Here is a 56371-nt window from a genome sequence, read left to right as displayed (position 1 = left end):
GGCACGAGATGCTGGGACAAAAAGAACGGCACGGCAAGGTTCAGGTTGAGGGTAATGTCCCACCCTTCAGGGGTCACGGTGTCTGCCGTCTCGCGGGTGTTGATGCCTGCGGCATGCACCACGATATCGGGCGCCCCAAAGGGAGCAGCGGTGCGGGTGGCCAGATCTGCAAGTCCCGCGCGGTCACTCAGATCATAGGGTAAGGCGAAAACATCGCCGGGGGCTTCCGCTTGCAGCGTCTCCAGCGCTTCGGCACGGCGCGCGACTGCAATCACCTTGGCCCCTGCCTGCGACAGCACAAGTGCCGCGCGCCGACCAAGGCCGGAACTGGCCCCGGTGACACAGGCAACATGGCCGGTCAGGTCAGGATGATCGCGCGCATCCATGGCCTATTCTTCCGCCGTCAGGTCAAAATTTTGGCCGGGGAAGAACTTGGCCAGCCGGATGTCCGCCGTGCGGGCGTGCCCTTCCATACCCTCAAGACGGGCGATGCGGGCTGTCGCCTCGGCGATCTTTTTAGCGCCGTCACGGGTGGAGCGCTGCCACGTGACGATCTTCATGTATTTATGCACTGACAGGCCCCCGGTATAGGTCGCCGCACGGCTGGTGGGCAGCACGTGGTTGGTGCCTGATGCCTTGTCGCCAAAGGCCACGGTTGTTTCCTCGCCCAGAAACAACGAACCATAACAACTTAGACGGTCCAGCCACCAATCCAAATCGGCTGCCTGAACGGTCAGGTGTTCGGGCGCATATTCATCGGATGTTGCGGCCATTTCCTCGCGGTCAGCGCACAGGATCACCTCGGCATAGTCGCGCCATGCGGCGGTTGCATTCTCGCGGTTCACGTCCGGCAGATCATTGATCAGGGTCGGTACAATGCGCATGACCTCTTCGGCAATGCTGCGGCTGTCTGTGACCAGCCAGACGGGAGAGTTATAACCGTGCTCGGCCTGTCCCACGAGATCAACGGCAACAACCATCGGGTCCGCGTCCTTGTCCGCGAGGATCAAACTGTCGGTTGGGCCTGCGATCATGTCGATGCCCACGCGGCCAAACAGGATCCGCTTCGCCTCGGCCACGAACTGGTTGCCGGGACCGACCAGAATGTTTGCGGGCGGCAGTCCGAACAGACCAAAGGTCATCGCCGCGACGCCCTGCACGCCGCCCATCGCCATGATCTTGTCCGCGCCACAGATATGCGCAGCATAGATGATCGCGGGTGCCACACCCACGCCTGGGCGCGGCGGTGAACAGGCGACGATATGCTTGCAGCCCGCAACCTTTGCCGTGGTGACCGTCATGATTGCGGAGGCGATGTGCGAATAGCGCCCACCCGGAACATAGCAGCCCGCCGCATCGACCGGCATGACCTTCTGGCCCGCGATCATCCCCGGCACAACCTCGACCTCGATATTCGTCAGCGTCGCTTTTTGGGCTTCGGCAAACCGTTTGACGTTTGCATGGCTGAACCGGATATCCGCCTTGATCTTCTCGGGTACAAGGGCGGCCGCAGCCTCGATCTCGGCCTCCGACAGGATGATGCTGCCCTCGTATTTGTCGAACTTGGCCGCATACTCAAGGGCCGATGCGTCGCCGCCTGCTTCGATGTTGTTCAGGATGCCCTGCACAAGGTCGTGCACGTCGGATGCGCCGCTGCTCGGGGTCAGGGTTGCTTTCTTGAGGTATTCTCTGGTCATGGGATTACGGATCCTATCGGTAAATATCTGGAAGAAGGATTGTGGATATCGTGGGGATGTAGGCGATCATCAGGGTCACGATCAGCATGAAGCCCACGAAGGGCACGGCCTGTACCGCGATCTTGAGGATCGATTCCCCCGTTATCCCCGACACCACAAAGAGGTTTAGTCCCAGCGGCGGTGTGATGAAGCCCACACCGAGTGCTGTGATCATCATGATGCAGAACTGGATCTCGTTCATGTCGATGCTTTGTGCGAGGGGGAACAGGATCGGTCCGAGGATCACGATGTTGGGAGTGGTTTCCATCACGCAGCCTGCGGCGATCAGGATCAGGATCATCATCAGGATCAAGATCCAAGGCTCATTACTGACACTTGTTGCCGCCGCCACAAAGCCTTGCGGGACACCCAGCAGGGCCAGCGCCTGTGCCAGCGGCAGCGAGAAGGCGATGATCGGCAAGATCACCCCGTTCACCTTTGCCGAACTGACCAGCATCGCCGGAAAGTCGGAGAAGCGCAGCGTGCCGATGATGAAGCCGATGGTGATTGTGACAACCACGGCCACGGCACCCGCCTCGGTCGGGGTCAGGCGGCCCGAGAAGATGCCGTAGAAAATGATGCCGGGCACAAGGAATGCGTACCAGCCGGATTTTATCGCCCGCCAGAGGTTTGCGCCCCATTCACCCACCGTCAGCAACCCGCCGCCCTCATAGGCATGGCGGCGGTTGACCAGCGTGTTGGTGATCAGGATCGCCAGCAGAACCAGCAGGCCGGGAACAACTGCGGCGAGGAACAGGATTGAGACGTTCACCCCCAGCACCAGACCGATGATGATATAGGCGATGGAGGGCGGGATCAGGATTCCAGTACAGGCACCTGCCGCCACGAGCGCACAGGCATAGGGGCGCGGATAGCCGCTCTCGACCAGCCGGTGGATCGTCATGCGGCCCACCGCAGCAGCGCCCGCAGCGTCAGAGCCGGAGATGGCCGCAAACATGCCGCAGACGAGCACCGTAGCCGAGCCAAAGCCACCTTTTGCCCAGCAGGTTATCGCTTCTGCCACGTCGAGGAACTTTTTCGATAATCCAGTCCGGACCAGCACATCGCCAGTCAGGATGAACAGCGGCACAGCGGTCAGGGCGAAATGGTCGATACCGTGAAACAGGCTCTCGCCGACAAGGCTGAGCGGCAGCGCGCCCGAGATCATGAGCATCAGGATCGCGGCGCCGCCGATGGCAGCCCAGACCGGTACGGCCAGTGCGATCAGCCCGACGAAAACGATCATAGGGATATAGAAATCCCAGCCCAGAATGACCGGTTGGTTCTGAAGATTTTGCCAAAGCATGTGTCAGCCTCTCAATCGAACAGCGTGTCGCCTTCGTAAACGTCACGTCCGTTTCGAAGATCTGATAGGTCCCGAAGGAAAGACTGGATCAGCCGAAACATGACCAGCGCGAAGCCGAAAGGCACAGCAAAGAGAAACAGGTATTGCGGCACGCGCAAACCATGGGTCACCGACCCGAATTTCCACGAGACATGAACCGCCTCCCACGACCAGTAGAGGGCAATGATGGCGACCACGAACATCACCACATCGCCCAAAATATAGAGCAGGGTTTTCATGGTTCGCGGCACGTAATTCATGATCACGTCGATCCGGATGTGCCCGCGCTGTTTGACCGCCGAGGCGGCGCCAATCCAAGCGAGATAGATGAAGGAATAGCGCACGATCTCTTCGCCCCATATTGATGAATAGGAGAAGACCTCGCGGCGCACGACCTCGATAAACATCGTACCGACCAACATCACGTAGAAGACAAGCAGGAGCCAACGCTCACCGTTTTTGTCAAAGCCGTTGTATATCCTCGACATAGAGTTCTCCCGTTCGGATGCGCGCATCATGCGGTCCGGTATCTGAAGGTCATGCTGTGGAGCAATTATGAACGGGCTGGCACCATGGCGGCGCCAGCCCAAAGGCCATTATGCGTCGTGGACGTAATAGCGGCCCGGCGTACCGGCAGCCTCTTCGAGGCGTGCGAACGTGTCCATGTCCCCGGCCAGATCAACCTTGAACTGGTCCCATTCGGTTTTCTGGTATCCGCCAACAGATTTCCACTCTGCCAGCTGATCCTCGGAAAGCTGGTGGAACTCAACTCCGTTCGCCCGCAACTCGGACATGGCAAAACCGCGTGCCGCAGGCACTTTGGCAAGGTTCTGAGCTTGCGTAATCTCGCCGGCAAACTCGATCCCGTCCTGAACGTCCATCGGCAGGCTGTTGAACCACTCAAGGTTGACCGAGTAGACTTGGCTGTCGGGCACGGCCTGCGTGAAGGTCACGTGGCTCAGAATCTCGCCAAAGCCGAAGACATGCAGGGCACCGACCGAAGGGTCAAGCGCGTCTGCAACACCCTGACGGATTGCCGAAGGCGTCTCGCCCCAAGCCACGGGTGTCGGGTTTGCGCCGACCATGCGGTAGTATTGCTGCAACATCGCGGAGCCGGGTACGCGGAATTTGACGCCTGCCATATCGGCTGGCGTGATGATTGCAGTGCCGCCCTGACGGACCGCGACAACGCGCGGGTCGATGACGATATAGAACAGCGACTTGAAACCTGCCGTAGCAATCTTGGGGTCCACTTCAGCTTTCCACGCGTCCGAGCTTGTCAGATTGGTGAACCGCTGGTTCGACCCGCAGAAATAAGGCAGGTTGATCAGGTCAGCGACCGGCGCGAAAGGCGCAAAGTTCGCCAGAGAATGCTGTGCGCACTGGATGGTGCCGCCTTGGACGGCCTGCACCAATGCGCCGCCGGTTCCCAACTGACCACCGGGGGCCAGACGCACATACACCTTGCCGTTGGTCATGTTCTGGATGTTTTCTTTCAGGTCGAGCTGCATGATCGGATAGCTGCGCGAGGCGCCCAGAATATAGGCCGTGCCGATCGTCATTATGTGCTCTGCGGCCGCTTCACGGTCACGCTCTTCTGCGGCGGTCTGTGCAACTGCGGCTGACGACCACAGCATCCCGCCTGCACCGGCGACCATAGCGGCGGTAAAACCACCTGTTCCTGCCAGCTTCAGAAAGTTACGGCGCTCCGTGGATACGCGCTCATTATCAAGTTTCTTCATTTAGTTTCCTCCCATTGAAACGTTTTTTATGTCGAATTCTTAGTTTTTCCTGTCGCGCTCCTCACGCTGCAGAATGCCGACAACGAAGGCTACGGTCGACCCCAGAAGGATCAGCATCTCCGCAACACTCCCCACCACCGGAGCCTCTCCTACCGCTCCGATGACCACATTTGCCGTGAAGGCCACGAGCAAGACAAACGCTGTAGTAAAAGCCATATTTCACAACCTTTGCCTGTTGAGTGACGATTCGTAGGGATTTTGTAAGCGCTTACAATTTCAAAAGCAAGCGCTTGCATTATATGTTACTATTGAGTTGCCGAGATCGGCAGGGCGTTGAGAAGATCAAGGCCCTGATACGCGTCCCAATATATAAAGATTCAATATGCATGGATAGTTTGCCCCCTACCAAAGCAGTCGCGACACTTGCAGATGTCGCGGAACACGCCAATGTGTCCACTGCAACCGTTTCGCGGTGCCTGAACCTGCCCGATCAGGTGACAGGGAAAACCCGCGAACGGGTCCTCAAAGCGGTTGCCGAACTTGGCTATGCACCCAATTTCGGTGCCCGCGCTCTGGCGGCAAAACAGACCAATACATTCGGCGTGATTATTCCGACGATGGAAAACGCCGTCTTCGCCAGAGGCATTCAGGCTTTCCAGGAGGAGCTTGGGCTGCATGGCAAAACCCTGCTGATCGCATCTTCGGCCTATAGCGCATCGCTTGAGGACGCGCAGATACGCGCCCTTGTTGCAGGCGGTGCCGATGCTTTGCTTTTGATCGGATATCATCGCAGTCAGGATATCTATGACTTCCTCGACAAACGGTCCATTCCGGCTCTGGTTTCGTGGTCTTACGCGCTGGACCGTCAGCAGCCCGCAATCGGTTTTGACAACGTCAATGCGATGGCCGAACTCGCCCGGTTGGTGATTATGCAAGGGCACCGGAAGATCGCGTGTATTTCTGCACCAATCGCATCGAACGACCGCGCACGCGGACGCGTGGATGGCATCAGGTTGGCAATGAGCGAGATGGGTCTTGATCCTGCCGACATGATTTTGAAAGAAACCCCTTATGGCATCGAGAATGGCGAGATGGCCTTTCGTGAAGCCCTCGCAGCGGAGCCTGCCACAACAGCCGTTATGTGCATCAACGACGTCCTTGCCGTTGGGGCGTTGAGGGCCGCAAAGGAAATGGGCCTAAAGGTTCCAGCCGATATATCTGTGACTGGTTTTGACGATATCGAGATTGCCCTGCTGGCAGATCCTGCGCTGACCACAGTGCACGTGCCGCACCGCGAAATGGGCCGACGCGCCGCCAGCATGCTCATTCAGATGGTCACACAGCGCAAAAATTGTGAAAGCGTGGAACTCCCGACCGACATCCGCCTGCGCAGCTCACTTGGGCCTGCTCCGCAATAAATGGCCGTGAGCGTCATATTCCTTGTAAGCCAGCAGTGGTTCTGACGCAGGCAATAAATCCAGCAAGGCAGGTGCGAACGCAATATCGGCCCGTTTCCTAGTTCGAGATTAAATGAATGTGGCTATCTGCCTGCAAGCATTTTTGTGGGCATAGATTCTCGTGCTTGGGCCGCCACGCGAACGCCTCGCTCTCGACGATTGCCTGCAATCACCTGCCGGGCAATGGGTAGCCTGAATTTTTGCCCTCGTTTTCCGCCATGGGCCGACCTGTGCGCACGCGCTGCTGTGGAGTTGATGCTCAAGTCGTCAGGCAATTCCGACTGCGCTGGGAGCGTGGTGAAGATGCTTATTTAAAGCCCCTTGTGGGTCAATCGGTTGAAACGGTTGCGAAGCGTCATGGCGGACCGTATTCCAGCGAGCAGTCCTGCCACCTCCAACTGATCCACAGAACAAGGATGATCCCGCCGATCACGCGCCTGTCGTCCACGCGCCGCGTGCTGGGTTAGTTCTTCGGCAGCAGCAGTGGCTCGGTCAATGCCATCGCACGACCAGAAAGCCAAAATCTAACTGTCCTCATCACCTCCAACATAAATATATAAGGCTGAATCAGAGGAGATCATAATAATCAATGGTTTGCTTGAGTTTGGAGCCTAGGGCGTGCCGCGTGCCCAGACCTCAACAGTATGCTGTTGAAACGGCAATAGTGGAGTGCCGCAGAGCATATATCCGTTTTGATCGGGTTGTAGGCGGGCGGGTAGGGTAACCTGCTCAGCAATCACCTCACGGGTGAGAACCATAACCACTTGGGGCGCGCTGTCGGGATTCCAATATTCCAGCACGGTATCCGCTTGGGCGGGGTTGTTTAACCACGGGGACACGGGCGGTACGGCGTCAAAAATCAGTGCTAATCCCGGCACATTGAACAGCCCCATGAATGCGGCTCCGGGCTGGATTGCGCAGATCTCCTTTGCCTGCTCGATTTCACCTAAGAAAGCTGCGGTGGCGGCATCCACCTTTACATCGCCTAGCATGCCAACAGACACGGTTTGGGTGTGGGCCACCAGAGGCGTTTGTAGATGATAAGGCGCGCGCCCAAAACTGGTGATGATCTGTGAGGTCGACAACACCAAGAACAAGCAAGCGCAGCTATGCTGCATAAGATGCCGGGTTTCATTGGCTCGTGTGATAGGGGACGCTTGTGTCATTAAGGCCAGCAGCACAACTGTGATGCTCCAAGGCGCAAGGGTGATAACGATCTGTGTGAATAGCGCGTTGCCGGTTCCGATAGCCACGCTGAATGGCAACAATACCAGCCCGGTGTAGAACAATGCCACTCTGCGGTTTATGGTCCAGGCGCGCACCCCACACCCAAAGGCCAGTATGATAAGGGTATAGTAGCCTTCCATTATTGTTGGGTACTGATCGACCCCACCTAAGTAGGTTTTCTCCAACACGGCGTTCAGGATCAAGATGCTGACAGTTGTTATTGCCAGCCAGCGGCGCGGGTAAAACAAGAGAGCTATGAATGCGAAAACAGTGGGTGAAAAGGTGATCAGCGCCCCTGCAGTCGAGGACAAAAGCGTCACGGCGTAGCGGATCAGGCGGGCGCCCACAGACTCTGTCTGGACCATGCGGAACAGTTCCAGACCGCTGTTAAAACTGTCACGGACTGGCAGTGTGCCGGGGTGGGTCAAAACCAAAAGCACCAAGGTAAGGGTCGCCCCGATAATCCCAGCCGTCACCATCGCCCATTTGCGGCGACGCTCCTCAAGGCCCAGCATCAGACCGCAAACAACCAATGCGGTGCAGATACCCGCAGAGGGTTTGTTCACAAACGCCACCGCCAAGCATAGCCCGGCCAACAGTGACAGCATCAAGCCGGTTGAAGGCTTTGCACGCCCAATCGCCAGAAACGTCAGCCCCGCTGCACCGTAGGCTCCCGCAGAGGCCAGCAAATTATAGCTGGGCGAGGGCGCAATGGTTGCGACATACATCAAAGCGCCAACCGCGCTGGCCGCGATTACACCCGCCACTTCCAAACGGCTCCAGACGCGGTCCGTCAAGTGTGCCAGAATCCACACCGCGCCCCAGCCCAGCAGGCTCGACGTACCCAGCAAGATAGCCGCCCCCGTCATGCGAAACCCCTGGAGGCTTTCAGTCAACGCCCAAAGCGGCGCAAGGGTCCAGTGTTGTGCCGAGATATATAAAAGGATCTGATCGGGGTGGATCGCGGATAGCAGGTAGTAGGCCTCATCGGTGAACTCCAATGCGCGATCAGAGGCCCAGATCACCGCAACCCCCAGTATCGCAAAGCAAATCAATGCAAGCCAAAGGACGATACGCGACGGGGCAAAAACTGTAGGTGTGGGAGTCATGGCAGGGGGGGGGCTTTTTTGAGGGACCAAAATTTAGCGGCTATAAAGTTGAATGCGATAATAAAGGGCATGACGATCAACTGCGCCCAAAATGGATCAAAGCCGCCGATCTCAACCAAAGCAGAAAGGGCCATCAAGTTTGCTGCAATCGAAAAGGCCCCCGCCGTGAGGTATTTGAAAAACCGCATCCCGAAGGACAGGCGGTCTTCGGGGCGGAACACCCAGACGAAATTCAGAACATATGTCAGGATATTGCCCGATATCCAGGCCAATAACAAAGCCGCGACATAGCCAGTGTGCATAACCTTTAGGGCCCCAGTGAACACCAGAAAAGTGAACACGAAATTCACCCCGCCAGCCAATAAAAAGCGGGACATTTCCATGTTCATAACTAAGACCTCATGGTGCGTTTTTACGGGCGACAACCACCAATGTGCCCCCGACAGGTAGGGGAATTCCAACGCGGATCAGCGCTTCGTCAATAAACATGATCTTGTTGAACACCCAGTTCACGACCGGCGAAAACGTGACCCGATCCGACAGGTTATCTGTGTCTTCTGTCGCGGGGCTGTCTGGTTTGACCTTATCCAGCAGACGCGACAGCCACATCAGTGGAAACAGGGTGAACACATGGGAGGTGACGCGCACAGGTGTGAACCCTGTTTGGCGCAGCTTGCCCACCATCTCCGCCCGCGAATAACGGCGTTTGTGAAAAACGATTTCATCCAGCTTGCTCCAAAGGAACATATGCTGCGGCACAGATACAATGAACACGCCCTCCTCAGTCAGCATTTCGTGGACGTTTTGCAACCCGGTGACGTCTGCCTCGATGTGTTCAAACACATCAAAGGCAGTGATGATTTCATAGCGCCGATCCAAGATGCCTTCGGTGACATCGTATTGGATAAACTCAATATCCGGCTGGCGTTTTTGCGCAAACTGTAACCCCTTGAGGTAAATCTCGGAGCCAGTCACGGTCAATGTGCCGTCTTTGCTTAGATGCTGGGCAAAATTCCCGGTGCCGCAGCCTACATCCAAAAGGCGGGCTTGCCCTAGGCGATCTCGCTCGCGGTGGACAAGCCAGCTGAACAGGCGGTTGCGCGAACTAACCCAGAAACTGGTTGCGGCGTATTCATCTGTCAGATCAAATCCGCTGTCAGGGTAGTCTGCGTAATCGTTGGCCACGCCTTCGCTGTAGCAAGTGATCGTGCCGACAACGTTTGGGGTTAGCTGTTTGCTCATAAGAATTTGTCCCGAATCACATAATTGGGGCGCTTTCGGACCTCTTCGTTAATGCGCCAGACATATTCTCCGATCACACCCAGCATCACCATGATCATGCCGCCGATAATCAAAATCACCATCATCAAAGGCGCCCAGCCATCAAATGGTGTGGCCCCGCCCGCCCAGGCAAACAGGATCGAAATTGCATATAGCAGTCCTAAAAAGCTGGTGAAAAACCCCATAACCGAAATCGCGCGGATCGGCAAAAACGAGGAATCCAGTACCGCATCGGTAAAATTCTTCAGTTTTTTAGTGAAGTTATATTGAGATTTGCCTATGGTGCGTTCCTTACGCTCATAGGGGATGAAGTTGGTGCGATAGCCCGGCCACAACAGATCACCTTGGAAAAACCGATGCCGCGTGTCCATTGCGTTGAATTGGTCCATCGCGACCCGGTCCATCAGGACGTAATCAAACCCGCCGCTGGGAATTTGCGGCACAGCCATCCGCAAGACCCCGTAGGCAAGCCATGAAAACGCCTTCGCGGCCATTGGGTCGGACCTATTGGTGCGATAGCAGACGACGATTTCAGCCCCTGACTGCCACTGCGCCGCCATTTCCACGATCAGATTGATGGGGTCTTGCAAGTCGGCGGAGATGTTGATCACCGCGTCCCCGGTTGCTTCGGCAAAACCTGCCAACATGGCGGCCATTTGCCCAAAGTTCCGCGTGAATGTTATCACCTTTACCGAAGGGTCGGTCTCGCGGATGCGGTGCAACTCCTCCAGCGAGCCATCGCTGGAGCCGTCGTTCACAAACACTATTTCCAAGGTGTGACCCTTGAGGGGACCATCAAACAGCGCGCTGATCTGTTTGTGGGTTTCGGCCAGCGAGCCTTCGTTTTCGTAGACGGCCACAACGACTGAAATCGCGCGTGCCTGAAACTCGGGCACGGCGTCGTTCATTCGCCGGCCTCACAGACTAAAAAGATGCTGGAACAGAGGTCAGGATATTGCTGACCCAGCATAAAGCATCCCTCAAGGTATTCATCGGAAATGATGTCAGTGTTCAGCAGTTGGTCCCACTGGAAGTTGGCCAAAGCTTTAAAGAACACGCCCGAGCGGTGCACAACCTTGAGGCCCGCAGCGGTGGCGTCCCGCTCCAATGTGTCAAGGCTGTAAGTGATCCGGTGGCCATGGGCCTCTTCGGCGGGCGTGATCGCGGCATTATGCGAAATCAGTCCCATCTTAACAGCAATCTGGCGCGAGGGCGCGTTGGCGTTGGGGCAAATCACGAAGAACCGTCCACCGGGGGCCAGCCATTCTGTGTTTATTCGGCGCATCACACTGACCGGATCATCCAAGTGTTCCAGCACGTGGGTCAGAATGATGTTGTCATAGCGGCGGGGCAGGTCGATCGTTTCAAACAGGCCTTGGTGAAATTCGATCGTGTCCGGCAGGTTGGCGCGTGTGTGTGCGACAGCCTCTCCGGAAGCTTCGACGCAGGTGATATCCTCAAAGTGGGGCATCAGGCGGCGGGTGAAATCGCCCAAGTAGCTGCCCAATTCCAGAACCGAGCCCTGCTTGAACAGCGGCTCACAAGAGCGCATCATGTATTTATGCATCACATCCAGGTCGAAATTATAGGCATATTGGTGATCAGCCGTGTCTTTGAGTTCGGCGTCATAGTCACGTTCTAATGTCATAATCGCTCCTTGAGGTGTTACCGACCCCGCAATTGGGCCCTTGTATGGTGCGTCCATAGCAAGTCCGCTGCCGCAAAAAAAGTTAAAATGATGGAGCGTAGTGCCCTATGGGCCGCGTTGGGATAGGATTTTGGCGAGGGATTGAGCCGGATTTAAACGGGGCAATTAGGGTTGCCCGCTGTGGATATACGCCTTACTTGAAAAGCTACAAATCGTGCTTTAGCGATCGGAAGTCACGGTTTGGAAGGCTTTGAGACGGGTGAGGACGACGATGACGATCGAATTTGAGACAACCACACTGGACGCCCAAGCCTTGGCCTATAAGGGCGACAGCCAGTACGATTTTGACAATGAAATCTTGATGAACTGGTACCCCCGGCGCATTTTGGATCGTGTTGGGCAGGCAGGCTCACTGCTGGAACTTGGGCTGGGGCACGGCTTTACCACGCAGATTTTCGCTCAGCATTTCGACCGGCATCTTGTGTTGGAGGGCTCGCAGGAGGTCATCGGGACGTTCCAGGCGAAGTCTCCCGATTGCTCCGCAAAGATCACACAGACGTGGTTTGAGCGCTTTGAGACCTCCGAGCGGTTTGACACCATCGTCATGGGGTTCGTTTTGGAACATGTCGATGATCCGGTTGCGATCCTGCGCCAGTACCGTGATTTTTTGGCGCCGGGGGGTAAGATGTTTTTGGCCGTCCCCAACGCCGAAGTATTGAACCGTCGTCTTGGACATGCCGCAGGGGCGCTGGATGACATTACATATCTGTCCGAGCATGATCACCTTTTGGGACATCAGCGGTATTATACCGTCGACACTTTTACGGCGCACATCAACGCTGCGGGCTACAAAGTGGATCGCATGGAGGGAATTTATCTAAAACCCTTCATGACCCAGCAGATGATCGCGTTGAACTTGGAGCCGGCCTATATTGATGCGCTGTGTCAGATCGGGGTGCACTATCCCGAACTAAGCTGTGGGTTGTTGGCGGAAGTGTCGGGGCAATGACGCGGGTTCTGGTCTCTGGGGCCAGCGGGATCGTTGGATATGGTATTTTGCGGGCTTTGCGGCAGGCGCGGCCTGAGTGTTTCTTGGTTGGTACATCTATTTATGACGATTCCGTCGCACCGGCCTTTTGCGATGTGTTTGAACAAGCCCCACGCACCGATGACCCCGGATATCTGGAGTGGTTGATGACCACTCTCAAGAAGCATCAGATCAATATGCTGATGCCTGGAATCGAGGCGGACATGTATCACTGGACGCAGCATGCCACGGATATTCGTGCCGCAGGCTCCATGCCCCTTTTGAATCACCCCGATCTGACCGCGCTTTGCGAAGACAAATGGGCATTCTTCCAGCATCTTAAAGCCGCAGGGATTGCCTGTGCTATCGACAGCGCCTTAGAGGATGACTTTGACATATTGTCCCAAAAATTTGGGATGCCTTTGTTGTTAAAGCCACGCAAAGGATTCGGCTCAAAAGGGATCGTTCGTGCGAGCACCCGTGAGGCCTTTGCCCCGCACAAAGCACAGATTGGCGTGCATCTTATGGTGCAGCCGCTTGTGGGCACCGATGAGGAAGAATTCACTATCTCTGCGTTTTGCGATGCAAAGGGCGGATATTTTGCCGCAATGGGCCTGCGCCGCAAACTGTCGCGCGACGGGTTCACCGATAAGGCAGAGGTCATCGACATCACCCCTTTTGAGGCATCGATGCAGGCGTTGTGCCAGTTGTTTCGCCCGGTTGGGCCGACCAACTTTCAATTCCGGGTTGGGGCAGGTGGTCCCAAATTGCTTGAGATCAACCCGCGCATTTCCTCAGCCACCTCCATCCGCACAGCCTTTGGGTATAACGAAAGCGCCATGGCCCTTGGGTTCTTCTTAGACGGGCAGATCCCAACTCAACCTTTGATCCGGTCTGGGCGGGCCGTGCGCTACATAGACGAGCATGTATTTTATGAAGACAGCATTCATCTCTGACATTCACGGCAACTATGAGGCGCTGACTTCCGTTTTGGCGGAAATTGACCGCTTGGGCGTTGATAATATTTACTGTGCCGGTGATGTGGTCGGCTATTACACCCAGATCAACGAGTGTTGTTCGATGTTGCGCGAAAGGCAGATCCCTTGCGTGATGGGCAACCACGATTGGTATCTGGCAGGAGGCGGGTTTTGCATACGGTCTCAATCTGTCAATGACTGCATGGTCTATCAACGTAAAATTTTTGAGCCGAGCCACATGGAGTGGTTGCGTAGTTTTCCTGTGCAGCGCGATATTGGTGAAATTCGTCTTGTGCATGGTGGTTGGAGTGATCCTATCGATGAATACATCGATATCACCCCCACATATTTTGAGCGCGTCCAAGGGCGTGTCTTCGTGTCAGGGCACACCCATCTGCAGTCTCTGAACCACTTTGGTGATAAAATACACTGTAACCCCGGGTCCGTAGGTCAGCCGCGTGACGGCGATCCACGTGCGGCCTTTGCCATTTATGAGAATGGTGATTTCACCCTTCACCGTGTGGAATACGATATGCAAAAGGTTTTTGATCTGATGGATGCCGCTGGGTTTAGCGACTATTACTACGGTGGCTTGCAAACAGGGGCACGGAATTTGCGGCGGCTTAGCGATGACTGATACACACCAGACCACACCGCGATTCATTTGGCGTAAAATGGGTAAGGTCTTTGACCCCAAAGATCTGACAACCGAAAGCTGGATGCATGAGTTTGCGCAATCCCCTGCAACGGTGATTTTCGATGACTTCGTGCGCGTTTACTTCTGTTCCAGACCTGCGCCTGGACCGGATGGGCAATATCTCAGCTATATCTCTTATCTTGATCTGGATCGTCGGGATCTGACAAAACGGCTGCGCGTGTGTGAACAGCCCGTGTTGGAGCTGGGCGCCTTCGGCACCTTTGATGAGTTTGGCACATACCCTGTGTCCGTTATCCGCGATGGGGGCGATATCCGAGCATACTACGCGGGCTGGACGCGGTGCGAGTCGGTGCCATTCAACGCCGCCGTGGGCCTTGCGATCAGTACCGACCAAGGGGAGACTTTCACCCGCCTTGGTAAAGGCCCGGTACTGCCGTTTTCTCCCGATGAACCGTTTCTTTTGGGCAGCCCCCGCATCCGCAAATTCGCAGATGTCTGGCATCTGTGGTATGTCGCAGGGCGTGAGTGGCGTAAAATGGATGATGGCCGCACAGAGCCGATTTACAAAATCCGCACGGCGACCTCCGCGGATGGGATCGTTTGGGACAAGCTTGGTAAATCACTGATCCCCGATAAACTGGGTCTCGATGAATGTCAGGCTTGCCCCGATGTGATATACCGCAATGGACGTTATCACATGTTTTTCTCCTATCGCGGCCTGCATAATTACAAAGAGCGCAGCGGCGGCTACCGCATCGGTTACGCCGTATCAGATGATATGATCACTTGGGACCGGAATGACGATATGGTCGATATCAGACTGTCCCAGACTGGATGGGACAGTGAAATGATCAACTATCCTCATGTGTTTGACCTGGATGGGGCAACGTATATGCTGTTTCAGGGCAATGGTATGGGCCGCGAGGGCTTTGGTCTTGCGGTTTTGGAAAACGATGACGCGTGGGGGCAGGCATGAAGTGGACTGCCATGGGTAAACTATTTGACCCTACTGAACACGCGTTGTCAAACAACTGTGAAACCTTTGCCCAATCGCCACAGACCTTGGTGATGGAAGACCGGGTGCGGGTGTTCTTTTCCACGCGGGAACGCGACAATACGGGAAAGTTTCTCAGCCACATCGCCTATGCGGATTTCGCCCATGATATGCAGACGCTTTTAGGGGTTGCACAGCATACTGTTCTGCCTTTGGGCGATCTTGGGTGTTTTGACGAACACGGAGTTTTTCCGATCAATGTGCTGCGCGATGGGGACCGGGTTCTTGGGTACACCACGGGCTGGAACCGTAAGGTCTCGGTCTCGGCAGATGCGGCGATTGGTTTGGTGATCAGCCATGACAATGGCGAAACCTTTCAGCGTCACGGTGCAGGCGGCCCGTTGCTTGCGCCCAGCTTGCACGAGCCGCTTTTGGTCGGTGACGCCTTTGTACAAAAGTTCGACGGCACCTATCACATGTGGTATATTTTTGGCACCAAATGGCAAAAGTTCGACGCAGAAAGCCCCCCAGACCGGGTCTATAAAATTGCCTATGCAACCTCACCTGATGGGATTGCATGGCAGCGCGATGGGCGCGCTATCATTGCGGACACATTAAACCCCGATGAATGTCAGGCCCTGCCAACGGTGATCCAGATTGAGGGCCGCTATCATATGTTCTTTTGCTACCGCGAGGCGTTTGGCTTTCGCACGGATAGCAGCCGTGGATATCGCCTGGGGGCGGCTTGGTCCGATGATCTCACGACATGGACGCGCGATGACAGCTTGGCTCCGGCCCCTTCGCAGCCCGGCGCGTGGGATAGCGATATGCGGTGCTATCCGCATGTGTTTCGCCTGAAAGATAAGGTTTATATGCTGTATAATGGCAATGCCTTTGGGCGTGAAGGCTTTGGGGTGGCGGTGTTAGACGGCTGATCGAACGTGCATTAAGCCTTTAGAGCGTGTTCCGTTCAATTGAATTCATCGGACAGGACGAACGCGTTATGCTTCGCAAACGCTGCTTCGCCCGGTCCGACGCATACTTTAACCCAATTAAACGCGGCACGCCCTAGGTGGTCTCTGCATTTAAGGGAGCCAGGCCATAGCGCATGCGATTGCTACGAATGACTTGAAGGATGAGGCTGACATTTCACATCGAAGCGGGATCTTTCTGAACTGCTTGATCTGATTGAAGAAACACTCCACCAAGTGCCGTTATTTGTAGAGTATCCAGTCGATTGCCTTGGTCGTCTTGTGGGTTGGGATATCAATGCAAAGAAGACTTATAGGATTAACAAGGAGTTGGGTACGTAACTGCGCAACAAGACGCCCAAGCGGCGAGTGAAGGCAAAGCTGCGCGAAGACCGTAAAGATGCCGTGAGACCGAATGATGTCTGGGCGATGAATTTTGTGTATGACCAGTTGGCGACAGGACGTAAGATCCGGCTACTGACGGTCGTTGCACCTTCTCACGGTACGTGCCCGTCCTTGATGCCATGTTCAGCTATAAAGACGAGAATGTGGTCACGACGCTAGATCGTGTCTGCCGTCAGGTGGGTTATCCCAAAACGATTAGGGTCGATAACGGCAGCGAATTTATCTCTTGCGACATGGATTTTTGGACGTGCTAGCGGAACGTCACGCTCGACTTTTCACGGCCTGGAAAACCCATTTACAATGCATATATTGAAGCCTTCAATGGCCGGTTCCGGGCCAAGTGCTTGAACGCGCACTGGTTCACGGCCTTGCAGACACGTCCGAAAAGTTGGGGGCTTGGCCTCTCTCAGCGATGCATGCATCGCCTGCCGGGCAGCGGTAGAGACTACAGCGAAGAACAACCGCATGGCGCAATCTGGAACAAGGTCCCGGCGGCGCTCATGAAATCACCAGACGCATCCAGCTCGTCTGCGTGATCAATATGCGGAAAATCTAGCCCTGACCGTGAACACTTTGGGTAGCACAGAATTATCTGGTTGCCGATCTGCGTGATGGACAAGAAAGATAACCCCACCCCTTTGATAGGGTTGTCAGATGTGACTTTTACTTCCATCACTATGCCATGTCTTTTCAGGTCATAAAACGCGGGCGCATTGAACAAAAAGCGGGTTTAGTCGCGCTTATACTGGCGGGGGTTTTCGGCTTCCTGATTGCTGCTTCGGCGCTTTTCTTTCCTGCATTGGAGCGCGTGTATCTGGGGCAGCTGGCACAAAAAGAAGCCTCCACCCTGACGTTGGCTGTTGAGGGTTTGAACGGGTCTTTGCGCAGGTTCGAGGCTTTGCCAAAACTCATCTCCGAGCGCCCCGAGGTGATCCGCGCGTTGCAGACGCCATCGGACCCAGCGCTCATCGAGCGGGTCAACACTGATCTTCACCGGACTGCGGAAATGGTGGGACTGTCCGACATCTTTCTGATCGACCGGACAGGTCTGACCATCGCGGCCAGCAACCATTGGAAGGAGCTTTCTTTCGTTGGGCAGAATTTCGAATACCGCCCCTATTTCACCCTCGCCTTGAGCGGAAAGCAGGGGCGGTTTTTCGCGCTTGGCACAACCTCGGGCGAGCGCGGGTATTTCTTTGCCGAGGCGGTGCGCGACGGCTCTGACATCGTCGGTGTTCTGGCTGTTAAATTCACGGTAGATGCGTTTGAGGAAGCATGGAGCGTGGGCGATAATGTCGTCGTGGTCACAGATGATGTCGGGGTTGTTTTTATGTCCAACCGCCCCCGCTGGCACTTCCGGACCTTCGAGCCGCTCACGGCCCCATCGCGCGCGGCGATCGAGGCGACCCGCAAGTACCCTATGGATCAGCTCGTATTACTTGAAAATACCCAAACACTCTTTGATAGTAGCCTCAAGCGTATGGCGATCACCGACGCGACGGGCCAACCTGAAGATTTCATTGTGCAAACCCAAGCCATCCCTGAGGCCCAATGGGAGGTTTGGTTGTTCACACCCACGGGGCCTGCCTGGAACAGGGCAATGGGGACCGTCGCGACAGCGGCTTTGCTGTTGTTGCTGGCGGGTCTGATCGTCATTGTTGTGATCCAGCGCCGCGTGCAACTCCAAGAACGTATCGCCGCGGCCCTTTTGATCAAAGAGGAACTGGAGCAGCGGGTCACCCAACGCACAGCCGAGTTGAATGAGGCCAATCGCAACATCATGCAAGAGGTCGAGGAACGCCGCAGCGCCGAGATCCGGTTGCGCCAGACCCAGACTGAACTGGTGCAGGCGGGCAAACTGGCCGCACTCGGGCAAATGTCGGCGGCTCTTAGTCATGAATTCAACCAGCCCCTGACGGCAGTGAAGTCCTTTGCGCGCAATGCAGCCGCTTATCTCGATAGAGGTGAACATGAAAAAGTGCGCCAGAATGTCGGAATGATCGACGACATGGTCGATCGGCTTGTCGCCATCTCGACCCATCTGCGCAATTTCGCACGCCGCCCCGGTGAGCGAACACAGCCCATTCTGCTCAATCAGGCGATTGAGAGTGCGTTGGCGATTGTGGAGCCAAAACTGCGGGCTGCGGGATGCCACGTGAACTGGATCCCGCCGGATGAAGAAATCTGGGTTCAGGGTGGTCAGGTCCGGCTCCAGCAGGTATTTATGAACTTACTGAGCAATGCTGTGGATGCCATGATCAAAACCCCCGATCCGCTGATCGACATTGCATTGGAAAGACAACAAGGTAAGGTTTGTGTCGATGTGCGCGACCGGGGAACCGGAATGACCCAAGAAAACATCGCACAGCTTTTTGATCCGTTCTACACCACCAAAGAGCCCGGTCACGGGATGGGGCTTGGCCTGTCGATTTCCTACAATATCGTGCGCGATTTCGGCGGGAGCCTGAGCGGTCAAAATCACCCAGAGGGCGGCGCCGTCTTTTCGGTTTCGCTGATGCAATCTGAAGCCCCTTGCGCGCAAAAGGCGGCAGAATGACCGAAGCCGCCACCGTGTTTTTTATTGACGATGAAGGCCCGCTGCGCATCGCGGGGCAGCAAACGCTGGATTTGGCGGGTATCGACTGTGCGTGTTTTGAGCGCGCCGAAGCCGCATTGGACCAGATTGATACTGATTTCGAAGGTGTGATTGTCACGGACCTTCGGATGCCCGGCATGGGGGGCGTAGCATTGCTGCACGCCGTTTTGCAAAAAGATCCGCAAATCCCCGTTATTTTGGTCACCGGACACGGCGATGTCGATCTGGCTGTCTCGATGATGCGTGACGGTGCCTATGATTTCATTGAAAAGCCCTACGCGCCTGAACGATTGGTCGATGCAGTGCACCGAGCGATCGCAATGCGCCGTCTGACTATGGAGAACCGCCGTCTGCGATCGCAGGTTCAATCACCGCTCACAGCACAAGTCAGCCTTCGCGGCTTTAGTGGTGCCATGGACCGGATGCGCAGGCAAATCAGCGACATCGCCGCGACAGATGCCAACGTATTGATCGTTGGCGAAACCGGCACGGGCAAGGGCCTCGCCGCACAAGCGCTTCACAGCGGCAGCGCGCGGGCAGACAAGCCCTTTATTGCCATCAACTGCGCCGCATTGCCTGTGGATGGCATAGAAAGCGAGCTATTCGGGCACCAAGCAGGGGCGCATGCCGCAGCCGTGAGGTCGAGGATCGGCCGATTTGAACATGCACAGCGTGGCACGTTGTTTTTGGACGAAATCGACAGCCTGCCAATGGCAATGCAAGGCAAGCTGCTGCATGCGGTGGAAAACCGGCTCATAAACCCTCTGGGGTCCCATGATCCTATTGCGTTGGACGTGCGCTTTGTTGCGGCGTCAAAAACCAATCTGCAAGACGCAGTCGCAAAGGGGACGTTCCGTGAGGACCTTCTCTACCGGCTGAATGTCGTGACCTTGCAGATGCCAACACTGGCTGCGCGGCGTGAAGACGTGCCTATCCTGTTTTTGACCTTTGTCGGGCAAATTGCCGACCGCTATGACCTTCCTGTCCCTCATGTGCCGGGCGCGACGTTGGACGCGGTTGCAGCACGTGACTGGCCCGGTAACGCGCGCGAGCTGCGCAATGCAGCCGAGCGCTTTGTTTTGGGGTTGCCGGAGGATCAAGATACCGGGGCTGACGCATCGCAGTCTTTGGCACACCGGATGGCAGATCACGAACGTGCCTTGATCGCGGCAAGTCTGACCGCGCACGAAGGGCGCCTCAAAGACACATATGAGGCTTTGGGAATCTCTCGAAAAGCGCTTTATGAAAAGATGGTGCGCTATGATTTGGCGCGAGACAGCTTCACAAGTCCGGATGCCTAAATTATGGTGAAATTCCAAGTTGTGCAGTCAACGACCCAATAAAATCACCCAATGTCCCGCTCGTGACCCATTCGGACCTGAAATCCAAACTAAAATGAAAATGTTTGCGTTAAAGCGGTTGGCGCGGTTGGCACGTCGCCTAATTCATATTCAGCCTCTTGCTAAGCGCATAGCAGGATTGCTCAGACGACATACTTTATGGGAGGAACTAAAATGACAAAACTAACAGGAATTACGTTTGCGGTCGCCACGGCCATTGCTGGCAGCGCGTTCGCAGACACAGACCGGACTGGCTGGCCCGAGAGCTTTACTGTGGGCACCGCATCACAGGGTGGCACCTACTTCGCGTATGGCGCGGGCTGGGCGAACTTGGTCGCAGAAGAGCTGGGATTGTCCGGCGGTGGCGAAGTCACTGGTGGCCCAATGCAGAACATGGCGCTGGTTCACACGGGCGAAGCACAGTTCGGCATGACCACAATGGGTCCAGCCGCAGAATCTCTGGCGGGCACAAACCCTATCGCACCCGGCCTTCAGATGACCGGCGCTTGCGCGATGTTCCCGATGTATCAGACGCCGTTCTCCGTAACTGCGCTGTCATCCTCGGGCATCACCAGCATTGCTGACATTCCGGCAGGCGCACGCATCGGCTTTGGCCCTGCGGGGTCCACATCTGACACCTACTTCCCACGCATGATGGAAGAACTGGGCGTCGAGTTTGACCGTCGCAATGGCGGTTGGTCTGACCTTGGCAGCCAGCTTCAGGATGGTCTGCTGGACGTGATCGCGTTCGCTGCCGGTGTTCCGGTGCCTGCGGTCAGCCAGCTCGAAGTGCAAACAGAAGTGAACATCATCGAGTTTACGGAAGACGAGCAGGCCCAGATCATGGCCGCCTTCCCGGTGTCGCAGTTCGATATTTCGGCTGACGCCTACACCACGCTGGACGCACCTGCGCGGTCCGTTTCCATGTGGAACTTCGCGATTGCCAACTGTGATCTGCCCGAAAGCTTTGTGAAGGCTGTTGTGGACGTGGTTATGTCCGACAACGAGCGTATGGTGAACATTCACCGTGCGGCTGGATCGACGTTGCCCGAAAACTGGGACAAGAACACTGTCATGAAATGGCACCCCGGTGCGGCAGCATGGTTTACTGAAAACGCCGGTGCGGAAATCCCCGCCGACATGATCCACGGTAACTAAACCAAACACTGGCGGTGCGTCTCTTTCAAGGCGCGCCGCTTCCACTTTGTCATTCTTCGCGTTCGGGCTACCGTGGCCCCCGAAGACTGCGCATTTCAGAAAATCTACAAAGGACAGTTGCAGGATGTGCAAGGTCTCTTTGCGGGGGAGGATCTCATGGTTCGCGAGCCAACACAGGCCGAAGATGTCGGGTTGATTGCAGAGGGTGTCGACGAAGAGCCTATCGAAGGTAACCGGCGCCTATACGCAGGCTGGCGGCTTCAGGCGGTTGCAGGTTTCGGCGCGCTTTATGCGCTTTTTCACATGGCAGCCCTCAACGGGGTGTCCATCTCGTCCTACACTGGCGTCACCATTCCACTTCTGCCGCAGTTTCCAATGGAGACGTGGAATTTTCGCATTTTCCACATCGCAGGCGCCCTCTCTTTGGGCTTTTTGATGTATAATGCGATGCTGTTTTCGGACAAAGACGACAACGCCAAATCTGGCCTATGGGACAAGATCGCATACGCCTTGATGCTGCCTGCCATTCTGGCGCTCGGCGTCAGCTTCTGGTTTGCTTTCATGATCGCAGGCGGTGATTTGCCTGAAATGAGCGGTCTGACAACATGGCCGGCCTTCGCAGGCACGCCGATCTACAACAAGGAAGTCTGGTACTTCGGGCTTCCCCTTTTGGTAGCCACCTTTGGTGGTATCGTTCTGGGCTGGCTTGAAAAAGCACCCCGCGACCGGTTTCGCGCCTCTGATATTCTGCTGGCGATCTGTGCCTTCGCCGTCGCGGCCTATTTGATCGCAATCTATGGCACCGCTGCGCGTAATTCGGTGGGCACACCCTTTGTGCCTATCGGTGTGGCCTTTGCTGCGACGGCTGGTTCGGCCCTGATCCTTGAGCTTACCCGCCGCGTTGCGGGACTTGCCCTTGTGATCATCACGGGCGTGTTTCTGGTCTATACGTTTACCGCCCATTTGCTGCCCGGTATTCTGGCGGTGCAAAACCCCTATGACTGGAAACGCTTTTTTGGCTTTGTCTACACCGATGCAGGTATCCTCGGGCCCACAACGGCGGTGTCCTCGACCTATATCATTTTGTTCATCATCTTTGCCGCATTCCTTCAGGCGTCAAAAGTGGGCGACTATTTCATCAACTTTGCCTTTGCGGCTGCGGGTCGTGCACGCGGTGGCCCGGCGAAAGTGGCCATCTTTGCCTCCGGTTTAATGGGGATGATCAATGGCACCTCTGCGGGCAACGTGGTTGCCACAGGCTCGCTGACCATTCCACTGATGAAAAAGGTCGGCTACAAACCAAAAACTGCGGGCGCTATTGAAGCCGCCGCCTCCACAGGCGGGCAGATCATGCCGCCGATCATGGGCGCGGGTGCCTTCATCATGGCCGAGATCACAGGCATCCCCTACCAGGAAATCGCCATTGCGGCGATCATCCCTGCGGTGCTTTACTTCGTCTCGGTCTACTTCATGGTCGACTTTGAGGCTGCCAAATTGGGCATGCGCGGCATGCGCGAAGACGAGTTGCCAAAATTCGCCAAACTGGTGCGTCAGGCCTATTTGTTCTTGCCGATCTTCATTCTGATTGTGGCGTTGTTCATGGGGTATTCCGTGATCAGGGCGGGTACGCTCGCGACGGTTGCCGCAGCGGTGATCAGTTGGATGCCAATCATCATGGTCCGGCTGTTTCCCAACAGCCTGCCAGAGGCGGCTGTGTCCGGCATGGGCCCGTGTCAGATCTGGAAAGCCTTCGAACTTGCCGGTGTCATGTCGATCCAGATCATCGCCGTGTGCGCTTGTGCCGGTATCATCGTGGGTGTGATCTCGCTCACCGGTGTTGGCGCGCGCTTTTCTTCCGTTTTGCTTGATCTTGCAGGGGTGAGCCAGCTTTTGGCTCTGTTCTTTGCGATGTGTATTGCGATCCTGCTGGGCATGGGGATGCCCACAACAGCGGCCTATGCGGTAGCGGCGTCCGTCGTCGCACCGGGTCTGGTCCAACTCGGTATTCCGCAGCTCACGGCACATTTCTTTGTGTTCTACTTTGCGGTTGTTTCGGCCATCACACCCCCAGTGGCCCTTGCCAGCTATGCGGCGGCGGGCATCTCGGGCGCGAACCCGATGTCCACCAGTGTCGCAAGCTTCAAGATCGGGATCGCAGCTTTCATCGTCCCGTTCATGTTCTTCTACAACTCCGCCTTGTTGATGGATGGCACATGGTACGAAGTCGGTCGCGCAGGTGTCACGGCAGTGTTTGGTGTGTACCTCCTATCGGCTGGTGTCCAAGGTTGGTTCTGGGGGCAGCGCTCGGCTTGGTTCGTCCGCCTGGCCGTCGGTGTCGCTGCGCTGTTCATGATTGAAGGGGGCCTCACAACTGACGTGATCGGTATCGCAGTTGTGGCCGCTGCATGGTTGACGCAAAAAGTCTTCAAGCCCAATCCAGACGCGCCCATTCCGGTGCGCGGTTCCGACTAAAATGAGAAAGGGCGGCTTACTCAAGCCGCCCTTTTTGCATTTATCCGATTTCAAGTGCTCATACAGCACGACCCGGAAGTGTTCACCCGATCTAATGGTCGTCGTTGTTGCGTTCATTCTTCTATGCCCACAACCTGATCTTTGACCGCCGTTTCTGTGTGGCAAATGCTACGAACAGCTGATCTTCACGCGGCGTCGTGACGCCGGAGCCTTAGCAGCTATAACATCAATCGTGATGCGCGCGCATGCAGCGAAGATTTAACAATTCAGAGTTTGGGATTCTGTGGTTGCGCCTTCGATGAAAGAAGTTTTGACTGATTTGAGGAATGATCGATTGCGGTCTTCTGTCAGGCCTCATTGTGCGGCATTTTCAGAAGCCATGGGCCAGTATAGTGATCAGCGGCTTGGGTCCAAATCTCTCAGGCGGCTACGGTCTTCGCTGGATCGCGATAATCTTGTTCCTCGGCCAGAACCGCCCAGATGGTCTGTGCCACCTTGTTCGCAAGAGCTATTTCAACGAGCATTGAGGTGCCCCTAGATTTGTAGACGCTTTGCTTGGTAATTTTGGAACCAAGGAGAGACGGATATGAACTAGGGAATACGGTTTGCGGACGAGTTCAAGTAGGACGCTGTGGCGCAGGTTGTTGAGCGCGGATACGCGGTCAGCGAAGTGGCTGAGCGTTTGAGGATTAGCACCAAGTCGCTGTACACGTGGAAAGCGCAGTTTGCGAAGTCACCACGTGTCAGATCAGAGGGTGCTGAACAGGCTGCTGAGATCAAGCGGCTGAAGCGTGAGTTGGCCCGCGTGACCGAGGAGCGGACAATCTTAAAAAAGGCGACCGCGTACTGGGCGCGCGAGTCTCAGTGAAGTATGCGTTCATTCACTGCCCGGCAGTGCATGTTGACATGCATGAGAGGGGGGGCTCATCGCGCGGAGTTTTCTGTGCGGTCCATGTGCCGCGTGGTGATGGTTCATTCCAGCGGCTTCTACGCATGGCTTAGGGAACCATTAAGCCTGCGTGCGCTTGAAGATGCACGGCAAACAGAGCTGATCCATCAGGCTTGGGCCGACAGCGGCAAGGTCTATGGATATCGCGAACTGACTGATGACTTGCGCGATGCGGGCGAGACCTGCTCAGAGAACCGTGTCGCACGTTTGGCCAGCCTTGCAGGCATCGTCGCACAGATTGGCGACAAACGCCGCCCAGGTCACTACGGCGGCAAGCCTACTGTCGTCGCGGACAACACGCTGGACAGGCAATTTGAGGTTGTGGCCCCTGACGCGATCCGCCGGGAGTTTCATGAACTCTGTGTATCCGGCTTGGCCCATGCGGGTTTCAGATACGGTCACGCATTGAAGCGCTGGTCGAACATGATAGCGCATTGATTTCGGGCTACAAATCATTCTCGGACATTTCTGCCGCCTTTCTCAAAGGTGCGGATGGCTTGATAGATCAGCTTTGTCGCAGCGTCCTCGGTCGGGAACGAGCCACGCGTCTTGATCGATTTTCGGATCGCCCGGTTCAGGCTTTCAATGGCATTCGTCGTGTAGATGATCTTGCGAATTGCCGGATCGAAGGCGAAGAACGGGATCACCGCCTGCCACGCCCGCCGCCAGGCCGGGGCAATCAAGGCGTATTTGCCGGCCCATTTTTCCTCGAAAGCATCGAGTTCAACGGCAGCCTGTTCGGCGCTAGCTGCGCTGTAAATCCGGCGCCGATCAGTGGTCACGACCTTGCGATCTTTCCAGGCGCAGAAGTTCAGCGAATGGCGGACAAGATGAACAATGCAAGTCTGCACTGTTGCTTGCGCAAAGGCCGCTGTGAGCGCCTCTGGGAAGCCTTTGGGGCCGTCCACAAAGGCGTCGGCCACGCGGCGGATCAGAGGGGGCAAGACCTGTGGGCCGTAGACGTCCTCAAGGTGCGCGCTGATATCGCGCACCGTCAGACTGGCGGCGTAGAGCGCAATAATCTTGTCATCCATACCGTCGATCCGGGTTTGGCCCTTCTTGATCGGTTCGGGCTCAAAACTGCCGTCCCAATCACGGGGGAACCGAAATCGGCACCTCGCCGTCCTAACCCTTCAAGCGCTTGCTGGCAGTGCCGTTGCGCCGGTGGGGCTGGCCCGGCGGTGCTTCCTTGCCATCCTCATAGCCCAGAGGCACCGTCAGTTCCGCACCCAGCATGCGCTCCATCAGCCTAATCTTGAGCTCTTTCATCAGCCCGCCATCGCCAAGCAGATCTTCAGGTCGCTCGCAGCCTTTCAAAAGTTCGTCCAGAAGTTCTTTGGAAATCGTCATCGTCCCTGCTCCTCTCAGCAAGCATGGACCTAAAAATAATTACACTGAAAACCGGACTCTCTCTTGCTTCTGAGCCAAAGCTATCCACCATCGCGCGACGTGTTTCTGGGCGTACATCCTGAATATTCTCAATGACCAGCTTAATGCCCATTTCTTCGGCTGCGCGCACGACAGGGTCTAGAATTTAATGGATGCGGCCAAGCTTGCTTTCGGCATAGCCCGGAAAGTTGAAAATGTTGTGCTGATACCAAGCTGTGTATGGCGAATGCAGCACCATCTGGCGTGCGCCGATCCGGTCTCCAGCCTCCAGCGCTTTCAGGTACCGTGCAGTAATGATCGGGCGCAGTTCCGCGTCTTTGTTATCGATATCCAGACCTTCAAAAGGCCCATGAATGCCAAGGCGTCCAGTATGCCCATCAAGGGCCGTCTTGGCGGCGGCAATGCGATCGTCGAATCCGGTGGTCAGCGCAGCATGGGACATGAAATCCTGTAGTTCGATATCGCGGGCGGCATCAAACAGCCAATCGCGGTGGTCGGCACTCTCAGATGTTTTCAGGCAGGCGCCTATTTTGAGCGGGGTCATGTCTGTGGGTCCTTGGGTCGGGAATAAACATGTAGGTAGCAATCGCACAGCAAAGACACAGGGCCATTACAGCAAAAGACCACCAGCCGCCGTAGGTTTGCGTGGTCCATGCAAAAGCAAAAGGGGCGGAGGCGTTGATCCCCATTTGTACAAAGGAGATCCACCCAAGTCGTGCGCCGTAACCTTTGGCACCAAATAGCGCCAAAGGCAGTGTCCCGCGCGCAATAGTTTTGATCCCGTCGCCCATTCCGTAAAGTGCCGCCGCAAGCAGAAGTCCAGTGAACGTAAATCCGAAAATCAACAGGACGACAAAGCCAGAAAACATCAGGCCAAGGCTAAGCGCATAGGTCACTAACGGGTACATGCTGCGACTGACCAACATCTCAAAAAACCGGCCCACCGTTTTGAACGGGCCGATGACGGCACCGGCGAAGGCTGCCATTGCCGCTGTATGTCCTAGGTCCTGAACATTGGTCACCCAAAGTGTCATAATAGCGCCCATCAGGTAGCCAGAAAAAATGAAAGAAAAGACCATCCACAGCATTGCCTGTTTGCGCAGGCGCCCGGTCAGTTCGGGCCAGTCTGGCGAATTTTCAGGCTTGGGTGCATCAGCGGCGCGTTCAGGCCCGCGCAAGACAAAGAAGTGGATCGGTGTGCAGATCAGTAAGGCACTGAAGCCGAGGATCACCCATGTTGTTTCCCAGCCGTACCGGTTAAACAGCGCAAGAGTCAGCGGCCAGAAAATAGTCGAGGCAACCCCGCCAAACAGTGTGATGACCGAAATCGAGCGTTGCGGCAGAACGCCTAGATCCAGTCGCGCCACACTGGCAAAGGCCACATTATACAGCACGAACATACCCGCGCCTTCGGCCATCAGGATCAGTACAAACAACCCGATCCGCCCTTCAATTTGGCTCATCGCCATCAACGCAAGGCTGGCCACGACAGAGCCCAGCGTCATCACCCACCGTCCGCCGAAACGGTCCACCAGTTTTCCGGCAATGGGTGAGACCAGGCCGCCAAACAAAAGGCCCAGCGACAGAATGCCGAAAACCTCTGACAGGGTCAGTCCAAGATCCTTGACCATTTCTGGCAGGAGCACGGCATAGGCGTACATCAGGGTGCCGTAGCCCATGATCTGGGTTATCCCCAGTCCAATGGCAGGCAAATAATCGCGGTTCAGTCTTGGCAGGTTCATCCAGCGGGCATACCACGATAGGCGCAACGGCCCGCAACCCATGTTCCCTGAATGGCTGGGACGGAGCCGTCGGGCCAATCCACCAAAACAAGGTCCGCGCGCTTGCCAACAGTGATGTCGCCCCGGTCGGGCAAACCCATTGCCCTTGCGGGGCCAGATGAGACGAGCGACCAAAGCACAAGCCGATCCGCGCGGCGCTCCGCGTCAAGTTTGGCAATTGCGGCAAGCATGGCGGGGTAGAAATAATCCGAAGCGAGCGCATCGCACAGACCGGCCTCCACCATATCACCCGCACCAAGCGAACCGATATGGCTCCCTCCACGGGCGGCATTGGGCGCACCAAAGATGATCGGATCACCGCCCGCACGGGCTGCTTTTGCCGCTTCCATCACCATGGGAAATTCGGCAACCCCCGCCCCGAGAGTGCGGAAATAGGCACGGGTTTCGGCACGTGTATCATCATGGCTGAGCATCGGCGCACCGGCATCCCGCGCCATCCGGGCAACCTTTGCAATAGCACCCGGCACCTCGGTGCGCCGATCCCAGATCTGGCCTAGGAGTGCGATATAGTCTTCCTCGCTCAGCCCTGCGCGATGGGCTTTGGAGGCAGTGCGCTTTTTCATCCGCGCGTCGTATAGCGACGCTATTGAAAAATCAGGCGACAGCTCAAAAGCGCGATCCTGGATTGGCACGTCATAGGCCCGCATGGTCATAGACGTGTGGTCATTGAAGGCTACGGAAGGCAATAGCGGCCCCGCAAGCGCCCATTCGATCACGTCCAAAGCCTCGAATGCGAAGGTCTCCCACCGAAGCTGCACGCGGTTTTCCACGGTCAGCCGCGCGGCCAGATCGCGCATGGCTTGCATGAGTTCGCGGCCGCGTGCCACATCGCGCAACCCCGGCTCCCATCCCAGCGTGATGGCGTGATAAGCGGTGGCGATCCCGTTGGTTGCAAGTTGGCGGTCAGTGTCGATGAGCGCCGTTTCGGTTGGGAAGAAAACTCCTACACGGGGCATCAGCTGGCGTTCGAACGCATCGCCATGTACGTCGATCAGGGCAGGCGCCAATATTAATCCACGTGCGTCGATCACCTCGCCTTGCGCAGGGCCCCCTAATTCGACAATCTTGCCATTGCTGATGGAAACATTCGTTTGGGTGATCTCGCCGGGCAGGTAAACCTGTGCGCCTTCAAAGGTAATCATTCAAAGTTGTTCCGTTGTCAGATGCCTGTGGAAAATCCCCGGCGTTTCGTGTTCACGCTCCTCAAGCTTCCGACCTTCAAAGCCTTGGGCTGTCAGCCAAAGCGCGTGACGCCCCACGCCCGCCCCAAGATCAAGGATGCGTGCGCATTGTGCCGGACCAGCGGCCCATTCTTGCAATTCCTTGCCGGGCGCTGGCCGCTTGCTATTTGCTTCGACGGCTCTCGATTGGGCATTCCAATGCTGGTCTGCTGTTTCCGGTTTCAACGCTGCTCTCCAATAATTCGGGCGCGGGCCCAGCCGCTGACGAGCTCGATCCCGATCACAACAACTGCGATCATCAAGATCACGGTCATCGCTGTGGGGTAATCGAAAAGGTCAAAACCAACTTTAAGCTCGATCCCGATCCCACCCGCACCAACAAGACCAAGGATAGTCGACGACCGGACGGCTTTCTCCAAAGCAAAGAGAGAGGTGGAAATGAAAGCAGGCAGGCTGCCGGGGATCGTGGCACAGGCCACAACATCGAGTTTCCGCGCACCAGTGGCTGTTAGGCTTTCGGCGGGGCCTTTGTCGGTTGCTTCCATGTCGTCGGCGAAAAAGCGTCCGCAAAAACCGATTGTGTCAATCACGATGGCCAGCATGCCCGCAAAGGGACCAAGTCCTACGGCCACAACGAAAACCAGTGCCCAGGCGATGTCCGGCACAGCACGGATGAAACTTAGCCCGGTCCGGACAATTTGATTGACCCATGGGCCGGCGATCAGCCCCTTTGCGGCCAAGAGGGCGACAGGAACAGATATGATTACCCCGATCACGGCACCAGCAACAGCGATTTGCAGTGTCTCGACCATTTTCCAGCCCAGCCGCGAAAGCACTTGTGGGTCAAGGTTCGGCGGGAAGGCCCGCGCGGCGAAATCGGCAAAGCGGGGCGGGGAACTGGCTACTTTTTCAAGCGAGAATCCGGCACCGGCGAGGCACCAGAAGATAATGACAAGTCCGAGCGCATAGCCCAGAAAACTAATGGCAGAGGGTCGCTCAAACCGCGCCAGTTCAAATCGGGTCCGTTCATTCCGGGAGGGCGCGGTATCAGTCATAAAGACCTCTCAGATCGGAGGAACTCAGTGAGGCTGTTGTCGCATCAAGCTGAATGCGCCCCTGCGCAAGGCCAAGCACGCGGTCGCCGTATTTCAATGCATGTTCAATGTTGTGTGAGGTAAAGACGACCGTGACGTTCTCGTCGCGGACAAGCCGGAAAAACAGCTCCATCACGTCTTCGCCTGCACTTGGATCAAGTGACGCGCAAGGCTCATCCGCAAAGAGAACCTTGGGCGCGCCGACGATGGCGCGGGCAATGGCCACGCGTTGCGATTGCCCGCCAGACAGCCGATCCGCGCGCCGGTGCGCGAAATCAGCAAGGCCAACGCGTTCCAACGCCTGCATGGCAGTTTTCCGAGAGGGCTGGGGGGCTAGCGAATGGCTCCAATGGCGTATGCCGGGATGCTTGCCTAGAAGGCCGTGCAATACATTCGAAAGCACAGACAATCGGGGCACCAGATTGTGCTTCTGAGAGACCAGCCCTACCTGTGCGCGAATGTTGCGCATTTCTCGCCCGGCTACTTCATTTGTCTGCTGTCCCAGCAAATGCACGCTGCCACCTGAGGTTGAGATCAACCCCATCAGACAGCGCAGCATGGTCGATTTCCCGGTGCCGTTGGCACCAACAAGTGCTGTTGCCTCTCCGCGGGCGAGGCGGAAACTCACGTCAGAAAAGATCGGCGTTGCCCCAAAGGTTTTGGAAATGGCGCGGGCTTCGATTTCAACAGGCGAAACCGGGGCGAAGGCCGCCCCGGCTTGCTCAGTCAGCACATCCGGCGCCGCCTGACATTTCAGCAAAAGATCAGTCACCGATGAAATTGTCGAACTGAGGGTATCCCGCATTCGAGTACATCGAACGGACGTAGTCATAAGCGCTGTCTTCAATCGCAACGAGGTCCATGCCGACATATTTGTCGTTTTCTTCGTGGGCCGTAATGCCTGCGATGACCTGCGCCTTGCTCCCAAGGATTGCGTCGCGCATGGCTTCGGCAGCCTCGGTTGGCACATGTGCACCCGCCATGATCATGTCATTGGGCAAGTCGCCCGAGCGCGCAATCACTTTATAAAAACCGTAAGGCAGCTCCGTTTGGCCATTGCGGACGCCGATGAAAGTACCTGCATTCATGCCGAGTGCGTCAATATCGCCGTTGTTCAACGCCTCAAAGGCGATGTTTCGTGAGGTGTGGGTTCTCTCAATGTCATTGACCGGATCGATACCGTGATCAGCAAGTACCTGCATGGGGCAAAGCATGTTTGAGGTCGAACCGATATCGCCAAAGGCGACCGACTTGCCGACCAGATCAGCTGGCACGTTGATGCCGCTGTCAGCACGCACAATAAGGGCACAGTAATAATCTGGGCGACCAAGGCCGATCAATGGCGTGGCGTTGGTGATCTTGTTGATAACCACATATTCTGCGGGCCCAGAGACCACGAAATCCACGGCCTCACCGCGCAGCGCCTCAGCTGCAGCCGTGCGCGAATTTACTGCATAGAATTCGAATGTGTCGCCGGTGGCCGCTTCGAGCGCCTCCTTGAACGGACCCCATTCCAGTTGCAGGCGCTCCATACCTTCAACATCTGTGACAGCAAGCTTCCAGGTTTCTGCTGTCGCTGCAAACGCAGACACAGCCGCAAGGCTTATACCCAACAAAAGAGATTTCAGTTTCATAGCACCCTCCAAGTTTATTCATCTGGATGAATGATGGGGGTGCGTATCAATGGCGCTAAAGTTTCATGAAACCTTTGTGACGTATGCGGCCGACACTCAAAAAGCCCTAAAGTGTTTCACGGAAAACTGTGATTCAGGTTTTTCGCGAAACGCTTTAACCAACTTTGTTACCTTGGCTCCAGACGCCGCGGAGTAGAGGTATTTGGTCGATTTTGCGCACACGCAAAACATCACCGCGTAAACCTGTTTTCAAAGCACCACGATCATGCAACCGCACGGCCTTTGCGGGGTTGCTGGTCACTGTGGCAATGGCGCGGGGCAGATCATTCCAGATATCTGCAAGGCGGAACGCCGACAAAAGCAGCGCCGAGGGCACGTAGTCTGATGAGACAATGTCAAGAAGATCGGCTTTTGCGAGATCTTCTGCCGCGACATTGCCGGAGTGGGAGCCGCCGCGGATCAGGTTGGGTGCGCCCATCATCACGGCAATGCCGTGGATGCGACAGGCAGCTGCGGCCTCAACCGTTGTGGGGAATTCGGCAAAGCCGATGCCATTATCAGAGGAGGTCGCGACATGATCGGCTGTGGTATCATCATGGCTTGCCAGAACTGCACCGAGGCGGCGGGCCTCTTTCACAGCACCTACTTCGTGCTTTGCCCCGAAGCGTTTTTGTAGGCGCAACAGGGTCTCAACATGTTCGGCAAACGCCGCATCGTTCATACCGCGTTTCTTGGTGACATAGGTTTTCAACGCGGTCAGATCACGGAACTGGCGCTGACCAGGGGTGTGATCCATCAGGCTGACAATACCTATTCTGTCTGACGGTCCAAAGGCCGCCAATTCTTCAAGCAGCGTCTCTGAACAGATTTCGGCTCTGAGATGAAGAAAATGACTGATTTTTAAATACCCTTGCGCGCGGGCTGCCAAGAGTTCATCGGCCAGCGTTCGGGCATATTCGACGCAGCGGTCCTTGCCACTATTATGGACGGACCCTACCCGCATGGCGTCAAACACCGTCGTAATGCCAGTGGACGCCAGTTCTGCATCGTGCGCGATCAGGGCAGGTAAATGTGGCCAGTCCACCTCTGGGCGCGGTTCGATATGGCGCTCGACATTGTCTGTGTGCAACTCAACAAGACCGGGAATAACGAGATCTCCGGCACAATCCAAGGCACCGGTTGGGACGTGATCCCCTTCAGTAATGTCACAAATGACGCCTTGTTCGATTGTCACCGCACCAGTGAGTACCTGATCTTCCAACATAAGCTGCGCATTTGCGAGACATAGGTCGCTTGACACATCGTTGTCACAAGCCTTTGTCAAAGAGGACGTGGGAAAAGGGGAATTCATGTCATACTCTCGATTTGCAATTTACTATGTGCCGCCGGTAGGGGCCTGGGCCGATTTCGGTGCGTCGTGGCTCGGTTGGGATGTGTTGCATGGCCGTGAGGCGCCTCAGCCGGATATGCCGGGTTTGGATGACATCACGATGACACCGCGCAAATACGGGTTCCATGCGACTTTGAAACCGCCATTTCGTCTGGCTGAAGGGCAAGACGTGCAGGCTTTGAAAGCTGCCGTATCTGACCTTGCTGTCAAACTCGCTCCCGCCATATGTGAGGGATTGGAATTGACGACTTTGGGCGGTTTTCTGGCGCTGACTCCGCAAAACGATATGCAAGCTGTGCGCCGGGTTGCTGGCGCCTGTGTGCGCGCGCTTGATCGGTTTCGCGCCCCCGCTCTCGAAGCAGAGCTCGCGCGCCGCCGCAAAGTCGGTCTGAGCCCGCCGCAGGAGGCGCTGCTCGCGCAATGGGGATATCCATATGTGATGGAAGAATTTCGGTTCCACATGACACTGACGGCGCGTCTGCCGCAGGGTGAAATTGCCGTATGGTCGGCTGCTCTGCGGCGTCATATGCCGGACCTGCCCAGCCCTTTTGTGCTGGATCAGATCGCTTTGTGCGGTGAGCGGGAAGATGGCAGGTTTGAGGTACTCCATCGCTATAAACTCACCGGCTGAAGCAATACCGCCCCCCGGGCGATGGTCTGGGACAGCGGACCATCGTTTGCGAGGTTGATCACCTTGAGCCCAGACGGCAATGGCTTGTCAGCCTGGGCAAGGCGTTTGCTGATCTCTTCTTCCGTCTCACGCGCCCGCGCGGCGAGACGGTGCGCAAGCGTTTCCGGTTTCGCGGTGATGTTGAGAACGACTAGGCGTGGGAAAATCCCGGCTGCTTGGGTCAGAGCCTTGCGGGAGAAATTGACAAGGCAATCGGTATCCTTACCGAGTTGGTATTTGACGGTGATCGGAATGCCATAATGCAGCCCATGCGCGCGCCAGTGAACAGCAAAAGCCCCCTCTTCAACCAAGGCATCAAATTGCGATTCTGAAACCGCATCGTAATCCTCGCCGCTCAATTCGGGCGCACGTGTGATGACACGGCGGACAAGATGCACACTTGGCATGACGCTCTGAAGGCCCACCATCACGCTGTCCTTGCCAACACCCGATGGGCCGACAACCGCGATGAGACGCCCCTCGGACTTTGAGACAGGCGTCATGCGGCCATACCGGGGGTAAAGCGGCCGACATCAATTTCGCGATCACAGACGCGGGTTCGGGCCGCCTCATCATGAAAAATACCGATGATAGCCGCGCCGCGCATTTTCGCATCTTCGATCAAAGAGAGCACCACCTCGCGGTTCGCAGCGTCGAGGCTCGCGGTAGGTTCATCAAGCAACATCGCAGGGTAGCTATGTGCAAAACCACGGGCGATGTTGACGCGCTGTTGCTCGCCGCCCGAGAAGGTTGTTGGGGATAAGGACCACAGCCTCTCGGGGATGTTTAACTGCTTCAGAAGCGCCGATGCTCGGTCCTGCGCGTCGTCTGCCGGTACTCCCAAAGCGCGCAGAGGCTCTGCAACCACATCGAGCGTTGGCACGCGCGGCACCACACGCAGGAATTGGCTAACATAGCCTAGCACATCACGGCGCAATTTTATGATGTCGCGCGGCTCAGACCGCACGATATCCAAACCACCAATGCGAATTTCGCCTGCTTGCGTCAGGTAATTGCCGTAGATCATCCGCATCAGCGTGGATTTACCAGCACCAGAGGCCCCGGTGAGCGCCACGCATTCGCCCGGTGCAACCGCGAAGGACACTTTGCTGATCACCTCGATCACGGCACTTCCCTGATTGTGCAGGGTGAAGGTTTTGGAGACGTCTTTTAGTTCAATCATGGCTCATACCTGTAAAACGGAACTGACAAGGAGTTGACTGTAAGCGTGCTGGGGATCGTCCAGCACCTGATCTGTCAGGCCCGCCTCGACCACGCGGCCTGATTTCATGACCATCAGGCGGTCCGCCAGCAGGCGAACCACAGCCAGATCATGGGTCACGATGATCGCCGATAGCCCCATGTCACGCACCAGACCGCGCAGCAGATCCAGCAGTCGTGCCTGAACCGACACATCGAGACCACCTGTGGGTTCATCCATGAACACCAGTCGTGGGCCGGTGACGAGGTTGCGGGCGATTTGCAAGCGTTGCTGCATCCCGCCTGAGAATGTTGTGGGTCGGTCATCGACGCGGGACGCATCGATCTCGACACGACCCAGCCAGTCAGTGGCCTTGTCGCGGATGTCGCCGTAGTGGCGCTCGCCCACAGCCATCAATCGCTCGCCTACATTGCCACCGGCACTGACACCCATGCGCAGACCGTCGCGGGCGTGTTGGTGTACAAAAGCCCAATCAGTGCGACCGAGCATCCTGCGTTCGGGTTCAGACATCGCAATTGTATCGCGTAGGCCGTCGGTGCGGGTGTCGAACACAACCTGTCCCGCATCCGGTGCCAGATGGCCTGCCATACAGTTCAGCAGAGTGGATTTGCCTGACCCGCTTTCGCCGACTATCCCCATAACCTCACCGGGATACAGGTCGAATGACACATCGGCGCAACCAATATGCGCGCCATATCTCTTGGTGATGCCCTGAACGGAAAGCAAAGGTGTCATGCTGCGTCCTTTCCTTTATGGCCCATTGCCTGCCGCGCTTCGCAATAATCGGTGTCAGAGCAGACAAACATCCGCCCACCTGCGTCATCAATGATCAACTCATCCAAATAGCTGTCTGTTGCACCGCACATCGCGCAGCAGTGATCGGCCTTTGACGCCTCGAAAGGGTGATCCTCGAAGTCGAGACTGACCACTTGGGTATAGGGCGGCAGCGCATAAATACGTTGCTCGCGCCCCGCGCCAAAAAGTTGGATTGCGGCCATGTCGTTCAGTTTGGGGTTGTCGAATTTGGGGATAGGGGATGGGTCCATCACATAGCGCCCTTCAACTTTGACCGGATAGGCGTAAGAGGTCGCGATATGACCGTGGCGGCTGATATCCTCGTAAAGTTTCACATGCATCAGGCCATATTCTTCAAGGCTGTGCATCTTGCGTGTCTCGCTTTCACGGGGTTCGAGAAACCGCAGCGGTTCGGGGATTGGCACCTGATAGACAAGAATCTGTCCTTCGCTCAGGGCACCTTCCGGGATGCGGTGCCGGGTCTGAATTACAGTGGCGTCATTGGTAGACGTGGTCGTCGCAACTCCGGCTGTGCGTTGAAAGAAAGTCCGTATTGAAACCGCGTTTGTGGTGTCATCGGCGCCTTGGTCGATAACCTTGAATGTGTCGTCAGGTGTCAATACCGCCGCCGACACCTGTACGCCGCCTGTGCCCCAGCCATAGGGCATTGGCATCTCGCGAGAGGCGAAGGGCACCTGATAGCCGGGAATGGCAAGCCCCTTGAGGATTGCACGGCGGATCATGCGCTTAGTTTGTTCGTCAAGATAGGCAAAATTATAGGCCTGATCAGTCATAGCAGCCCCCGTTTTTCAAGATTGCCGCGCAAGTCACGCGCGCCTGTAAAATGGATGGCATCCATGCCGACAGCCCTTGCGCCAAGGCAATTGTGAAGCCCGTCATCAACGAAGACGCATTGATCAGGGCGCACCTGCGCCCGCTCGCACAAGGTTTTGTATATTTCCGTGCTGGGCTTCAGAATGCCAAGCTGACCGGACACCACCGTTGTTCCAAAGACCGTTCCCAATTCAGGGTGTATTTTCAAACCCTTGGGCCACGTCTCGGCTGACCAATTGGTAATGGCATGGAGTGCGACGCCTTTGTTTTTGAGCGCATAGAGAATGTCCCATGTTTCACTTAATTTATTGGAAACCGTGCTGGTATGCTGCGTGACGTATTGCGCCACGCGCGTGCTATCCTCTGGGTCCTTGATCAGGCTTGCTGCTTGGGCAAAAGTCGCCCCCCCGTCGCAAGCAAAGTTGATCTTGTCAAAGCCCACACGGTCCATAAACGCTCGCGTGCCTTCGATGCCCAGCTCATCGACCCAAGCAAGATGCGGCTGCCAGTCCACGAGCACGCCGCCAATATCGAAAATCACCGTATCGACAGTCATTCCGCAGCCTCCTGCACCTGATTGGTCAAGGCTTCGCAGCGCAGTTTGCGCACCAGTTCCAATTCGGACTGGAAATCGACGTAATGGGGCAGTTTGATGTGCTCAAGAAACCCTGTCGCCTGAATATTATCGGCATGATAAAGAACGAATTCTGCGTCCTGTGCGGGTGCACCAACGTTATCCTCGCCCAATTCTTCCCAGCGCAGCGCGCGGTCAACCAACGCCATTGAGATGGCCTTGCGCTCGGTTTGGCCAAAGACCAGACCGTAGCCGCGTGTAAATTGCGGTGGCTCAGTTTTTGAGCCAGTGAACTGATTGACGGTTTCGCATTCAGTCAGGGTTACCTCGCCGATCTCAACGGAAAAACCCAGCTCGGGAATATCCATTTCCACTGGCACGGACCCGATGCGTAGCTCGCCCACAAAGGCATGGTTGCGCCCGTAGCCACGCTGCGTCGAATAGGCGAGACCAAGGGTAAAACCTTCATCTGCGCGGGTCAGCGCTTGCAGGCGCAGGGCACGGGGGCTGGGCATTTCCAGTGGTTCGCGGGTCAGGTCGGGGGGCGGCGTATCGTCATGGGGAGCTTCTTCGATCAGCCCTTCGCGGTTCAGGAATTCGGTGACATGCGGGACATTGCCCGTCTCGGCGTCACGAGATGGAGCCTTGGGCACCTCGCCATCAGCGGCCAGTTTGAAATCAAGCAAACGGTGCGTGTAGTCAAATGTTGGGCCTAGGACCTGCCCGCCGGGCAAGTCCTTGAAAGTCGCGGAGATACGGCGATCGCAGGCCATAATGCCGGTATCGACAGGCTTGGACGCGCCAAAGCGAGGCAGCGTTGTCCGGTAGGCCCGAATGAGAAAGATTGCCTCAATCAGATCGCCACGCGCCTGCTTGATCGCAAGTGCCGCAAGGTCTGGATCATAAAGCGAGCCTTCTGCCATGACGCGATTTACGGCAAGGCTCAGTTGCTCGCGAATCTGCGCGACGCTGAGTTCGACAACATCCGTGTCACCCCGACGCTCTTCGGCGAGCCAAGCGTGGGCATTCTCGATTGCCCGCTCTCCGCCCTTAACGGCTACATACATGTCAGGATGCTCCTACTTGCGCTATCGCTTCGCTACTTGAGTGCGAGACTTCGGTTGAGCGAGGCAATGCCGCGAGGCGTGAGCCGCTGGTCAGGATGAAGTCGAGCCCCAGCGGGAATAGCTTCCGGTTCTCTTGGAACGCGTCAACTTCTGGCAAGGAAAGCGTTGCTTGATCCTTGATACCTGGACCCATCAATGTAGCACCTGAGGCGTCAAGTTCTGAACAGTCCACTATGAGCGTTGCTGAGCGATCCGGGTATTCAGATGTGCCGATCGGGTAGACCGTGAGCGGCGCGAGCGAGTCCCACTCGCCAACCGCAAACATACAACGCGCGGGGCCAACAAAAGGAGCGCCTGTGTGAAAGGCCAGCCACGCCCGCGCCGCTTCGCAATCCATATCGCCAGCCAGATAGATTGGTGTTTCCGTATCGCAAAGCGTCAGCAGTACTGCACCCATCGCGGGTGACAGCGGTGCAGGGGGCGTTGCCCCTTCGATATCCTGAATGGTGCCCGGACGCGCCATGGCCTCCATCACACTGCGAAAGGCGTGGGCTGACTGGGTGGCTGGATCGGCAAAGCCGCCGGACAGGGTGTTTGCCTCCATCAGTCTTCTCCTCGGGTCATGGTAAAGAAATCAACCTTCGTCGCGGCGGCCTTAGCCGCGCGGGTGGCTTTTGCGGTGATCATCTCGGCCTCCAGAGGCTCAAGGACCATCTCGCGCAGCCTGCTCGACAGTGAGGTTTGCATAAGCGCATCAACGAGGGCGGCGACCTCAGCATCGGCCTTTCGGCGCCCTTGAATATAGGCATGACCGACTTCGCCAGTTTCTAACGTCAAAGCGCAGCGGGTTATGGTCATCTCGCCCAGATTGAAGGGGGCACCAGTGGCGCCTGCGCGCGCGCGGACCATCGTGCTGCCAATCTCTGGTGTGCGCAGCCACGTGAAAGCGGGGCGTGATATCTCAGCATCCAGCAGTGCCGCCACACGGCCTTCGGGCGCTTTAGCCAGCAAACCCATCCACGCCTTGCGGGAATTATTTTCGTTCACAGTGTCTTTCATCTCGACAACTTGTCTCTTTCCTATACAACTATACATATCTTATCATATTGATGCCCTCATAACAGAAGAGTTTTGTGAAACTTGCGTGACGGTTCTGACAAAACCCCGATCTGGAAGGCCATCGCGAATGCTTTGCGCAATGACTTAGCCGAAGAGCGCTATGCGCCGGGGGACAAGCTGCCGACCGAGGCAGCACTGGCAGACCGCTTTGGCGTGAACCGCCACACGGTGCGCCATGGGATTTCTGTATTGGTTGAGGAAGGGTTGGTACGCACCCGCCGCGGCGCAGGGACCTTTGTCGCGGCCACGCCGACTGACTATCCGATTGGCAATCGGGTGCGTTTCCATGAAAATCTGATCGCCGCAGGCCGCAGACCCGAAAAGCGCATGCTCGCGTTGGACGAGCGCGCTGCGACAATTGGTGAGGCTCAGGCGTTGCAGATCAAGGCGGGCGATCCGGTTTGTGTCTATCACGGGCTTTCATTGGCCGATGGCCAGCCGATTGCCGTATTTGAAAGCCTGTTTCCACTGGCGCGCCTTGTAGGGATCACCGCTGCGTTGAATGAAACAAACAGCGTCACACAAGCTTTGAGTGTTGCGGGCATCGACGACTATACGCGTGCCTCAACCCGCCTGACGGCAGTCCGCGCCACGGCAACCCACGCGCTGCTCTTGCATGTTGCCGAAGGTGATCCGCTGCTGAGATCTTCGAGTGTAAATCATTGCGAGGGCGGGCTGCCCGTAGAGTACGGTCGTACCTGGTTTGCAGGCGATCGGGTAACGTTGACGCTTGAAACGTAAGGCTTGCTCATCAGCACAACACCCGTAACAGAGCTAGCTGGCCGATGCTCGTTGAGCGTCTGATCCGTCTTAAAGCTATCGTCGCCGGTGTGGCGGGTTACAAAATCTTCACTTCCAAGGCGCCCATTGTTCATATATTCGTGAATTATGGAAATACTGATTCCCAACCGCCTTTCGACACTTGGCCATCCCCAACGGCTGGCGCTGTTCCAACTGCTGATGCGACGCTATCCTGATCGCGTCCCGGCGACAGAGCTGGCGCAAGCGCTTGGGCTAAAGCCAAATACGCTGTCGACCTATGTGAACGCGCTGATGCACGCCGGTTTGATCAGCCAAGAGCGTATTGGCACGTCCTTGCGCTATTCAATCGACATGGATGCCACTCGCGAGACTGTTGATTACCTCTTGCACGATTGTTGCAGAGGCAGGCCAGAGATTTGCACTCCAAATGCCTATTCCATCATCAATGGGGACAGTCCAATGGCCGACCGAAAATACAACGTCTTGTTCATCTGCACCGGCAATTCTGCTCGGTCCATCTTTGCTGAGTCCATCCTGCGCGACCTCGCCGGTGACCGCTTCGTTGTCTATTCGGCAGGCACCAAGTCGCGCTCGGAACTGAATCCCTTTGCGGTCGAGGTGCTGGAACAGAAAGGGCATGATGTCTCTGCCCTTCGTTCCAAGAACATCTCCGAGTTCCAAGGGGCGGACGCCCCAGAATTCGATTTCGTCTTTACTGTCTGCAATCAGGCGGCCAATGAAGAATGCCCCTCGTGGCACAATCAACCCGTAAGCGCGCATTGGGGGCTGCCGGACCCGGTGAAGGTTGAGGGCTCTGACGCAGAAAAGAGTCTCGCCTTTCACCAGACCTATGGCGCGCTGCGCAATCGCATGACCGCTTTTACGGCTTTGCCCCTTGTCTCTTTGGACCGGTTGTCCTTGCACAAAGCTGTCGACGAGATCGGCCAATCTACTGACAAAGGATCAAAGATATGACTGTTTATGCTCTCAACGGCCTTGGCCGCATTGGGAAACTTGCCCTGAAACCTTTGCTGGAGCAGGGGGTGAAGATCGCATGGATCAACGATGCCGTGGGCGATCCGCGGATGCACGCGCATCTGTTGGAGTTCGACACGGTCCATGGCCGTTGGAAGGCCGATTTTGCACATGACGACGACAGCGTTTCCATTAATGGCACGCGCCTTCCGTTTATCGGCGCCCGCGACATCGCGGACCTGCCGCTGGACGGCGTTGATGTGGTGATCGACTGCACCGGGGCCTTCAAGACCGAGGCGAAGATCTCCCCCTATTTCGAGGCAGGCGTGAAGAAGGTGATTGTATCTGCCCCAGTCAAGGACGGGGGGGGCGCCAATATCGTTTATGGTGTCAACCACGACATCTATGAACCGGACCGGCACCACATCGTGACCGCGGCCAGTTGCACCACCAATTGTCTGGCGCCCGTGGTCAAGGTGATCCACGAAACCTTGCGGATCAAACATGGCTCCATCACCACGATCCATAACGTTACCAACACACAGACCATTGTGGACCGTCCGGCGAAAGACCTGCGCCGTGCGCGCTCTGCCCTGAATTCCCTCATCCCGACGACCACTGGCAGCGCGACCGCCATCACGCTTATCTATCCTGAGCTGACAGGTCGCCTGAACGGTCACGCGGTCCGCGTGCCACTGCTCAATGCGTCGCTGACCGATTGCGTGTTCGAGGTCGAGCGGGAGACCACCGCAGAAGAGGTCAATGCGCTTTTTAAGGCTGCCTCCGAAGGGCCGCTTAAGGACATTCTTGGCTATGAAGAGCGCCCGCTTGTCTCTACCGACTACACCAATGACGAACGCTCGAGCATTGTTGATGCGCCTTCAACCATGGTGATCAATGGCACTCAGGTGAAGGTCTACGCGTGGTATGACAACGAGATGGGGTATGCGCACCGGTTGGTGGATGTGGCCTTGATGGTCGGGGGCAGTCTGTGACGGACACCTCCGCGCGGCCCGAGGGGCTGTCAGCCTATATCGCGGTCACCGCCGCCTACTGGGCTTTCATGCTGACCGATGGTGCCTTGCGCATGCTGGTGCTTTTGCACTTCCATACACTGGGATTTTCGCCAGTCCAACTGGCCTATCTGTTTGTGCTCTACGAGATTGCGGGCGTCGTCACCAACCTGTGCGCAGGATGGATTGCCGCCCGGTTTGGCCTGGCATCGACACTTTATGCAGGGCTTGGGTTGCAGGTGCTGGCGCTGCTGGCGCTGGCCCAGCTTGATCCGTCCTGGGCGGTCGGCGCGTCGGTGGTCTTTGTCATGCTGGTGCAGGCTGCAAGCGGCGTGGCCAAGGACCTCGCCAAGATGTCATCCAAATCAGCCGTCAAATTGCTGGCGCCGTCACAGGATGGAGCGCTCTTTCGCTGGGTGGCTCTGTTGACGGGGTCCAAGAATATGGTGAAGGGCGCGGGGTTTCTGCTGGGTGCTGTTTTGCTGGCGACACTTGGATTTGTCTTGGCGGTTTTGGGCATGGCTGCGATCCTTGCCGCAATTCTGCTAGCCGTTTTGATTGCTATGCCGCCGGGGCTACCGAAGGGACGCAAGGGTACGAAATTCTCAGAGGTGTTTTCCAAGTCGGCTAACGTGAACTGGCTTAGCGCGGCACGGGTGTTCTTGTTCGGGGCGCGGGACGTCTGGTTCGTTGTAGGCATTCCTATCTATTTTTACGCTGTGCTGTCGGATGGCACAACCGAAGGCAACCGCGCCGCATTCTTCATGATCGGGACATTCATGGCCGTTTGGGTCATTCTCTATGGTCTTGTTCAGGCCAACGCGCCACGCATCCTGCGGGCAAGCCAGCGGTCCGAGGCGGACCTGATTGGCGCGGCGCGGACCTGGGGCTGGGGCCTCGCTGCCGTTCCGGTGATGCTGACACTCGCGGCAGTCACCGCGACAGAGGCGCACATGTGGCTCACCCTCACGCTTGTCGCCGGCTTGCTGATCTTCGGTGCGGTCTTCGCTGTGAACTCATCACTACATTCCTACCTGATCCTGTCCTTTACGAAGGCAGAAAGGGTCACGATGGATGTGGGCTTTTACTACATGGCCAATGCGGGCGGGCGGTTGGCCGGAACCTTGCTGTCGGGCCTGACGTATCAGGCAGGTGGTCTGGCGCTGATGTTGGGAACTGCGGCAGGGATGGTTGCCGTGTCGGCGATCACGGTGGGTTTCCTGAAGTCGGATAATGGTTTGAAATGATGGGGTTGCGGCCCTTCAGGCCTTGTATCGTTCTTCAAACTCGAACCCGTAGGTCGAATGGGCAATCTTCTTTGGTGAAAGCCCGTATGTCTCGTTTCTGAGAAAGTCCATCATGCCCTGTGCATCATCGGAGAGTGCGGCAATCGTTGCAGGCGAGATCGGCGTGCCGATTGCGATCTTTACAGGTTTGTCGGCCCGGCGACGAAATTCTTTTAACAAGAGCGCCACGCGCAGATTATAGTGGATATGGCTGGCTAACTGAAACAATCGCGAGTTCTGACCGTCAAAGAAAACCGGAACCACGGTCGCATTTGATTTGGTAATCATACGCGCCGTAAAGCGGCGCCAGCCGGGATCAAATGGCCGCTGAAAAGGAGTTGCCGCTGTCGAAACGGTTCCACCGGGAAAGACGCCAATCGCGCCGCTAGCCTTGAGAAAATCCAAAGCCTTGGCGCGCGTATCCAAGTTCAGCATCATCGCATCTTTACTGTTGTCAAAGCTTACGGGCAGAACAACCCGATTGAGATCGGGCGCGCCCTGAAAAACGCTGTTTGCCAGAATGCGGAAATCACCCCGACGCGTGGACAGCAGGTATCCCATGATAAGCCCGTCAAGGATACCGAAGGGGTGATTAGCAACGACAACCAAGGGACCGTCCGCAGGAATGTCCGAGATAGACCCCGAAACCACATCAAGGCTCAATCCATAGCGGCTGACCATGACGTCCCAGAAACTTCGACCCTGCGCAATTTCGACATCATAGTCTCGCGCCCGTTGGACCAAATGAAGCCGCCCGGTTGCGTTCTCGATCAACTTGATCACTGCTTGACCCGATCGTGATTGTGCGGAGCTGGAATAGGAAACCTGAGAATGGTCGCGTCTATACATCTATTTTGGCCTTGGTAATCGCGCTACCGTATTTTAACGGCGTACCACTACGACTTTGTGACATCTGGAGTCAGATCGTGCCCTCGTAGCGCTCTAGAAATTCCTCGGCGCCGAGGTTGCGAAAATCATCAAGAGCGCCGCGCAAGCGGTCGTGTGGCCAATCCCACCATGCCAGCGCCATAAGCCTGTCAGCAATCTTTGGTTCAAAACGGAAACGCAGTGGGGTAGCCGGAATACCTGCCACGATCATGTAAGGGGGCACGTCTTTTGTCACAATTGCGCCGCCAGCGATAACGGCTCCATGGCCGATGGTCACTTCGGGCCGGACCTGTGCACCGTGACCAAGCCATGTATCATGACCAATCACCGTGCGACGGCTGCGCCTGTGGGCAAACCAAGCGTCATCATGCTCCGTATCTTCAAAATAGTCGGCCGAGCGATACTGAAAGTGATGCAGGCTCGCTCTTTCCATCGGGTGGTCCGTGGCCCCGATCCGCACAAAGGCTGCAATGTTCGAGAACTTGCCCACACAAGTATTGGCAATGTCAGCAAATCGGTCGCAGTATGAATAGTCATCCATATTGGAATGCGCCAAGCGGCTGCCCCGTCCGATTTCCACGTATTTTCCGAATGTCGCATCTGTGATCTCGCAATCGGGATGAAGAAAAGGGACATCCGGTTTTAATCTGGTCTCAGTCAAAACGCACGCTCCTCGCCAGTCCAGCGAAAGAGCTTGCCTGTGAGTTCAAGCGTGACGCGCTCTGCCAGACTGATAATTCCTGTGGCGACTTCTTTTGGGTCAAGCTCGGCCTCTGTGCGCCCCATATCTGTCCGAACCCAACAAGGATCGACACGCACGGCTGCAATGCCATCTCTAGAGGGATCTGTGGCCAATCCTTGCACAACCTTATTTACCGCAGCCTTGGAGGCGCGGTAGGCAATGCGATCCGATTTGGCATAGCCCATATATGATATCTGACTTGAGACAGTTAGGGTACGGGGCCTGCTGCTACGGCGCAAATGATCCAGACAGGCCGTGCTGACGGCCAGAGCACCCGCGACATTGGCCGCAAATGTATAGGCCATTGCAGTCCAATCCATATCGGTTGTGGGGCTGTCCGGTCCAATACTACCTGCATTATTGATGGCAATATCAATTGGATGGTTGCTTCCGGTGATCAAGATGCGCGCCATCAGTCCTTACGCCCGATCAGCTTGGCGCGCAGCCAGCCTGAGAACCAGTCCATGAACATCACCATGGCGATGATCAGGACGATATAATAAGCGACTTCCTCCCAGTCTTTCTGGGTCTGGATTGCTTGGGTCAGCATAAGGCCGATGCCACCGCCCGTGATCGCGCCGATGATGGTGGCAGAGCGGGTGTTGGATTCAAGGAAGTAAAGGATTTGGGCCAGAAGCACCGGCACAATCTGCGGTATGACGCCAAAGCGGTAGCGTTGCAGCGGCTTGGCTCCGGTCGAGGCGACGCCCTCAATTTGCTTTTGATCCACGTTTTCCAATGCCTCTGAGAAGATCTTGCCGAAAGTGCCGGTATCCGTGATCAGGATTGCCAATGTGCCAGTAAGCGGGCCAGGGCCAAAGGCACGGGCGAGCACTACCGTCCAGATCAGCGCATCGACACCGCGTACGAAATCAAACAGACGGCGGGTGGTAGCGCGCACGAGCATGAACGGCGAGAACCGTTTTGCTGCGAGAAAGCCCAGCGGCAGGGCGATGATCGCCGCCCCCATGGTGCCGAGGAAGGCCATCAGGATTGTCTCGCCAATGGCCCAAGCCACGTCCTTATGCCGCCACATGGCGTTGTTCCACCAGTCGGATATCGCGCCAGTGAAATTGCCGCGCTCAGGGTCGATCTGGTCCCCAAACAGGATCGTGGCCAAGGACTGTCCGTAGTAGGGGCTGTCGAGCGTAAACCAGAATAGCTCCCATCCGGGAAAATAATTGAAAACCTCTGTCCGCGCGCCCGTCAAGGTAATGCGGCCTTCGGGCGTGGTGATGCCCACGCGGCGGTCCGAGGCGGAAATCCAATCGGGCAGATCATTAGGCAGGTTGGTCGTGACGGTGCGCCCCTCGGCCTGTGCCGCAATCATTTGGAAGCCTGGAATTTCAATCTCGGTCCGGCTGTCTGGCAGATAGCGGACGACATGCCTGTCTCCCAGATCAACAACAACGATATCGTCGCCGCTGACCCAATCAGGGCGCTGGCCGTCGGGGTAGCGGCCCTTGCGCTCCCCTTCGACGGCATAAGTGATCTCTCCCGATCGATTATCCCGAGTGACATGGACCTTATGAGACCAACTGTCCGAAGCCAGAGTTACCGCGTTTTCCATATTGGCGCGTCCGGCAAGGCCAGGCAGGTCAAACGCGAAGAAGATATAGACGAAATAAACTGCGATGACCGAAGGGATGCCAAAGCCAATCAAGCGCTTGCGCTGGAAGAGCTTTTCAGCCTCAAACTTGGTTGTACCCAGATCAATAGCGGTCATTGGCCTTGTCCCTCAGTCAAACGATTGCGGTAGCGGCTTGAGACTTGATCGAACAATACGATCGTGCCGAACAGGAGGATGAAAATCGCGGCAGCTTCATCAAAGCGGCCCGGACCCCAGGCCATTGCGTTTCGCAGCTCATAGCCAAGGCCACCCGCGCCGACAAAACCTAGGATTGCAGAGGCACGGATGTTGATCTCGAAGCGCAGCAGCGTGTAGCTGACATAGTTGGGGGCGACCTGAGGCAACACACCCAGAAGCATCCGCTGCGACCATGTGGCACCCGTGGAGGCAAGCCCTTCGACAGCTTTCAAGTCGGTGTTCTCAGACACTTCGGAAAACATCTTGGCCAGTGCACCAGCCGTGTGGATGGCAATTGCGATCATTGCGGGAACGGGCCCACCACCGAGCACAAAAATCAGGACGAGAGCGATGACGATCTCGGGCACGGCGCGCATGATATCCGAGATGCGACGGAAAAGCGGGATCAGTCTTGGCCATTTGGCAAGGCCCCGCGTGCCCAGAAGCGACAGGAACAACCCGCCAATAGCCCCGATGAGGGTCGAGACAGCCGCGATGTTTACGGTTTCCAGCAATGCCGGAAAATATTTTGCGATCAAGCCGGGTAGATCGGCGCGCTTTTCCCACGCTTCAGACAAAACATCTGCTGGGTAGTCGCCGATCTGATGTAGTCCATCCCAAAAACCGCCAGCGTTGCGGTCATCCGCAACATTGAACCCGGACACCATCATAACGATGAAAATCAGGAGAGTGAGGCCGCCATAAAGCCTACGGCGCTGTACCTGCGCGGTATAAGCAGATTGTATGCTTTCAACTGTTTGTACCGTACCGCGAAGTGAAATATCTGCCATCCTGACCCCCGGACAAAGAAATACCGGCAGCGCCAAAGCGCTACCGGATGTGTCATAAAAATTGTTTTAGTTCCCAATGACAGACTGACGGGCTGCCACGATGTTTTCGTACATCGCGTGCGTGACGGGCTGGAATCCCAGCGTGTCGCCCGCAGCGACGCCGTAGGCGCACTCAGGGTCTGCTTCGTAAAGGCCATCAACCAGCGCAACCATTGTGGCTTTGACATCATCGGGCAGTGCTTGGCGCAGCACGACAGGGCCCTCGGGGATAACGTTGGATTTCCAGATCTGGACCATGTCGTTCATGTCGACGAGACCTGCATCAACCGCTTTGCGCAGCGCGCCGGAATTATAGCCGTCTTCCCAATTGCCCTGACCATCGGCCCATGTCACGCCGCCATCGATATCGCCGTTGTTCACTGCGACGATGGTCTGCTCATGACCGCCTGTGAATTTGACTTCACCGAAGTATGCGCCGGATTCCATGGTGATGCCGTCCTTGTACTGCGGAATCTCGATGGAAGGAATAAGATAGCCAGATGTCGAGTTTGGATCACCAAAACCAAACACCTTGCCTTCCATGTCATCGAGAGATGTGACGCCACTATCGATGCGGGCAAAGCCGATCGAATGGTAGCCGACCGAGCCATCAATGTTGACCTTGATCAAAACAGGCTCAACAGCCTCCGGATCTTGCAGGAATGTTGCTGCGTAGGCTGATGCGCCAAGCCATGCCATGTCGATGGTGCCACCCAGAAGGCCCTGAATGACGCCATTATAGTCGGCAGGGGCGAAAAGCTTGGTTTCAACGCCGAGCGCTTCGGTCGTGAAATCCGCCAGACACTGGTAGCTGTTCATCCGGTCTTGGGCATTTTCGCCGCCCAGAATCCCGATGCGGAATTCGGTGATGTCTTGGGCAAGAGCGCCCGTGCTGAGGGCTGTGGAGGCGGCAAGCGCCAGTACGAGAGTCTTTTTCATTGTTATCTCCGTGGTTTGTTGCCCTACTGATTTGTAGCTATTTGAGGGCGGGTTGAGTAAGGTGACCTGCAGAAGGTACGCAGGCTGCAACTGGCTCAGGCGTATACTGTCGCTTCGAGGATCTCTGGCCTGTCCAGTGTTTCGATTTCGGTGGACGTGGCGGCTTCGGAAAAATCCGCACCGGCCCCGTAGATGTCACGTGCAACTCCGGTGGTCAGCTGCTCTGGCGTGCCATCAAAAACGATCCGCCCGTCGCGCATCCCGATCACCCGGTCGCAATAGCGCCGCGCGGTATCAAGCGTATGGAGGTTTGCGATGACCATGCGCCCGTCTTCTTCGTGAATGCGGCGCAGGGCTTGCATGACCACTTGCGCATTCATCGGATCAAGGCTGGCGATAGGTTCATCGGCAAGGATGATTTTCGGATCTTGCATCAAGGCGCGCGCAATCGCCACACGCTGCTGTTGCCCACCCGAGAGGGCCTCTGCCCGTTTTGGGGCCTGTTCGGCAATACCGAGCCGATCAAGGATTTCAATGGCCCGGTGAATATCAGACTGCGGGTAAAGATTGAACATTGTCGCAAAGGTCGACCGCTTGTTCAGGGTGCCGTGCAGCACGTTTGATACGACATCCATGCGGGGCACGAGGTTGAATTGCTGGAAAATCATGGCGCACCGCGATTGCCAATTGCGCCGCGCAGCTCCCCGCAGCCCAGTAATCTCTTCACCCTCAAAGGTAATCGTGCCCTCGGACACATCGCTCAGACAATTCACCATCCGCAAAAGCGTGGACTTGCCCGCGCCAGAACGGCCAATGATCCCAACCATTGACGGTTTTTCCACCAAGATGTTTGCAGCATCTACAGCTGTTTTATCCCCGAACCGCTTGGTCAGCTTATCAATCTTCAGCATATCGCCCCCATGTTTGGGGAGGGCGTAAACGGCGGACACTACGGTTTGATGACGGTTTTGAGTCAGTCTCTTTACATAAAGGTAAAAGAAAAATGACAGATCTAAGGGGGTAAAGTGCAAGCTTTTGCAATGATTGGCACATATCGCCCTGGCGCCACAGTTATCCACAAGGCATCATAAATTTGTTACATTTTGAAAATCAGACGATTAGGATTCTCATATGGTTCTTCGTTATGCACTAACTTTGTCTATCTGCTTCTCGATTCCTGCACTTGCGGACGCGCAAATGACGGATGTTAGTTGTGATGACAGCACGCGCATGGCGCATATGCTAACGAATGCTCTGGGTGCAGAGCGTCAGGGGAGAGGCCTGCGGGACCCTGAAACTCTGCTTGAAATCTGGGTCAGCCAAAGAAACGGTGACTGGATCATCGTACAGAATTACACAAACGGAACATCGTGCATTGTCGCCATGGGCGAACATTGGGAAGGCGAAATGCCCGGACCAGCCTAACTGCTGCCTTCCTCAAGTCGATCCATCGCTTGGGCAGGCCTTGGTGATAAAGCTTCCATGCGCGCATAGGTATCTGCGTTCAATGTGATGTTGCTCGCCTCTAAAGATCGCAGATTTCCGGTGAGAACCGGGCATAGGCCGCAGGATCACCCCAATGGGTCATGTCACCAGTCAGGACGACGAACGCCGCATCGCCGTGTTCCGCGTTGATCGACTGGACTGCGGCACGCAAACGCGCGGCCGGGTCCTTTCCGTAGAGATCGCCTGAGCCGATAACATGGGTGTCTGTAAGGTGGATAAATTTCATTCTACCACAAGGGGCTTGGCCCATTCTTCCCAGTCGGTGCCAGCCGTAAATACGGGACCATCCCAAGCGAAAGGAATGTCGTGAATCAAGGTGCCTGTCGCATCGGCGAGGATCACGGAATAGGACGGTGCCATTGGTGCGCTCTGTAACAGGTCCCTTTCACTAAAGTCTGGCAGGGACTGATTTACAGTTGACCGGACAGACGCAAATGGGATGTCGCAATAGGTGCCGTGAACCGGGGTGTGTACATGACCGAAATGGACGTAGTCGATACGGTCGCGATACTGGTCAAGCAGGTCGGCCAACGGTGTGCGATCCCGGGGAACAAGCGCGATTTTGTCGGTCGCGGGCAAGGCGATGGGCATGATGTTGTGGTGCACGAACAGGCGTGTGCGGTCGTGGCTTTCAAGTTCCGCCGCCAGCCAGTCGCGGCGGACAGCGCAAAAATGGCCGGCATGGGTACGCGGTGCGGTCGTATCCAGATAGATCAGGCGGATGGTGTCTACCGTCTCGGCGTAATTGATGAAGCCGTGCGCGTCTTTCGGATGATCCGGGAACGCGGACAGAAACGCCGCACGATCGTCGTGGTTGCCGATCAGCAATCGCACCGGGCACGGCAGGTCCGTCAAGACATCCCGCAGAGCTGCATACGCGCCAGGCTCCCCCCAATGGGTCAGATCGCCGGTGATAATGATCCGCGTCGCGTCACTGTGGTGTGCAAGCACATGCGCCAGAGCCTGCGCAAAACGTTGGTGGGGGTCTACTCCGCCCATCCGTTCGCCCGGCAGGGTCAGATGAAGGTCAGAGATATGAACAAGTTTCATGTACAGTCTTTCATCCAGAAATATCTGGCATTGAGCAGGGTCTGGCCGCCCCGCTTGGGGGCGACCAGCACGCGGCTTAGCCGTTGGGCAGCAGGTCGGCGACTTCTTCGACCATCTCCTGCTGAAGCTCTTTCATGTCGGTGGCGTCGCCCGTGACAATCCGCTCAATCGAGTCGTAAATCACCTGCGTGATGGCCAAACCGTTGTCACCGGGATAGGCCAGCCAGTCGCGCAGCAACGGAAGCTGATCAACTGCGGTTTGCTTGTTGGGGTTTTGCTCATAGAAATCTGCGAGGATGATCTCGTTTGCAGCTCTGTTCGGTGGCATGTAGCCGGTGGTCTTGGCCACCTCGGCAGCGCCATCACCGGAGGTGATGTATTTAAGGAAAGTCCAAGCCGCCTCGCGCACGGCAGGGTCATCTGACGTCGACGTCAGCATGGCCGCATTGCCGCCCGCAGGCAGACCCATCGGCTTGCCGCCCATGCCGGGGAAAGGACCGGTGACCAACTCAAAGTCACCTTGCGACCGTTCAACAGCGCCCAGTGCCGAGGTAGACCAGAACATCATTCCGATATCACCAGCGGAAAAGGACGATAGGGCTGCTTTCCATTCAAGGTTCTGCATATCGCATTTAGTGAAGATTTCCTGCATTTGCTCAAGTGCTGCCAGCGTTTCCGGGCTGTCGAGGGTGACGGTGCCGTTCTCGACGATCGCGCTGTCCTGAGACCACAAGAGCGCCTGCACAAACCAATTGCCGGTGATGTTCCAACCCCAGAAGATCGGGTTGTCGATGCCATTGGCCTTCATCGTCTCGCAAGCCGCGATCACGTCATCCCATGTTTGGGGCAACTCTTCGATGCCGCCCGCGCGCAGGATGTCCATGTTGTAATAGCCAACCGGCAGCGAGATCGAGAACGGCAGGCCATAGACTTCATCGTTGAAGGTCGACAGCGACAGCATAGCCTGATGATAACCGTCTTTCTCGAAATCAGCTTCCTGCGCGATGAAGGGCTCAAGCGACTGGGCGATGTTTTTCTCAATCAGCGGCTGCTGGCGGTTGAGACCCTGCATGGTGACGTCGGGCAGGTTACCCGCGACCGCTTCGCGCAAAATGGTATTGGTGCCATCCTCATAGGATTCGTAGGTGGCACGGAACTTCACTTCAATATTGGGATGTGCGGCGTTGAAGGCGGGCATCATTGCCTCATAGGTCACGTCAAAGAGATGGCTATAGGGATAGGCGAACTCGATGGTTACCTTGTCTTGGGCATAAACGGCGCTGGCAGACAGCGCCAAAACCATTGCAGTGGTGGTCAGTTTCATTAAATCTACTCCAGTTGTCGGGGCTGACGGTTTGGCGATTGGCAGACCCCGGTGATTGTCCCCTTGTGGGGCGTATGAGTAGGATGGGTTTTGACCCATCCTACTTCATTCCAGAAAGCGTAATCCCTTCGATAAAGCGGCGCTGCGCGATCAGAAACGCAACGATCAAAGGTGTGACGATGACGGTGGCGGTGGCCATCATCGGCCCAAAAAAAGACCCGTCGCCATCGCCCTTGAATTCGCGCAAACCAAGCGGTGGCGTGAAAAGATCCCGGTTTCCGGTCACGACTATGCGGGGCCAGAAATAGTCGTTCCAATGCGCCACGATGCTGAAGATCGCAAAGGCCAACAGCGCCGGGATCGCCGTCGGCAACATGACGCGCCACACAATGGAAAACTCGGTCATTCCGTCCATGCGTGCCGCGTCGATCAGATCATCCGGTACTGTCATGAAGAACTGGCGCATCAAGAAGATGCCAAAGACAGAGATTGTCCAGGGCACGATCAGCGCGGCATAGGTGTTGGTCAGCCCCAGTTTGGCAAGCATAATGTACAGTGGCAACGCTATGGCATGGACAGGGATCAAAAGGCAGAACAAGACCAGTCCGAACACGGCTTCGCGGCCCCAGAACCTGAGCTTGGCCAATGCATAAGCCGCCGGCAGGGCGACGACGATCTGGATCACGAAGATGGAGACGGTCACGATCACGCCGTTCAGCAGATAGCGGATCAAAGGCGCTTCGGTGAACGCTTTCGAGTAGTTGAAAACGACGGGACGCATGGAACACTCAGCCTCGGTCTCGGCCAGCAGGGCGGCTTGAACGTCCCCGTCATCCTGTCCGGGAAAGCGTGTGCGTGCGGCTTGGATATCGGCACGGTCCGGCTGTTGCAATGCTACACAACGCGGGTCGACCATCATCTCCTGACGGCCAAAAAATCCACCCTCACCACGGTCGATCTCGCCCGGGCTTTTGAGTGAATAGCTCACCATCATGTAGAACGGTGCCAGCACGATGATCGCGCCAAGGATCAGCAGCAAGTGTTTCCACCATGTCCGTGTCATCCGTAGTGCACCTTGCGTTCGACCAGCCAGCGCTGGATCAGGGTCAGGATCATCACAAAGATCAAAAACAGCATGGTGATCGCCGACCCGATCCCTATCAGGTTCTGTTGAACGCCTTTCTCAAAGATCGCGAACATCATGACGTAGGCGGATTTGTTCGGCCCACCGCCTTGCGGCCAGAATGCCTCGATGGTGTCAAAGACCTGAAAGGCGCGGATGCAGGAAATGGTCACAACGAAAACGGTGGTCGGACCAAGGGCTGGCCATGTCACCAGCCAGAACCGCGCCCATGCGGATCTTGCACCATCCATCTCAGCGGCATGGTAGAGTTCGCGCTGCACCGACGTAAGCCCGGCAAGATACAGGACCATGTTAAAGCCAAAGCCCTGCCAGATACCGATGAAACACACGACCCAGATGGCGTAGTCCTTGTCGCCTAACCAAAGCGGGAACCTGTCAGCACATCCATTGGCAAAGAAAGGGATCACCTCAAACCAGCTGCCGCAGGCCATCTCAAGCGTGCGGTTCACCATGCCGATGGAGGGGTGCAGCATGAATTCCCATGCAATTGCCATGGCCAAAAGCGTTGCCATCACGGGCAGGAAATAGATCGTCTTATAGATGTCTCCCACCCGGCCTAGTGAATGCACTAACATCGCGGCACCTAACCCCAGGCCCAATGAGATCGGCACAACCGTCACGACATAAGTCAAGGTCGCCACGAACATCTTTGCATAGGTGGCGCGGGTAAGAAGCCGCTCGTAGTTTTCTGTTCCAACCCAGTCAAAACCGGTGTTGCCCAGCGAATAGTTGGTAAAGGACAACACGCCTGCCACGCAAATGGGCACTAGCAGGATAAGAAACATCAAAGCCAGGGCAGGGGCGGTGAGCGTCCAAGCAGTGCGCGCTTGGCTTTGCACGCCCTGGGACACTGGCTCCGATGCATTCGCATCAAGAACAGCCATCTCAAGCAACCTGGCTAATCATATGTGCCGATGCCTCGACTTTTCGCAAACGCTTGCCATCCGAACCAAAGACCAAAGCTGCCGCTGGATCAAAGCGCAGCCCGACCTGTGTGCCCAATCCTAACATTTGCCGTTCCACAGGAGTTGCGCGCAAGGTCACACGCACTGCATATTGGTCCAGCGCAATTTGGGCAAAAACCTCGGAGCCGAGGTTTTCAAAATGCGCAACTGAGCCAGTCAACATGGGCTCGGTCTGGGTCAAGCGCAACGCTTCCGGGCGCACCCCGATCTGTAAGATTTGCAGGCCCTCGTTAGGGATGCGCCAATCCAAGCTCCGGCCCAAAAGCTGCAACTCAGCCCCGACACGTTCCACGGGCAGGATGTTGATCTTCGGGGAACCGATGAATTCTGCGACCCTGATGTCATTGGGATCTTCATAAACAATCTCAGGGGCAGCACATTGCAGGATCTCGCCATCCATCATCACGGCAATACGATCTGACATCGTCATCGCCTCGACCTGGTCATGGGTCACATAGATGAATGTCGCCCCGAGCCTACGGTGCAATTCTGCAATTTCGGCCCTTGTTTGTACCCGTAGCTTGGCATCGAGGTTCGACAAAGGCTCATCAAGCAGGAACGCAGCCGGTTCTCGCACAAGAGCACGCCCCAAAGCCACACGCTGACGCTGCCCGCCAGAAAGTTGGCCCGGCTTACGGTCCAAAAGCATGGCAATCTCCAGCATTTCCGCAGCTTGGTGCACAGCTTGGGAAATATGCAGCCTTTGATCGCGTGTACCTGGCATAACGCGTCCCAAGAAGGGCAACCGTTGCAGTCCACTCATTTCGCGCATGCGCAACGGCACAGCAATGTTTTCCGCAACAGTCAGATGTGGGTAAAGCGCATAGGATTGGAACACCATTGACAGGTTGCGATCTGCTGCGCGAATGTCGGTGACGTCCTCGCCTCCGATTGCGACGCACCCGCTGGTCGGCGCCTCCAGACCAGCGATGATCCTAAGCAGTGTGGATTTACCACAGCCCGATGGCCCCACCAACGAGACAAATTCCCCATCAGGTACATCAAGCGTCACACCTTTCAATACGGGTGTGTCGGTAAAGCGTTTGGTAATTGATGTAATCGACAAATCAGCCATGTGATTCCCCCTTGGCACAGCCAATCCTTAGGCGGCGTTCACTTAACTTTTGTGACGTCATATTAGGGGCTGTTGACGTTCACCGTATCTGAATGATTGTTGCCGCAATCGAGATGAAGGCTTTGAAGCTCTGATCTGTCTTGCAGGGGCGCATGGCTATCCCTCTGTTTTCCTTCAGCTTGCCGAAGTAGTTCTCGATCAG

General features: G+C 56.3%; 55 protein-coding genes and 3 pseudogenes (1 of these 58 cut by a window edge). 18 read left to right on the top strand and 40 right to left on the bottom strand.

Features of this window, described 5'->3' with window-relative positions; translation table 11 throughout:
• From KUD11_RS15070 to KUD11_RS15045, 6 genes are all read right to left on the bottom strand, one after another.
• Nucleotides 1-386: the 5' portion of an SDR family NAD(P)-dependent oxidoreductase gene (locus KUD11_RS15070; RefSeq protein WP_109388461.1), read on the bottom strand. The gene continues 373 nt to the left of window position 1, outside the view; 386 of the gene's 759 nt are visible here — the first part of the coding sequence; its start codon is at nt 384-386; its stop codon lies beyond the left edge, outside the window.
• Between the two features lie 3 nt (nt 387-389).
• Entirely contained in the window at nt 390-1697 is a 1308-nt protein-coding gene (gene hisD / locus KUD11_RS15065) for a histidinol dehydrogenase (RefSeq protein WP_109388463.1), read from the bottom strand.
• A gap of 13 nt (nt 1698-1710) precedes the next feature.
• Nucleotides 1711-3042, bottom strand: coding sequence for a TRAP transporter large permease (locus tag KUD11_RS15060; RefSeq protein ID WP_109388465.1), 1332 nt, complete (start codon nt 3040-3042; stop codon nt 1711-1713).
• Between the two features lie 11 nt (nt 3043-3053).
• Nucleotides 3054-3569 (bottom strand): TRAP transporter small permease, encoded by a 516-nt coding sequence (locus KUD11_RS15055; protein ID WP_109388565.1) that lies wholly within the window; start codon nt 3567-3569, stop codon nt 3054-3056.
• Between the two features lie 108 nt (nt 3570-3677).
• Nucleotides 3678-4823: a TRAP transporter substrate-binding protein gene (locus KUD11_RS15050; protein WP_109388467.1), complete on the bottom strand. Its 1146-nt coding sequence runs from the start codon at nt 4821-4823 to the stop codon at nt 3678-3680.
• A 39-nt stretch (nt 4824-4862) separates the two neighbouring features.
• Nucleotides 4863-5039 (bottom strand): hypothetical protein, encoded by a 177-nt coding sequence (locus KUD11_RS15045; RefSeq protein WP_181375366.1) that lies wholly within the window; start codon nt 5037-5039, stop codon nt 4863-4865.
• Nucleotides 5040-5209: 170 nt separating this feature from the next.
• Here KUD11_RS15045 and KUD11_RS15040 point away from each other — a divergent pair, with 170 nt between their 5' ends.
• Entirely contained in the window at nt 5210-6241 is a 1032-nt protein-coding gene (locus KUD11_RS15040) for a LacI family DNA-binding transcriptional regulator (protein WP_109388469.1), read from the top strand.
• A gap of 650 nt (nt 6242-6891) precedes the next feature.
• Here the strand turns inward: KUD11_RS15040 and KUD11_RS15035 are convergent.
• The 5 genes from KUD11_RS15035 to KUD11_RS15015 all read right to left on the bottom strand — a co-directional run bounded on the left by KUD11_RS15035 (nt 6892) and on the right by KUD11_RS15015 (nt 11545).
• Nucleotides 6892-8508 carry a hypothetical protein gene (locus tag KUD11_RS15035; protein ID WP_146190877.1) on the bottom strand — a complete coding sequence of 539 codons (1617 nt, stop codon included), beginning with the start codon at nt 8506-8508 and terminating at the stop codon, nt 6892-6894.
• Between the two features lie 104 nt (nt 8509-8612).
• Nucleotides 8613-9077: a GtrA family protein gene (locus KUD11_RS15030; RefSeq protein WP_146190878.1), complete on the bottom strand. Its 465-nt coding sequence runs from the start codon at nt 9075-9077 to the stop codon at nt 8613-8615.
• Nucleotides 9016-9858: a class I SAM-dependent methyltransferase gene (locus KUD11_RS15025; protein WP_109388475.1), complete on the bottom strand. Its 843-nt coding sequence runs from the start codon at nt 9856-9858 to the stop codon at nt 9016-9018. The genes KUD11_RS15030 and KUD11_RS15025 overlap by 62 nt, the downstream gene beginning before the upstream one ends.
• Nucleotides 9855-10805, bottom strand: a complete 951-nt coding sequence (locus KUD11_RS15020; RefSeq protein ID WP_109388477.1) for a glycosyltransferase family 2 protein — start codon at nt 10803-10805, stop codon at nt 9855-9857. Before KUD11_RS15020 ends, KUD11_RS15025 begins: the two co-directional genes overlap by 4 nt.
• A complete protein-coding gene (locus KUD11_RS15015) occupies nt 10802-11545 on the bottom strand; it encodes a class I SAM-dependent methyltransferase (protein ID WP_109388479.1) in 744 nt (247 codons plus the stop codon). The genes KUD11_RS15020 and KUD11_RS15015 overlap by 4 nt, the downstream gene beginning before the upstream one ends.
• A 271-nt stretch (nt 11546-11816) precedes the next feature.
• On the opposite strand from KUD11_RS15015, the gene KUD11_RS15010 reads away from it, so the two are divergent.
• The 11 genes and pseudogenes from KUD11_RS15010 to KUD11_RS14960 form a co-directional block, all read left to right on the top strand.
• The gene (locus KUD11_RS15010; protein ID WP_109388481.1) at nt 11817-12554 is read left to right on the top strand and encodes a class I SAM-dependent methyltransferase; all 738 of its coding nucleotides are present in this window, start codon (nt 11817-11819) and stop codon (nt 12552-12554) included.
• The gene (locus tag KUD11_RS15005) at nt 12551-13528 is read left to right on the top strand and encodes an ATP-grasp domain-containing protein (protein ID WP_109388483.1); all 978 of its coding nucleotides are present in this window, start codon (nt 12551-12553) and stop codon (nt 13526-13528) included. The genes KUD11_RS15010 and KUD11_RS15005 overlap by 4 nt, the downstream gene beginning before the upstream one ends.
• On the top strand, nt 13506-14186 hold the full coding sequence (locus KUD11_RS15000; protein WP_109388485.1) for a metallophosphoesterase family protein: 681 nt from the start codon (nt 13506-13508) through the stop codon (nt 14184-14186). The genes KUD11_RS15005 and KUD11_RS15000 overlap by 23 nt, the downstream gene beginning before the upstream one ends.
• A complete protein-coding gene (locus KUD11_RS14995; protein WP_109388486.1) occupies nt 14179-15183 on the top strand; it encodes a glycoside hydrolase family protein in 1005 nt (334 codons plus the stop codon). Before KUD11_RS15000 ends, KUD11_RS14995 begins: the two co-directional genes overlap by 8 nt.
• Nucleotides 15184-15194: 11 nt before the next feature.
• Nucleotides 15195-16136, top strand: coding sequence for a glycoside hydrolase family protein (locus KUD11_RS14990; protein ID WP_224380323.1), 942 nt, complete (start codon nt 15195-15197; stop codon nt 16134-16136).
• 312 nt (nt 16137-16448) lie between these two features.
• Nucleotides 16449-17113: pseudogene (locus KUD11_RS14985) on the top strand (DDE-type integrase/transposase/recombinase); the annotation flags it as partial.
• Between the two features lie 146 nt (nt 17114-17259).
• Nucleotides 17260-19134 (top strand): sensor histidine kinase, encoded by a 1875-nt coding sequence (locus KUD11_RS14980; RefSeq protein ID WP_109388490.1) that lies wholly within the window; start codon nt 17260-17262, stop codon nt 19132-19134.
• Nucleotides 19131-20474, top strand: a complete 1344-nt coding sequence (locus KUD11_RS14975; RefSeq protein ID WP_109388492.1) for a sigma-54-dependent transcriptional regulator — start codon at nt 19131-19133, stop codon at nt 20472-20474. The genes KUD11_RS14980 and KUD11_RS14975 overlap by 4 nt, the downstream gene beginning before the upstream one ends.
• A 213-nt stretch (nt 20475-20687) precedes the next feature.
• Nucleotides 20688-21671 (top strand): TAXI family TRAP transporter solute-binding subunit, encoded by a 984-nt coding sequence (locus tag KUD11_RS14970; protein ID WP_109388494.1) that lies wholly within the window; start codon nt 20688-20690, stop codon nt 21669-21671.
• Between the two features lie 156 nt (nt 21672-21827).
• Nucleotides 21828-24143 carry a TRAP transporter permease gene (locus KUD11_RS14965; protein ID WP_109388568.1) on the top strand — a complete coding sequence of 772 codons (2316 nt, stop codon included), beginning with the start codon at nt 21828-21830 and terminating at the stop codon, nt 24141-24143.
• Nucleotides 24144-24774: 631 nt separating this feature from the next.
• A pseudogene (locus KUD11_RS14960) lies at nt 24775-25425 on the top strand (IS3 family transposase); the annotation flags it as partial.
• Nucleotides 25426-25544: 119 nt separating this feature from the next.
• On the opposite strand, the pseudogene KUD11_RS14955 reads toward KUD11_RS14960, so the two are convergent.
• The 8 genes and pseudogenes from KUD11_RS14955 to KUD11_RS14915 all read right to left on the bottom strand — a co-directional run bounded on the left by KUD11_RS14955 (nt 25545) and on the right by KUD11_RS14915 (nt 33543).
• Nucleotides 25545-26442 (bottom strand): annotated as a pseudogene (locus KUD11_RS14955) (transposase).
• A gap of 184 nt (nt 26443-26626) precedes the next feature.
• Entirely contained in the window at nt 26627-27025 is a 399-nt protein-coding gene (locus tag KUD11_RS14945; RefSeq protein ID WP_224380321.1) for a sugar phosphate isomerase/epimerase, read from the bottom strand.
• Entirely contained in the window at nt 26985-28223 is a 1239-nt protein-coding gene (locus KUD11_RS14940) for an MFS transporter (protein WP_181375368.1), read from the bottom strand. The genes KUD11_RS14945 and KUD11_RS14940 overlap by 41 nt, the downstream gene beginning before the upstream one ends.
• On the bottom strand, nt 28220-29425 hold the full coding sequence (locus KUD11_RS14935) for an alpha-D-ribose 1-methylphosphonate 5-triphosphate diphosphatase (RefSeq protein ID WP_109388503.1): 1206 nt from the start codon (nt 29423-29425) through the stop codon (nt 28220-28222). Before KUD11_RS14935 ends, KUD11_RS14940 begins: the two co-directional genes overlap by 4 nt.
• A gap of 260 nt (nt 29426-29685) precedes the next feature.
• Nucleotides 29686-30519, bottom strand: coding sequence for a phosphonate ABC transporter, permease protein PhnE (phnE, locus tag KUD11_RS14930; RefSeq protein ID WP_109388506.1), 834 nt, complete (start codon nt 30517-30519; stop codon nt 29686-29688).
• Nucleotides 30512-31330 (bottom strand): phosphonate ABC transporter ATP-binding protein, encoded by an 819-nt coding sequence (locus KUD11_RS14925; protein WP_224380319.1) that lies wholly within the window; start codon nt 31328-31330, stop codon nt 30512-30514. Before KUD11_RS14925 ends, phnE (KUD11_RS14930) begins: the two co-directional genes overlap by 8 nt.
• Nucleotides 31323-32192, bottom strand: coding sequence for a phosphate/phosphite/phosphonate ABC transporter substrate-binding protein (locus tag KUD11_RS14920; protein ID WP_109388510.1), 870 nt, complete (start codon nt 32190-32192; stop codon nt 31323-31325). The genes KUD11_RS14925 and KUD11_RS14920 overlap by 8 nt, the downstream gene beginning before the upstream one ends.
• A gap of 154 nt (nt 32193-32346) precedes the next feature.
• A complete protein-coding gene (locus KUD11_RS14915; protein WP_181375369.1) occupies nt 32347-33543 on the bottom strand; it encodes an alpha-D-ribose 1-methylphosphonate 5-triphosphate diphosphatase in 1197 nt (398 codons plus the stop codon).
• On the opposite strand from KUD11_RS14915, the gene KUD11_RS14910 reads away from it, so the two are divergent.
• Nucleotides 33542-34213: a DUF1045 domain-containing protein gene (locus KUD11_RS14910; protein ID WP_109388512.1), complete on the top strand. Its 672-nt coding sequence runs from the start codon at nt 33542-33544 to the stop codon at nt 34211-34213. The genes KUD11_RS14915 and KUD11_RS14910 overlap by 2 nt on opposite strands.
• On the opposite strand, the gene phnN is transcribed toward KUD11_RS14910, so the two are convergent.
• From phnN to phnG, 8 genes are read right to left on the bottom strand one after another with little or no spacing between them, the layout of a single operon-like run.
• Nucleotides 34195-34755: a phosphonate metabolism protein/1,5-bisphosphokinase (PRPP-forming) PhnN gene (phnN, locus tag KUD11_RS14905; RefSeq protein WP_109388514.1), complete on the bottom strand. Its 561-nt coding sequence runs from the start codon at nt 34753-34755 to the stop codon at nt 34195-34197. The two genes, KUD11_RS14910 and phnN, sit on opposite strands and share 19 nt — an antisense overlap.
• Nucleotides 34752-35435, bottom strand: a complete 684-nt coding sequence (phnL, locus tag KUD11_RS14900; RefSeq protein WP_109388516.1) for a phosphonate C-P lyase system protein PhnL — start codon at nt 35433-35435, stop codon at nt 34752-34754. Before phnL ends, phnN begins: the two co-directional genes overlap by 4 nt.
• A 3-nt stretch (nt 35436-35438) precedes the next feature.
• Complete coding sequence (phnK, locus tag KUD11_RS14895) at nt 35439-36209, bottom strand: phosphonate C-P lyase system protein PhnK (RefSeq protein ID WP_109388518.1); 771 nt, start codon at nt 36207-36209, stop codon at nt 35439-35441.
• A complete protein-coding gene (locus tag KUD11_RS14890) occupies nt 36206-37063 on the bottom strand; it encodes an alpha-D-ribose 1-methylphosphonate 5-phosphate C-P-lyase PhnJ (RefSeq protein ID WP_109388520.1) in 858 nt (285 codons plus the stop codon). Before KUD11_RS14890 ends, phnK begins: the two co-directional genes overlap by 4 nt.
• On the bottom strand, nt 37060-37659 hold the full coding sequence (locus tag KUD11_RS14885) for an HAD family hydrolase (protein ID WP_109388522.1): 600 nt from the start codon (nt 37657-37659) through the stop codon (nt 37060-37062). Before KUD11_RS14885 ends, KUD11_RS14890 begins: the two co-directional genes overlap by 4 nt.
• Nucleotides 37656-38744: a carbon-phosphorus lyase complex subunit PhnI gene (locus tag KUD11_RS14880; protein WP_109388524.1), complete on the bottom strand. Its 1089-nt coding sequence runs from the start codon at nt 38742-38744 to the stop codon at nt 37656-37658. The genes KUD11_RS14885 and KUD11_RS14880 overlap by 4 nt, the downstream gene beginning before the upstream one ends.
• Nucleotide 38745: 1 nt before the next feature.
• Nucleotides 38746-39348 carry a phosphonate C-P lyase system protein PhnH gene (gene phnH, locus KUD11_RS14875; RefSeq protein ID WP_109388525.1) on the bottom strand — a complete coding sequence of 201 codons (603 nt, stop codon included), beginning with the start codon at nt 39346-39348 and terminating at the stop codon, nt 38746-38748.
• Complete coding sequence (gene phnG, locus KUD11_RS14870) at nt 39348-39803, bottom strand: phosphonate C-P lyase system protein PhnG (RefSeq protein ID WP_109388527.1); 456 nt, start codon at nt 39801-39803, stop codon at nt 39348-39350. Before phnG ends, phnH begins: the two co-directional genes overlap by 1 nt.
• 81 nt (nt 39804-39884) lie before the next feature.
• Between phnG and phnF the strand changes: the two genes are divergently transcribed.
• The 4 genes from phnF to arsJ all read left to right on the top strand — a co-directional run bounded on the left by phnF (nt 39885) and on the right by arsJ (nt 43860).
• The gene (gene phnF / locus KUD11_RS14865; protein ID WP_109388529.1) at nt 39885-40604 is read left to right on the top strand and encodes a phosphonate metabolism transcriptional regulator PhnF; all 720 of its coding nucleotides are present in this window, start codon (nt 39885-39887) and stop codon (nt 40602-40604) included.
• Nucleotides 40605-40751: 147 nt separating this feature from the next.
• Nucleotides 40752-41600, top strand: coding sequence for an arsenate reductase/protein-tyrosine-phosphatase family protein (locus tag KUD11_RS14860; RefSeq protein WP_109388531.1), 849 nt, complete (start codon nt 40752-40754; stop codon nt 41598-41600).
• Nucleotides 41597-42595, top strand: coding sequence for an ArsJ-associated glyceraldehyde-3-phosphate dehydrogenase (locus KUD11_RS14855; RefSeq protein WP_109388533.1), 999 nt, complete (start codon nt 41597-41599; stop codon nt 42593-42595). The genes KUD11_RS14860 and KUD11_RS14855 overlap by 4 nt, the downstream gene beginning before the upstream one ends.
• The gene (arsJ, locus tag KUD11_RS14850; protein ID WP_109388535.1) at nt 42592-43860 is read left to right on the top strand and encodes an organoarsenical effux MFS transporter ArsJ; all 1269 of its coding nucleotides are present in this window, start codon (nt 42592-42594) and stop codon (nt 43858-43860) included. Before KUD11_RS14855 ends, arsJ begins: the two co-directional genes overlap by 4 nt.
• Nucleotides 43861-43875: 15 nt before the next feature.
• Here arsJ and KUD11_RS14845 read toward each other — a convergent pair whose 3' ends face one another.
• The 7 genes from KUD11_RS14845 to phnC all read right to left on the bottom strand — a co-directional run bounded on the left by KUD11_RS14845 (nt 43876) and on the right by phnC (nt 50016).
• Entirely contained in the window at nt 43876-44748 is an 873-nt protein-coding gene (locus tag KUD11_RS14845) for a lysophospholipid acyltransferase family protein (RefSeq protein WP_109388537.1), read from the bottom strand.
• 70 nt (nt 44749-44818) lie between these two features.
• Nucleotides 44819-45448, bottom strand: coding sequence for an LbetaH domain-containing protein (locus tag KUD11_RS14840; protein ID WP_109388539.1), 630 nt, complete (start codon nt 45446-45448; stop codon nt 44819-44821).
• A complete protein-coding gene (locus KUD11_RS14835; protein WP_109388541.1) occupies nt 45445-45942 on the bottom strand; it encodes an SDR family NAD(P)-dependent oxidoreductase in 498 nt (165 codons plus the stop codon). The genes KUD11_RS14840 and KUD11_RS14835 overlap by 4 nt, the downstream gene beginning before the upstream one ends.
• On the bottom strand, nt 45942-47255 hold the full coding sequence (gene phnE, locus KUD11_RS14830) for a phosphonate ABC transporter, permease protein PhnE (RefSeq protein WP_109388543.1): 1314 nt from the start codon (nt 47253-47255) through the stop codon (nt 45942-45944). Before phnE (KUD11_RS14830) ends, KUD11_RS14835 begins: the two co-directional genes overlap by 1 nt.
• Nucleotides 47252-48127 (bottom strand): phosphonate ABC transporter, permease protein PhnE, encoded by an 876-nt coding sequence (phnE, locus tag KUD11_RS14825; RefSeq protein ID WP_109388545.1) that lies wholly within the window; start codon nt 48125-48127, stop codon nt 47252-47254. Before phnE (KUD11_RS14825) ends, phnE (KUD11_RS14830) begins: the two co-directional genes overlap by 4 nt.
• Before the next feature lie 66 nt (nt 48128-48193).
• Nucleotides 48194-49105, bottom strand: coding sequence for a phosphonate ABC transporter substrate-binding protein (gene phnD / locus KUD11_RS14820; RefSeq protein WP_109388547.1), 912 nt, complete (start codon nt 49103-49105; stop codon nt 48194-48196).
• Nucleotides 49106-49200: 95 nt separating this feature from the next.
• A complete protein-coding gene (gene phnC, locus KUD11_RS14815) occupies nt 49201-50016 on the bottom strand; it encodes a phosphonate ABC transporter ATP-binding protein (protein WP_109388573.1) in 816 nt (271 codons plus the stop codon).
• Between the two features lie 220 nt (nt 50017-50236).
• Between phnC and KUD11_RS14810 the strand changes: the two genes are divergently transcribed.
• A complete protein-coding gene (locus KUD11_RS14810; protein WP_109388549.1) occupies nt 50237-50530 on the top strand; it encodes a hypothetical protein in 294 nt (97 codons plus the stop codon).
• 100 nt (nt 50531-50630) lie between these two features.
• Here KUD11_RS14810 and KUD11_RS14805 read toward each other — a convergent pair whose 3' ends face one another.
• The 6 genes from KUD11_RS14805 to KUD11_RS14780 form a co-directional block, all read right to left on the bottom strand.
• Nucleotides 50631-50837 (bottom strand): metallophosphoesterase, encoded by a 207-nt coding sequence (locus KUD11_RS14805; RefSeq protein ID WP_224380317.1) that lies wholly within the window; start codon nt 50835-50837, stop codon nt 50631-50633.
• On the bottom strand, nt 50834-51661 hold the full coding sequence (locus tag KUD11_RS14800) for a metallophosphoesterase (protein WP_109388551.1): 828 nt from the start codon (nt 51659-51661) through the stop codon (nt 50834-50836). The genes KUD11_RS14805 and KUD11_RS14800 overlap by 4 nt, the downstream gene beginning before the upstream one ends.
• A gap of 76 nt (nt 51662-51737) precedes the next feature.
• Nucleotides 51738-52985 (bottom strand): ABC transporter substrate-binding protein, encoded by a 1248-nt coding sequence (locus tag KUD11_RS14795; protein WP_109388553.1) that lies wholly within the window; start codon nt 52983-52985, stop codon nt 51738-51740.
• Nucleotides 52986-53085: 100 nt separating this feature from the next.
• Entirely contained in the window at nt 53086-54048 is a 963-nt protein-coding gene (locus tag KUD11_RS14790) for a carbohydrate ABC transporter permease (protein WP_109388555.1), read from the bottom strand.
• Complete coding sequence (locus tag KUD11_RS14785) at nt 54045-55013, bottom strand: carbohydrate ABC transporter permease (protein ID WP_109388557.1); 969 nt, start codon at nt 55011-55013, stop codon at nt 54045-54047. The genes KUD11_RS14790 and KUD11_RS14785 overlap by 4 nt, the downstream gene beginning before the upstream one ends.
• Nucleotide 55014: 1 nt before the next feature.
• The gene (locus KUD11_RS14780; RefSeq protein ID WP_109388559.1) at nt 55015-56169 is read right to left on the bottom strand and encodes an ABC transporter ATP-binding protein; all 1155 of its coding nucleotides are present in this window, start codon (nt 56167-56169) and stop codon (nt 55015-55017) included.
• Nucleotides 56170-56371: the final 202 nt, after the last annotated feature.

It is taken from the genome of Roseovarius carneus (assembly GCF_020141465.1).
Classification (GTDB): domain Bacteria; phylum Pseudomonadota; class Alphaproteobacteria; order Rhodobacterales; family Rhodobacteraceae; genus Roseovarius; species Roseovarius carneus.
Note: the sequence above shows the minus strand (reverse complement) of the source record. Positions and strands in the feature narration are given on the sequence as shown.

Bases quoted from the DNA above. Each gene is read 5' to 3' on its own strand.
- KUD11_RS15050 (WP_109388467.1), bottom strand. From the start codon at position 4,823: ATGAAGAAACTTGATAATGAGCGCGTATCCACGGAGCGCCGTAACTTT.
- KUD11_RS14790 (WP_109388555.1), bottom strand. From the start codon at position 54,048: ATGACACGGACATGGTGGAAACACTTGCTGCTGATCCTTGGCGCGATC.
- KUD11_RS14880 (WP_109388524.1), bottom strand. From the start codon at position 38,744: ATGTATGTAGCCGTTAAGGGCGGAGAGCGGGCAATCGAGAATGCCCAC.
- phnE (WP_109388543.1), bottom strand. From the start codon at position 47,255: ATGACCGCTATTGATCTGGGTACAACCAAGTTTGAGGCTGAAAAGCTC.
- hisD (WP_109388463.1), bottom strand. From the start codon at position 1,697: ATGACCAGAGAATACCTCAAGAAAGCAACCCTGACCCCGAGCAGCGGC.
- KUD11_RS14780 (WP_109388559.1), bottom strand. From the start codon at position 56,169: ATGGCTGATTTGTCGATTACATCAATTACCAAACGCTTTACCGACACA.
- KUD11_RS14935 (WP_109388503.1), bottom strand. From the start codon at position 29,425: ATGATTACCTTTGAAGGCGCACAGGTTTACCTGCCCGGCGAGATCACC.
- KUD11_RS14800 (WP_109388551.1), bottom strand. From the start codon at position 51,661: ATGAAACTTGTTCATATCTCTGACCTTCATCTGACCCTGCCGGGCGAA.
- KUD11_RS14910 (WP_109388512.1), top strand. From the start codon at position 33,542: ATGTCATACTCTCGATTTGCAATTTACTATGTGCCGCCGGTAGGGGCC.
- KUD11_RS15015 (WP_109388479.1), bottom strand. From the start codon at position 11,545: ATGACATTAGAACGTGACTATGACGCCGAACTCAAAGACACGGCTGAT.
- KUD11_RS14890 (WP_109388520.1), bottom strand. From the start codon at position 37,063: ATGACTGATCAGGCCTATAATTTTGCCTATCTTGACGAACAAACTAAG.
- KUD11_RS15005 (WP_109388483.1), top strand. From the start codon at position 12,551: ATGACGCGGGTTCTGGTCTCTGGGGCCAGCGGGATCGTTGGATATGGT.
- phnC (WP_109388573.1), bottom strand. From the start codon at position 50,016: ATGCTGAAGATTGATAAGCTGACCAAGCGGTTCGGGGATAAAACAGCT.
- KUD11_RS14915 (WP_181375369.1), bottom strand. From the start codon at position 33,543: ATGAATTCCCCTTTTCCCACGTCCTCTTTGACAAAGGCTTGTGACAAC.
- KUD11_RS15060 (WP_109388465.1), bottom strand. From the start codon at position 3,042: ATGCTTTGGCAAAATCTTCAGAACCAACCGGTCATTCTGGGCTGGGAT.
- KUD11_RS14805 (WP_224380317.1), bottom strand. From the start codon at position 50,837: ATGAAATTTATCCACCTTACAGACACCCATGTTATCGGCTCAGGCGAT.
- KUD11_RS15010 (WP_109388481.1), top strand. From the start codon at position 11,817: ATGACGATCGAATTTGAGACAACCACACTGGACGCCCAAGCCTTGGCC.
- KUD11_RS15055 (WP_109388565.1), bottom strand. From the start codon at position 3,569: ATGTCGAGGATATACAACGGCTTTGACAAAAACGGTGAGCGTTGGCTC.
- KUD11_RS14785 (WP_109388557.1), bottom strand. From the start codon at position 55,013: ATGGCTGTTCTTGATGCGAATGCATCGGAGCCAGTGTCCCAGGGCGTG.
- KUD11_RS14885 (WP_109388522.1), bottom strand. From the start codon at position 37,659: ATGACTGTCGATACGGTGATTTTCGATATTGGCGGCGTGCTCGTGGAC.
- phnL (WP_109388516.1), bottom strand. From the start codon at position 35,435: ATGATTGAACTAAAAGACGTCTCCAAAACCTTCACCCTGCACAATCAG.
- phnH (WP_109388525.1), bottom strand. From the start codon at position 39,348: ATGGAGGCAAACACCCTGTCCGGCGGCTTTGCCGATCCAGCCACCCAG.
- KUD11_RS14965 (WP_109388568.1), top strand. From the start codon at position 21,828: ATGGTTCGCGAGCCAACACAGGCCGAAGATGTCGGGTTGATTGCAGAG.
- KUD11_RS14835 (WP_109388541.1), bottom strand. From the start codon at position 45,942: ATGGCGCGCATCTTGATCACCGGAAGCAACCATCCAATTGATATTGCC.
- KUD11_RS15025 (WP_109388475.1), bottom strand. From the start codon at position 9,858: ATGAGCAAACAGCTAACCCCAAACGTTGTCGGCACGATCACTTGCTAC.
- KUD11_RS14860 (WP_109388531.1), top strand. From the start codon at position 40,752: ATGGAAATACTGATTCCCAACCGCCTTTCGACACTTGGCCATCCCCAA.
- KUD11_RS14970 (WP_109388494.1), top strand. From the start codon at position 20,688: ATGACAAAACTAACAGGAATTACGTTTGCGGTCGCCACGGCCATTGCT.
- KUD11_RS14855 (WP_109388533.1), top strand. From the start codon at position 41,597: ATGACTGTTTATGCTCTCAACGGCCTTGGCCGCATTGGGAAACTTGCC.
- KUD11_RS15020 (WP_109388477.1), bottom strand. From the start codon at position 10,805: ATGAACGACGCCGTGCCCGAGTTTCAGGCACGCGCGATTTCAGTCGTT.
- KUD11_RS14990 (WP_224380323.1), top strand. From the start codon at position 15,195: ATGGGTAAACTATTTGACCCTACTGAACACGCGTTGTCAAACAACTGT.
- KUD11_RS14920 (WP_109388510.1), bottom strand. From the start codon at position 32,192: ATGAAACTGAAATCTCTTTTGTTGGGTATAAGCCTTGCGGCTGTGTCT.
- KUD11_RS14945 (WP_224380321.1), bottom strand. From the start codon at position 27,025: ATGACCCCGCTCAAAATAGGCGCCTGCCTGAAAACATCTGAGAGTGCC.
- KUD11_RS14795 (WP_109388553.1), bottom strand. From the start codon at position 52,985: ATGAAACTGACCACCACTGCAATGGTTTTGGCGCTGTCTGCCAGCGCC.
- KUD11_RS15040 (WP_109388469.1), top strand. From the start codon at position 5,210: ATGGATAGTTTGCCCCCTACCAAAGCAGTCGCGACACTTGCAGATGTC.
- KUD11_RS14995 (WP_109388486.1), top strand. From the start codon at position 14,179: ATGACTGATACACACCAGACCACACCGCGATTCATTTGGCGTAAAATG.
- phnD (WP_109388547.1), bottom strand. From the start codon at position 49,105: ATGAAAAAGACTCTCGTACTGGCGCTTGCCGCCTCCACAGCCCTCAGC.
- KUD11_RS15000 (WP_109388485.1), top strand. From the start codon at position 13,506: ATGAAGACAGCATTCATCTCTGACATTCACGGCAACTATGAGGCGCTG.
- KUD11_RS14810 (WP_109388549.1), top strand. From the start codon at position 50,237: ATGGTTCTTCGTTATGCACTAACTTTGTCTATCTGCTTCTCGATTCCT.
- phnN (WP_109388514.1), bottom strand. From the start codon at position 34,755: ATGACGCCTGTCTCAAAGTCCGAGGGGCGTCTCATCGCGGTTGTCGGC.
- KUD11_RS15045 (WP_181375366.1), bottom strand. From the start codon at position 5,039: ATGGCTTTTACTACAGCGTTTGTCTTGCTCGTGGCCTTCACGGCAAAT.
- KUD11_RS14975 (WP_109388492.1), top strand. From the start codon at position 19,131: ATGACCGAAGCCGCCACCGTGTTTTTTATTGACGATGAAGGCCCGCTG.
- phnG (WP_109388527.1), bottom strand. From the start codon at position 39,803: ATGAAAGACACTGTGAACGAAAATAATTCCCGCAAGGCGTGGATGGGT.
- phnE (WP_109388506.1), bottom strand. From the start codon at position 30,519: ATGACTGATACCGCGCCCTCCCGGAATGAACGGACCCGATTTGAACTG.
- KUD11_RS14980 (WP_109388490.1), top strand. From the start codon at position 17,260: ATGTCTTTTCAGGTCATAAAACGCGGGCGCATTGAACAAAAAGCGGGT.
- KUD11_RS14940 (WP_181375368.1), bottom strand. From the start codon at position 28,223: ATGAACCTGCCAAGACTGAACCGCGATTATTTGCCTGCCATTGGACTG.
- phnK (WP_109388518.1), bottom strand. From the start codon at position 36,209: ATGACACCTTTGCTTTCCGTTCAGGGCATCACCAAGAGATATGGCGCG.
- phnE (WP_109388545.1), bottom strand. From the start codon at position 48,127: ATGGCAGATATTTCACTTCGCGGTACGGTACAAACAGTTGAAAGCATA.
- KUD11_RS14845 (WP_109388537.1), bottom strand. From the start codon at position 44,748: ATGTATAGACGCGACCATTCTCAGGTTTCCTATTCCAGCTCCGCACAA.